Genomic DNA, 51,450 nt, shown 5'->3' with positions numbered 1-51,450 from the left:
GACCGCTGGTTCCCGAGTTCGAAACTGTGCTCGGCCTGCGGTGTTCTCGCCGAGCAGATGCCGTTGGACGTGCGCGAGTGGACCTGCCGATGCGGTGTGGTGCATGACCGGGATCTGAACGCGGCCCGCAATATTCTCGCGGAGGGGCTCTCCGTGATCGCCTGTGGAGGCGGTGTAAGACCTCACCGAGGATCCTCTCGGACGAGGCAGTCGTCGGTGAAGCAGGAACCCCCTGGGGCGACCCAGGGAATCCCCGTCCTTTAGGGCAGGGAGGACTGTCAACTGGTTCAACCCGTGCTTCGCGCGTCGCCGTTCGTCGACGCGGGCTACGACGTCGCCGACTACTGCCTGATTGCGCCGCGGTACGGCACCAACGACGACCTGGTCGAGCTGGTCGTCCGGGCGCGGGAGCGCGGGATCCGGGTGATGCTCGACCTGGTCGCCGGGCACACCTCGATCGAGCACGCCTGGTTCCAGCGCGAGCTGGCCGCCGACGGCCCGGACCCGGAGGGCGACCGCTACGTCTGGTGCGAAGAACTGCCCAGCGCGGCGTGGAGCAACCAGACCCCGGGCACCCCGGCCTGGGTGCGTTCGCCGGGCCCACGCCCGGGTTACTATCTGAAGAACTTTTACGACGAGCAGCCCGCGCTCAACTTCGGCTGGGTGCGCGGCGCCGGCGACGCGTCCTGGCGGGATCCGATCGACGCGCCCGGGCCGCTGCGCAACCGGCAGGCGCTCCGCGACGTCATCGCGTTCTGGCTCGACCGGGGTGTCGCCGGTTTCCGGGTCGACATGGCGTTCTCCCTGATCAAGGACGAGCAGGTGGCCGAGGGCCTGGCCGCCACGGTGGCGATCTGGCGTGAGATCCGCGACTGGCTGGACGTCGCCTACCCGGACGCCGTGCTGATCCCCGAGGGCACCGAGCCGCGCACCGCCGAGCCGACCGCGTTCGACGCCGACTTCTTCCTGGTCATCCACGACGAGCACGGCAGCCTCTTCGACAACCACTACGCGGGGGTGCTGCCGTTCCACGAGGTCCGGGAGCCGTTCTTCGACGCCGCCGGCAAGGGCGGCACCCGGGTCTTCCTCGACGCGTGGGACGCGGCCCGGGCCACCGACCCGCAGCGGCTGATCGTGATGGCGACCGCGGACCACGACTACGACCGGCTCTGCTGCGGGCCGCGCACCGCCGAGCAGCTCGGCGCCGCGCTGACGTTCCTGTTCACCTGGGGCAGCGTGCCGTGCCTGTACTACGGCGACGAGATCGGCATGCGGTACCTGCCGGGGATGCCGGACGTGGAGGGCGCGGTGTGCAACCCGGCGTACAACCGGGCCGGCTGCCGGACCCCGATGCAGTGGGACGCCGGGCCCAACGCCGGGTTCTCCACCGCCGACGCGTCCCGGCTCTACCTGCCGGTCGACCCGGCGGCGGACCGGCCCACGGTGGCCGCGCAGGACGGCGACCCGGCCTCGACGCTCACCCTGGTCCGCGAGCTGCTCGCGCTGCGGCGGGCCACGCCGGCGCTGCGGACCCGGGCGAGCATCCGGGTGGTCCACGAGGGCTACCCGTTCGCGTACGTGCGCGGCGAGTCGCACCTGGTCGTCGTCAACCCGCGCCGGGAGCCGGCCACGATGACCGCCCCGGAGGCGGCCGGTGCCACCGTGCTGCTCGGCGAGGGTGTCGAGGCGACCGCGGACGGGCTGGTGGTGGCCGGTTTCGGTTACGGCATCCTGAACGGGTTGGCGCCGAGCGCGGCGAGCAGGAACCAGGCCGTCGCGCCGGTGTGAAGGCTCGCGTAGTAGAGGTCGCCGAACCCGGTGTCGAGGCCGTCGCTGGACGCGGCCGGCACCCCCTGACCGTTGCCCTGGGCGCGCGCGATGTTCCAGAGCAGCCGTTTGCCGAGCAGGTCGTCGCCCTTGGCCCGGCGCACCCGCAGGGCCAGGGCGGTGTGCGCGGTGCCCTCCAGCCACACCTTGCTGACGTCGGTGTCGCTGAAGCTGATCCCGGTGATGCCGGCGTCCTGCGCGGCCAGGTGGTCGAGCACCCAGGTGACCGACCGGCGGTAGCGGTCGTCGAGGGTGGCCAGGTAGGCCCAGGTCTGCACGTCCTCCGGGATCGGGTGGCGGTTGACCGTGACGCCGTCCGGGTCGGTGCCGGTCCACAGGTGACCGGACGCCGGGTCCTGCATGGCGGCGACGAACGCGAACGCGTGCCGGGCCCGTGCGCTCCAGCTGCGGTCCCCGGTGAGCTGGGCGAGCATCGTGAAGAACGCGCCGGCGTCGATGTTGTGCTCGGTGGCCTTGAAGGTGAGCGGCTGATCGTCGGCGGTCCGCCCGCCGGTGTAGCCGAAGCCGGTGTAGGTGTGCTGGTGGATCCAGGTCGCGGCGCGCAGGGCGCCGGTCAGGAAGCGGTGCTGCCGGGTCCGGGCGTAGAGGTGGGCGAACGCCATCCCGGCCCAGGCCTGATTGCCGGTGTAGGCGGCCGGCGAGCCGATGTCGAGCACCCCGGTCAGCGTGGTGAACGAGTCCGGCTGATAGGACGCGCGGGTGCGCCCGTCGCCGATCGGGTCGTGCTGCTGGGCGTAGAGCAGGGTGTCGCCGAGCACCGTCGCGCGCCGCACGTCGTCGCGTTCGCCCCGGGCCAGCCACGCCATGATCACCAGGGCGTCGTCGTAGGTGAACGAGCTGACGAACGTCCACGTCGGCGTCTCGAAGAAGCCACCGGTGTAGCTGCGGGGCACGCGCAGGGCGCTGCCCGTACCGTACTCATCGAATTTGATCTTTAAAAAATCAAACGCCTGGTGTACGGAGATCGCGCTGGCGCCCCTGATCCACCCGGGTGCGCTCGCCCGCGCCGGGCTGGTCGGCAGCACCGTGCCGGTGAGCAGGGCGGTGAACGTGCTGGACGCGCCGACCAGCAGCGACCGCCGGCTGGTGCTGGAGGACTGCGCTGTCATGGGTCTCCTCACGAGGGGCTGATGTTCGCGACCAGCTGGGCGATGTGCACGGTGCGCTGCTCGCGGGTCTGCGGGCGGCCGGGCACCCCGGGCCGGGTCTGCCAGGGCAGCGGGCCGTCGGCGTGCCGGTACTCCACGCCGAGCGCGTCGAGGCGGGCCAGGTGGTGGCGCAGCCGGGGCTCGAACTCGGCGAAGTCCCGGTCGCCGGAGGTCCACAGCGCCTCGGCGACCGCGCACAGCCGGGGGAAGGCCAGGTAGTCGACGGTGCGCGGGGAGTCGGCGTGCTCGGTCCACAGGTTCGCCTGGCCGCCTAGGATGTGCCGGGCCTGTTCCGGGCTCAGCTGCGGCGGGACCGGGTCGAACGCGTACACGTCCCGCAGGGTCAGCGGGATGGAGACCGGGATGGGTTCGTCGGGCGACTCGGACTGGCGGTAGTCCAGGTAGACCAGGTCGTCCGGGCAGGCGACCACGTCGTGGCCGCGCTGGGCGGCGGCGACCGCACCGGTCATGCCGCGCCAGGACGCGACGGTGGCGCCCGGGCCCAGGTCACCCTCGAGGATCTCGTCCCAGCCGAACAGCCGGCGACCGGCCGCGGTCAGGTGCTCGTCGAGGCGGCCGATGAACCAGGCCTGCAGCTGCTCCTCCCCCGCGATGCCCAGCTCGGCCATCCGCGCCCGGGTGCGCGGGTCGGCGCGCCACTGGCCCTTCGGGCACTCGTCGCCGCCGACGCCGATGTAGCGCGACGGGAACAGCGCGAGCACCTCGTCGAGCACGCCGGTGAAGAAGCCGACGGTGGACTCCTCGACGTTGAGGATGTTCGGGCTGATCCCCCAGCGGGTCCAGACGTCCAGGGGCTGGCCGGTGACGCCGAGTTCCGGGTAGGCGGCCAGGGCGGCCTGCACGTGGCCCGGCGACTCGATCTCCGGGACGACCGTGATGAAGCGGTCGGCGGCGTAGGCGACGATCTCCCGTACGTCTGCCTGTGTGTAGAAACCACCGTGCGGGCGGCCGTCGCCGCGCGCCGAGCGGACCGCGCCGACCTGGCTCTCCCGGCGCCACGCGCCGACCTCGGTGAGCCGCGGATAGCGTGTGATCTCCAGGCGCCAGCCCTGGTCGTCGGTGAGGTGCCAGTGCAGGGTGTTCAGCCGGTGCAGTGCCATCAGGTCGATGAAGCGCAGCACGTCGTGCTTGGGCAGGAAGTGCCGGGCGACGTCGAGCATCGCCCCGCGCCAGGCGAACCGGGGCGCGTCGTGCACCCGTACGGCCGGCACCGCCCAGCGCTGCCCGGCGACCGGCGCGCGGCGGTAGACCGCGGGCGGCAGCAGTTGCAGCAGGGCCTGGCAGCCGTAGAACACGCCGGCCGGGTCACCGCCGGCGATGGTGGCCCGCTCCGGGGTGACGTCGAGGCGGTACGCCTCCGGGCCCAGGTCGCCGGCGAGTTCCAGGGTGATGGTGGCCCGTGCCGCGGTCGGCAGCGGCAGGCCGGTCGCCGGGCGCAGCGCCTGCTGCAGCCAGGCCAGCACCCCGCCGAGCTGATCGGATGCGGACACGGTGGTGCCGTGGTCAAGGATGAGCTCACCGTCGCTCGTGACGAGGGAGAGCGGGCGTGGGGTCAGCACGGTGGAACCTAGCCCTTCACGGCGCCGGCGGACATTCCGGCGACGAGGTTGCGCTGAATGATCAGGAAGAAGACGACGACGGGTACCGAGAACAGCACGGAGGCCGCCATCTGCCCGCCGAAGTCGGTGCCGGTGTGCGGATTGGTGAACGAGGCCAGCCACACCGGCAACGTGTAGCGGCTCTGGTCCTGCATGAACGTGTAGGCGAACAGGTAGTCGTTCCACGCCGCGATGAAGGCGAAGATGCTGGTCGAGATGACCCCCGGTGCCACCAGCGGGAACAGCACGCTGACCAGCACCCGCCAGGTGGTCGCGCCGTCGATCTGGGCGGCCTCCTCGATCTCGGCCGGGATCGCCACGAAGAAGCCGCGCATCACCCAGATCGAGAACGGCAGCACGGTCGCGACGTACGCCAGGATCAGCGCCGCGTACGTGCCGAGCAGGTCCAGGCTGTTGAACATCACGAACATCGGGATCAGCAGCGCGGTGCCGGGCAGCATCTGCACGGCCAGGATGACCACCATGATGGTGCGCCGGCCGGTGAACCGGAACCTCGACAGCCCGGCGGCCGCGAAGATGCCCAGCACGATCGAGGCCAGCACGGTCACCGCGACCACGATCAGGCTGTTGCGCAGGTCGGTGAGGAACTGGTCCTGCCCGACCGCGTTGCGGAAGTTCTCCCACGTGGCGTGCTCCGGCAGGAAGTGCGGCGTCGAGGTCATCACTTCCGGTCGCGGCTTGAACGCCGTGTTGACCATCCAGTAGACCGGGAAGACCCACACCAGGCAGAAGATCGCCGCGAGGGTGTTGACCACCCAGCGCCCACGACGGCTCACAGGTCCTCCCCCGATCGGAGCAGATTGCGGATGTAGACCGCGGTCAGCGCGAGCAGCAGCAGCGTGGTGACCACCGAGATCGCCGCGCCCTGGCCGATGTGGAAGCCGACGAACGCGGTCTTGTAGGTGAAGACGCCGAGCGTCGCGGTGGCGTCGCCGGGACCGCCACGGGAGATCAGCCAGATCTGGTTGAACACGTTGTAGTCCCAGATCACCGACAGGATCGTGACCAGCAGCAGGGTCGGCCGCAGGTGTTGCAGCGTGACCAGGCGGTAGACCGCGAGCTCGGTCGCGCCGTCGAGCCGGGCCGCCTCCTGGTACTCCGTCGGCACCTGACTCTCCGCGGCGTTGAGGGTCAGCGCGATGAACGGCACCGCCTGCCACACGATCAGGAGCCAGATCGACGCGTACGCCCTGGCCGGGTCCTGCGCCCAGTTCAGGTCGGTGGTGTCGCCGAAGATGCCCACCTGGTCCAGCGCCCAGTTGACGACGCCGTACCCGGGCTGGAACAGCCAGTTCCAGACCAGCGACGACGCCACGTTCGGCACCGCCCAGGCCACGATCAGCACCACCGTGACGGTGTAGCGCCACCAGCGGCCGAGCCGGACGAGCAGGTGCGAGACGCCCATCCCGATCAGCACGCTGCCGGCCACCATCGCCGTGGTGAACAGCACGGTCCGCAGCAGCGACGCCCAGAACGTCGGGTCGGCCAGCAGGTCGCGGTACTGCTCGACGCCGACGTAGGAGTACGCGCCGGTGAACAGGGTCCGCTGGTTGTAGTCGGTGAACGAGGTGAACAGCAGGAAGCCGATCGGCGCGAGCGTCACGACGGCGAGCACCAGGCCCGCGGGACTCAGCAGCCACAGCGGCGCCAGGTTGCGCCGGCGGCGGGACCCCGGCCGGGGCCGGGGTGGTACGGCCGGCGGGGCGCCGGCCGCATCACGTCGTGCGGTGGTGACGGGCATGCCGGGTCACTTGCCGCCGGCGAGGACCGCGTCCAGGTGCGAGTCGAACTCCTTGCCGGCGTCCGCGGCCGGCTTGGCACCGGAGGCGACGGCGGAGAAGACCTGGTTGATGCTCTTGTCGCCCTCGATGGTCGGCCACTGGGCGGCCGCCGGGGTGGCCTTCGAGGTCAGGGCCGCGGTGAAGAAGCCCTTCTGCTGCTCGTCGAGGCTGGGCTGCGCGGCCTGGATGCCCTCGGTGCTGTTCGGGATCCAGCCGTCGTTGCCGAACACGTTCTTGTCCTGCACCGCCGGGCTGGCGGCGATCTTCACCCACTGCAGGGCGAGCTCGGGGGTGTCGCTCTTGGTGGCGATGCCCCAGTCGGAGCCGCCGAGCATCACCGGCTGCGCCTTGCCCGAGGTGCCGGGGAACGGGAACGTACCCAGATCATCGCTCTTGATCTTGGGGTTGGCCTTCTGGATCAGGCCGAGCGAGCCGGTCGTGGACAGGATGGCCGAGGTCTTGCCGTCCGCGAACACCTGGTTCTGGTCCGGTGTGATGGTGTCCAGGGCCCGCGAGGCCGCGGTCGAGTAGGTGTTCTGGAAGGTCTTGAAGTCCTCCAGGCCCTTCTGCCCGGCCGGGCTGGAGAAGCCGCCCTTCCACGCGCCGCCGTCGCTGGTGGCGATGTCGCCGCCGGCGTCCCAGACGAACTGCAGGCCGGCGAACCAGTACTGCCCGGGCAGGTAGAACGGCGCGAAGTCGGCCGCCGGGCTCGCCGCCTTGACCTTGTCCAGGGCCGCGGTCAGCTCCGGGTAGGTGGTCGGCGCCGCGGTGACGCCGGCCGCCGCCCAGGTCTTCTTGTTGTAGATGACCGCGCGGGCGCCGGCGAACCCGGGCACCGCGTACAGCGCCTTGTCCACGGTGGCCGGCTCCTCGAGGCCGGCCAGCCAGGTGCGGCCCTGCTTCAGGTCGGCTTGGTACGGCGTCAGGTCGAGCAGGCCACCGTTGGCGGCGAACCCGGGCACCTGGGTGTTGCCCAGGTCGAGCACGTCGGGGGTGCCGGACGTGGACAACGCCGTACTGATCTTGGTGGTGATCCCGTCCCACTGCTGGATCTGCAGGTCCACCTGCGCGCCGGTGGCCTGGGTGAACTGGTCGTTGATCACCTTGAGGGTGGCCTCGGTGTAGTCGCCGTCCATCACCCAGACGGTGAGGCTCTTGCCCTCGCCGCGGGTGTTCGGCACGGCCTTGGGCGAGCCGTCGTCGCCGGACGCCGTGCTCCCGCCGCCGCCCCCGCAGGCGGCCAGGGTCAGGACGGTCGCGACACAGGCCGCAGTGGTAGCGATGTAGCTACGTCTAGGCATGAGGATGCTCCTCGGAAGGGATGCCGGAATATCAGAAGGCGGTCATAGTTTTCATGGCTCGCTGTTGCTGATGAAAATTACGACTGTCGAGTCCTCTAGTCAACAAAAACTTCCTATGTTTCGATCTCCTACATGGAACGGGGACTCCGGCACACCGCTGTGATTGACTGGCCGCTATGGCCGGATGTCCGCGTCCGACGGCGCGAGTGATGCGGTGAGCGCCGGGCCGGCCGCGGCCGCCCGCCCGCGCAACCGCAAGCAGCTGATCGTCGAGGCGGCCGGCCAGGTGTTCAGCGCGCGCGGCTATCACGCCGCGTCGATGGAGGAGATCGCTGCCGGGGTGGGCATCAGCGCGGCGGCGCTGTACCGGCACTTCCCGAACAAGTACGCGCTGTTCGCCGAGTGCGCCGACGTCATGGTGGACCGGCTGGTCGCGGCGCTCGACCAGGCGCCGCCCGAGGCGTCCCTGCACGACGTGCTCGCCGCGCTCACCCGGGTCACCGTCGCGCACCGGGCGGCCGGGGGGCTCTACCGGTGGGAGGCGCGCTACCTGGCGCCGGTCGACCGCCGGCGGGTGCGCGGCAAGTTCGGCCAGGTCGTCGGCCGGGTCACCGAGGTGGTGCGGCGCGAGCACCCGGCGCCCGAGGACCGGCTGCGAGCGGTGGCCGCACTCGGCGCGATCGGGTCGATCACCATGCACCACACCTCGATGGGCGTCCGGAAGATCGAAAACCTGCTGGTGTACGCCGCGACGCGCGTCGCCGCCACCGACCCGGCCGCGGCCGCGGGCAGCGCGGGGCTGGTCGAACTGCTCGCCCCGCCGGTGCCCCGCACCCGGCGGGCCGAGATCCTGGCCGCGGCCGTCCCGCTGTTCGCCCGGGACGGGTTCGCCACCGTCACCAACGGGCAGATCGCGCAGGCGGTCGGGCTCGCGCCGTCCGCGCTCTACCGGCACTACCCCGGCAAGGTCGACATCCTGGTGGCCGCGTGCCTGCAGGCCGCCGGGCTGCTGGGCCAGGCCGTCGAGCGCAGCCTGCACCGGGCCGGCGACCCGCGCGACACCGTGCTCGCGCTGACCGCGGCGTACGTGGCGTACAGCTTCGAGCACAACGCGCTGACCAGTGTGGCCGAGGCCGAGCTGGGCGGGCTGCCGGCCGACGTGCGGCGGCCGCTGCTGCTCGCCCAGCGGGAGCACATCGCGGTCTGGGAGCAGCAGCTGCGGGCGGCGCGGCCGGAGCTGGACCCACGCCAGGCCCGGCTGCTCGTGCACGCCGGGTTCGGCGTGGTGGTCGAGGCCGGGCGGGCGCTGCGCTGGCGGGACACCGTGGCGCACCGGGAGGCGGTCACCGCGCTGGTGATCGGCGCGCTGCTCTGAGTTTCTTCAAGCGCCGGGGCGGTCTTTTCAGGCGCCGGGGCGGTTGCCGGTCGGGATGGTGATCGGGGTGTAGCTCGGCGAGGTGCCGTTGTTCAGGAACAGCATGGCCAGGGCGCGGACGAACTTGTCGAACATCGAGAACCCGGTGGGCAGGATCGGCGAGAGCCCCTCCCGGAACGCGACGTAGGCGGGCCAGCCCACCTCGATCAGGCCCCGGGACACGAGATCGCGCGGCAGCTTCAACCAGTCGCCGATCTTGTCGCTGAGCACGTAGCGGACGAACTCGTTCAGGAAACCGCGGGTCACGCCCAGGTCGATCTGCGCGGTCAGCCCGAGCAGGATCCCGGCCAGGTCCAGACCCTCCGGCGTCGGCGCGAGGATCGGGGTCAGCGCGTACGCGGACTGCTGTTTCGCGGCCGCCCAGCTCGCCGGGATGAAGTCGTCGCGGACACCCAGCAGGTGCAGCGCGACCTGCCACATGTGCAGGTAGGCCGCCTGCTCGGTGGCCGACATCCGGATGCCCCAGGCGTTCAGTTTGCCGTACACGAACGTGCCGAGACTGTGGAACGTGATCAGGATGTCGCCGTTGCTGATCGGCCGGAAATCCTGGTCGTCGGTGACCGAGCGCCACGCCGGGGACTGCGGCAACAGGTGCCGGACCGCGGCGTGGGTCAGGCGCGTCTTGTTCGAGGTGACCACGAAGTGGCCGGTCGGCTGGAACGCGTCCGGTGCGCTCAAGTCGTAGCCGTACGTGAAGGTCTTGGCCGCGCGGGACTGCATCTCGGCGCCGCCGGCGGACCAGTAGACGTTGCGGGCCTCGCGCGGGATCACCGTACTCATGATGCCGCTGCCCAGGCCGTAGAGCAGGAACAGGTAGAGGCTCATCCGCTTGTTGAACTGGGCGCCCTGCTGCAGCTTCACCGGGTCGGCCCAGGACGGCAGCGTGTTCACCTGCTGGAGGTAGGTGGTGAGCCCGGCCGGCAGGCCCGCGGGCAGCGCGTCGCCGTTGTTGACCCACGAGTCGAACGCGGTGTTGACCGCCGGGATCTGCCCGTTGGTCAGCAGCGAGGCGACGAGCGGGTCGGTGGCGTCGTCCCAGACCGACCACGGGTCGGTGACCGCGTCGGTGCCGGCGATCGACGCGGTGGACGACCACGCCCAGGCTCGGGTGGGATCGGCGACGGCGGTCAGCCCCAGTGCGGCGCCAAGCGTCAGGACACCTCTTCGAGAGAGATTCTGCATTAGCTTACCTGCCTTGAACAGTGGGTTTCGATGTTCATCGCTATGTGATTTTCCATTAACATAGTGACGCCTCGAACCATCGGCAAGTTTGGATGTTTCCCTCTGCGGGTGTCCACACAGAACCTTCGTTGTCCGTATTTTTCGGCATTAGTGATGCCGGGGCGGCGAAAGATCAACGGATACGACACCGTGGGGATATGACTCTGCGACTCCAACCGGACCCTGCGACCGCTGCCGCGTGGAGGGCGTTCTGGCAGATGGCCGAGGCGCGCCTCACCGACGACTCGGCCGGCGCCAGCCTGGCCCTGCACGCGCTGATGCCGCTCGCCTCCGACCACCCCACGCGTACGGTGATCGTCGCCGTGGACGCGGTCGCCGACGCTGTCGTCGAGTGGTCCGACGAGCTGGGCAAGAACCCGGCGTGCATGGCCGAGACGTGCTTCACCATGCTGCACGGCCAGCTCGCGCCGCCGGAGCGCCTGCTGCTGTTCGCGGCGTACCAGACGTTGCTCGCCATCGACCCGACCGGCGAGGCGGGCAGCCCGCACCAGGTGTGCCACCCGTGGCCCCCGCACGCCGGGGTGGCGTCGCTGGCGACCGCGGCGCAGGGCGGGGTGTTGCAGCAGGCGTTGACCGCGGCGAGCCAGACGCACGGGCTGGAGCAGCACCCCGCGCTGGTGCTGTGCAACGCGGCGCCGGAAGTGCTCACCCAGATCCTGTGGGGCCGCAGCCGCTCCGATCCGGAGCAGATGGGCCGCCTGCTGGCCGCGAAGAAGAACCTGGCCTGACACACGGCGGGCGGGCCGGGTCGGGCATGATCCGCGGATGGATTTCACTCTCGACCCGCCGCGCGGGGTGGGCCCGCTGCACCTGGGCATGACCGGCGACGAGGCGCGGGCGGCCCTGGCGACCCTCGGGCCGCTCGCCGCGACCAGGCTCGGCGAGCTGGCGCTGAACCGCCCCGGCCACCTGCGCTTCAGCGTCGGCTTCGGTGCGACGCGGCTGGTCGACGCGGTCGAGCTGTACCGCCCGGAGCACAGCGACACCGTGAACTACCGCGGCGTCGACGTGTTCGGCCTGCCCGCGCTGCAGGTCGTCGAACTCCTCCGCGTCCACACCACGCTGGTCGCCGAGGACGACGGTTTCGTCGCCCCTGACCTGCTGCTGTCGCTGTGGCGCCCGTTCGCCGCGGACGACGACCCGGCCGAGGAACAGGGGTATTACTTCCAGTCGGTGCTGCTCGCCCGCCCCGGCTACTACGACGGCCCCGCCGAGGCCGCCGCCCGCCTCGCCGCCGGCGGCGCACCCGGCTTCTGACCCGGCACCGACTCGCCGATCAGGTCGCTTCGAGGGCTGTGGCGCGGTGTTCCAGGTCGGCTGCGATGTCGTCCCAGTCCGGGCCGTGCAGCCAGAGGTTCTGGGCGGCCTCACGCATCAGGCCGGGGTCGTCGGGGCGCTGGAGGATCACCAGCCGATAGGCCAGGTTGCGCACCCAGACCGGCAGAAGTCCGTCGACCAGGTTGGGGCACAGCTCGCGCAGCATCACCAGGATGTCCTCCGCCCCGGCGAAGGTCAGCCTCTCGATGAAGTACCGATCGTCCCGGTCCTGCGCACATCGCGCCACGACAGTCGGTCGATACTCATCTCCGTAACGGCACCGGGCGTGCTCCACGAGCGTGCTGTGCATGGCGTGGATCTTAAAGCCGCGACGACGCCGTACAGGATGAGATCCTTTGACATCCTCTCCGCCCTAAAGGACGGAGATTCCCTCCACGCTGCGCGTGGAACACGCCGCGTCCGGGTGGGTTACCGCTTCGCCGCGCGGTGCCGGGACGAGTCCTGGTCTTACCTGCGCTCCACGGTCGTTGAAGTCCGCCTGTCCGGCGGCCTTGATGTTCTTCGCGGCGTTGACGTCGCGGTCGTGGTGGCTGCCGCAGAGGCAGTTCCACGCTCGGACATCGAGGGCCATCTTGTCGTTGATCCGGCCGCATTCCGAGCACATCCGGGTGGACGGGAAGAACCGGTCCACCCGGGCGAACGTGCGCCCATAACGCTGCTGTCCACCCTCCTGCGCCGAACCGGATTCAGCGCGCACCCACCGCCGTGACCAGCGCGCCCGGCCAGGGTGCACTGTGGTCGCGGGCGTTGAGATCGAATCGGAACCGGTGGGGTCCTTTGAGGATCAACTTCTGGGTTAGCGTCCCGGCGTGAACCAGGAAAATCCCGCGCGGCCGGATCCTACGGCCGGTCCGGCGCCGCTGCCGCCGGCGGCCGATCCGCTGATCGCGGGCGCGCCGTCGAGCCTGCCGAGCGCCGATGACCCGGCTCCGGCGGCGTGGGCCGAGCCATATCCCGCACCACAGGCCTATCCGTATCCGGCGCCGCCCGGGGGTTCCGGGTACCCGCCGGCCCGCTATGTGCCGCCCGGCTACCCGATGCCCGACCTGCCCGCCGGGACGACGAACGGCGTCGCGATCGTCTCGCTGGTCCTCGCCGTCCTCGGTGTCATCATGCTCAGCATTCCGCTCGGCATCATCGCGCTGTCGCAGCTCAGCACGCACGGCGGGCGCGGCCGGGCACTGGCCATCGCCGGATTGGGTATCTCCACGGCCTGGGTCGCGGTCCTCGCCGCGGTGATCTCGAACGGAGCGTTCAGTTCCGGCAACAGGACGACCGCCACCACACCCGTGAGCATGCCGACGGCGACGGCAAGCGCGACCGCGACCACGCCCTTCCGGACCGGCAGCACCTCCGGGCCCGGCCAGAGGCTCGCCAAGGACCTCACACTCGGCGACTGCCTCAGCTATGTCGACGCGAACGGCAGCCCCGACGAGTTCGTCGTCCGGCTCTGCTCCCAGGACCACGGTGGCGAGGTCTTCGACATCTGGGCCCCGCCGTCCGGCGCCCATCCCGGCGACGCGGAGATGGAGAAGCTGGCCGGCAAGCACTGCGACAAGACCCTTGATCGGTACGCGGTCGGCAAGTTCGCCGACGCGCGGCTGGTCTACATCTATCCCAGCCGCAGATCCCCGAAGCCCCGAGTCATCTGCATCGCGGTGCCGCCCTCGGGCCAGTGGACCGGATCCATGGTCTATCCGTGAGCCTGGTCGGGTAGCTGGGACACCGGGCTGGCCGGGTCGACCAGGATCTTGGCGTGGTGGTCGGCTTTGCCGAGGCGGTCGAAGGCGTCGGCCACTCCCCCGAGACCGACCACGCCGGTCAGCAGCGGGCGCGGGTTGATGCGGCCCCGGGCGATCATTCGCAGGGTGTCGCGGAACTCCGCGGGGTCGTAGCAGAACGAGAAGCGCAGGTCGAGTTCCTTGTTGCTGGCCATCGTGGGGCGGAACGTGTCCGGGCGCATGCACACCCCGACCACCACGACCCGGGAGCGGAACGGGGCGTGCGTGACGATGTCCTCGATCACGCCGGGCAGGCCGACGCACTCGAAGACGACCGCGCCGCGCGGGCCGGCGCCGAGCCGTTCGCCCAGCCGGATCAGGGACCACCACGGAACCCCCGGGACCTTCTGCAGGGTGTGCAGGGCGTCCAGGCCCGCGCCGTAGAGCCGGGTGGCCGAGCGGACCAGGCCGCGCTGGTCGCCGAGGACGTCCCAGGGGGACTCGGCGGCCGGGTCGACGACGAGGTCGGCGCCGCACGCGCGGGCCAGGGCGCGGCGGCCGGCGGAGTAGTCGCTGGCGACGACCCGGCGTACCCCGGAGGCTTTGAGCATCAGGATCACCGCGAGGCCGATCGGGCCGCAGCCGATGACGACCGCGGCGTCGCCGGCGGCGACGGCGCCGCGGCGGACCGCGTGGTGGGCGACGGCAAGCGGTTCGGTGAGCGCGGCCAGGTCCGGGTCGACGCCCGCCGGTACCGGCATGGTGGCGTCCTCGGCGACAAGGACATATTCCGCGTACGCACCGGGAGCGTGCTCGGACAGCCCGAGCATGTGCACCTCGTCGCCGTGCCGGATCAGCGGCAGGGACACGACCGGCTGGCCCGGTTTCCAGCGGCGCCGGCAGCCGGGGCCGTAGGCGTCGACGGTGCCGGTGAACTCGTGCCCCATCACCACCCGGTGGGCGCGCCGCATGAAGTCGGGGTAGCCGACCTCGGCGGCGACGTCCGCGCTGGCGTCGGCCTCGAAGCGGACGTGCAGGTCGGAGCCGCAGATCCCGGCCCGGGTGACGCGCAGCCGCACCTGCCCGGGGCCGGGCTCGGGCAGCGGCACCTCGGCCACCTCGAGCACACCGTCATGCACGGTCACGGCCCTCATGAGCGAGGATCCCCGGCCTGATCAGAAACGGGCTGACCAGAAACGGCCTGATCGGAAGCGGACTGACCCGAGACCGGCTGATCGGAAGCGGGCTGACCGGAAACGGGAGCGGGTGAAGGCCGGGCCCGCCGCCAGCGCAGGCCCTCCTCCAACCTGGAGCGGTTGGTGGACCACGTGTCCAGCAGGACGTTCTGCCGGAACGCCCACGGATAGCGCCGCCCCGCCCGCGGCATCAACCCGGCAGCCCGGGCCAGATACCCCGACGGCATGTCCATGAACGGCCCGGTCGGCCCCAGATCCGCCGGCACCTCCGGCACGACACTCTCCGCGCCGGTGTCGAGCAGCTTGCGCAGCAACCGGGCCAGGAACCGCGCGGTCACGTCGGCCCGCACCGTCCACGACAGGTTGATGTAGCCGATGCACACGGCCAGGTTCGGCAGCCCGCTGAGCAGGGTCCCGTGATAGGCGCAGGACTCCGACAGGTCCTTGGCCACCCCGTCGACGGTGATCGCCACCCCGCCGAGCAGCTTGATCCGCAGACCGGTCGCGGTCACCACGATGTCCGCCTCGAGCACCGTCCCGTCGGTCAGCCGGATCCCTGCGGGGACGAAGCGGTCGACGTGGCCGGTGACCACCGACGCATCACCCGACCGGATCGACCGGAAGAGATCACCGTCCGGGGCGATGCACAGCCGCTGCTCCCACGGGTCGTACGGTGGCGTGAAATCCCGGTCGACCACCTCCGCCGAGCCGACCGCACTGATCGCGCCCTTGCGCAGCAGGGCGCGCATCCGGTTCGGGAAGCGCCGGCAGGCCTGGTAGAGCGCCCACTGGGCGGTGGTGTTCTTGGCCCGGGCGATCCGGTGCACGGCGGCCGGCGAGAGGCCGCGGCCGAGCAGCCGGGCGATCGCGTCGGTGCTCGGCTGGGCCAGCACGTAGGTCGGCGTGCGCTGCAGCATGGTCACATGCGCGGCGCCGGCGGCCATCGCGGGCACCACGGTCACCGCGGTCGCCCCGGAGCCGATCACGACCACGCGCTTGCCGGTGTGGTCCAGGTCGGCCGGCCAGAACTGCGGGTGCGCGAGCTGCCCGGCGAAGTCCTCGACGCCGGGAAAGCCCGGGTCGTGCGGCTTGTCATAGTCGTAGTAGCCGGTGCAGAACACCACGAAGCGGGCCACGTAGCCGACCGGCTCACCGTCGCGCCGCGCCCGGATCCGCCATCGCGCGTCCGCGCTGGACCAGTCGGCCGCCTCGACCCGGGTGCCGTACTCGATCAACTGGTCGACACCTGTCGACCGGGCGGTCTCCCGGACGTAGGCGAGCAGGTCGCCGCCCTCGACGATGGACCGTTCGCCGGTCCACGGGCGGAACGGGAACGCCAGCGTGTAGATGTCCGAGTCGGATCGGACGCCCGGATAGCGGAACAGGTCCCAGGTGCCGCCGAGCCGGTCACGTGCCTCGGCGATGGTCACGGTCAGTTCCGGACACTGCTCCCGGATCCGGTAGGCGACGTCGATCCCGGATATCCCGGCACCGACGATCAGCACGTCGACGTGCGTATCCGTCACGGCAGCCCCCTCGTGTCACGAAAGCGTGTTACCAACGTGTGACACGATCCTGCTGCCGATCCGTACGGAAAACTTGACCCTGCGCGACAATCAGCGGTCGCGTCGCGCGAGATCACCCGCCGGGGGCGCGGACCCGGCGTGGCGGCACACCCCACCAGCGATGGCAGGCCCGGCTGAACGTGGCCTGCTCGGCAAAGCCGAGCCGCGCCGAGACGTCGTGGAACGGCAGGTGAGTTTCGGTCAGATAGTGCCGGGCGCGGTCCCGGCGAACCCCATCAACGATCTTTTCGTACGTGGTGCCGAGCTCCGCGAGCCGCCGCTGCACCGTCCGGGGGTGCATCGCGAGCAGGCCGGCGATGGTGTCCAGGGGCATCGCGCCGAGCACCGGGAAGTCGTCGACCACCGCGCGCACCCGCCCGGTCAGCTCCCCCGCCGGGGGCAGCAGCGTGCGCAGGTACGCCTCGGCCTGCTCCCGCAGCCCCTCCCGCGCCCCGGCGACCGGCCGGGCCAGCAGCTCGGCCGGCACCCGCAGCACCGACTCGGCCGCGCCGGGGTGCACCGAGGCGCCGAAGAACCGCCGATGACAGCCGGCCCCGGCGACCGGCCGGTACGACAGCTCGACACCGAGCAGCCCGTAGTCCGTACCGAAGAGCAACCCCAACGCCCGGTGCAGGAACCCGATCCCGGCGTCCATCGCCTGCACCGGCGGCGCACCGGAGCCGTGCTGCCCGCGGTAGCGCAACGCGATCACCCCCGGCTCGCCGCGCGGATCGGCGGTGAGGTCGACGTGCAGCGCGTCGCTGTGCACGGCCAGATAGCGCTCGGTGGCCGCGAGCACGTCCGCGCCGGTCCGGCAGTTGGCCAGCAGCACGGCGAGCGGCCCGAGCGTGTCCAGCCCGTGGCTGGCCGCCATCCGCAGGCCCAGGTCGGGGCAGTTCAGCTCGTGCGCGGCGTGCTCGAGCAGCGCGGCGAGCCGCCAGTCGGCGATCGGCACGTCGTCGTGGTCGAGCACCGCGACGTCCAGCCCGGCCGAGCGCACCAGCGGCGCCGGGTCCGCGCCGAGCTGCCGCACGACCAGCGCGAAGCCGCGGATGCCCGCCGCCCGGATGGTCGCCATGAGTCCCCTCGTCTCCGTTGCCGATGCTACCCAGCGGCGGGACGAGTAGGGTCGCGCCGAGACGCACTTGTTCAAGATCCGCAGGGTGCTGCGGTCAGAGGGGTACGGGGCCGTGGCCGACGGGCAAGAGACGACATCCAAGCGGCATGACAGCGTGCGGCTGGCGGTGATCGTCGGAGCGCTGGGTGTGGTGTTCGGCGACATCGGCACCAGTCCGATCTACACGCTGCAGACCGTGTTCAGCCCGGACGACCCGCACCCGGTCCCGGTCAGCTCGGCCAACGTGTACGGCGTGGTCTCGCTGATCTTCTGGTCCGTGATGATCATCGTGACCGTGACGTACATCCTGCTGGCGCTGCGGATCGACAACGAGGGTGAGGGCGGCATCATGGCGCTCATCGCGTTGCTGAAGCGCCAGGCCGCGTCACCGGGGCGCCGGACCGCTGCGCTGCTGGCCGCGGTCGGCATCTTCGGCGCGTCGCTGTTCTTCGGCGACAGCATGATCACTCCGGCCATCTCGGTGCTGTCCGCGGTCGAGGGCCTGAAGATCGTCGAGCCGTCGATGGACTCGTTCGTCGTACCGATCACGGCCGTGATCATCGTGGTGCTGTTCCTGGTCCAGCGGCGCGGCACGGCGGCGGTCGGCCGGGTGTTCGGTCCCGTGATGATCGCCTGGTTCCTGGCGATCGGCGGGCTCGGCGTGGTCGGCATCGCCGACCACCCGCAGATCCTCAAGGCGCTCTCCCCGACGTACGCGATCGGGTTCCTGACCGGCCACTTCGGCATCGCGTTCTTCGCCCTCGCGGCCATCGTGCTGGCGGTCACCGGCGCCGAGGCGCTCTACGCCGACATGGGCCACTTCGGCCGGCGGTCGATCACCCGGGGCTGGTTGTTCCTGGTGCTGCCCGCGTGCACGCTCAGCTACCTGGGCCAGGGCGCGCTGATCCTCGCCGACCAGTCCAACGTGAGCAGCCCGTTCTTCCTGCTGGCACCGGAGTGGGCCCGTCTGCCGCTGGTCCTGCTGGCCACCGCGGCCACGGTGATCGCCTCGCAGGCCGTGATCACCGGGGCGTACTCGGTGGCGTCGCAGGCCGGCCAGCTCGGCTACCTGCCCCGGCTGCGGATCGCGCACACGTCGGAGTCGTCGATCGGCCAGATCTACGTGCCGTGGATCAACTGGCTGCTGCTCGTCTCGGTGCTGACCCTGGTCTTCGCGTTCCGCAGCTCGGCCGCGCTGGCGTACGCGTTCGGCATGGCGGTGACCGGCACCATCACCATCACCACGCTGCTGTCGCTCTACGTGGCCCGCAAGCGGTGGGGCGCGCCGCTCTGGGCGATCGGCGCCGCGGCGACCGTGCTGCTCGCGGTCGACCTGCTGTTCGTCGGGGCCAACCTGACCAAGCTGGTGCACGGCGCGTGGCTGCCGCTGGCCATCGCGCTGACCGCGTTCACGCTGATGACCACGTGGCAGCGCGGCCGCCAGGTGGTGACCGCCGAGCGGGAACGGCTGGAGGGGTCGCTGCAGGAGTTCGTCGAGGAGATCCGCAACGGCGGCGCGCCCACCCAGCTGGTGCCGGGCACGGCGGTCTTCCTGAACCGCGGCAAGACCACCGCGCCGCTGGCCATGCGGGCCAACGTCGAGCACAACAGCGTCCGCCACGAACACGTGATCATCATGTCGATCGAGACCGAGCCGGTGCCCCGGGTACCCGAGCACGAGCGGATCGTCATCGACGACCTCGGCTACGCCAACGACGGCATCTTCCACGTCATCGCCCGGTACGGCTACATGGAGACCCCGGACATCCCGGCCGCGCTGCGGATGCTCGACCCGGAGACGACCGAGGGGCAGCTGAACCTCGACGACGCGTCGTACTTCCTGTCGAAGATCGAGCTGCGGCCCGGCGGCGCGGGGACGATGGCGCCGTGGCGCAAGCGGCTGTTCATGGCGACCACGCACGCCACCGCGGACGCGGCCGACTACTTCGGGCTGCCCCGCACCCGTACCGTGATCATGGGGTCCCGCATCGAGGTCTGACCGGTGATTTAGGGTGATCCGTCGCGACGACATCCCCTCCACACAGGACAGGACTCCCCCGATGCCGACCTGGCACGAGCTCCGCGAGCACGCGCGCACCCAGTACACCCTGGAGAAGATCGAAGACGAGTGGTTCAGCGTGATCTGGGCGCAGGAGACGGGCCGGTCGCAGCGGATCGTGGTGAGCCGGTACGAGGCGTACGGCCAGGAGTGGGTCGAGTTCCGCAGCTTCGTCTGCGCCGAGGCCGAGATGAGCCCGCGGGTCGCGCTGCGCAAGAACGCCGACCTCAACATGGGCGCGCTCGCCCTCGACAGCGACGGTGACTACCTGCTCGTGCACCGGGCCGCGATCGCCACCCTGGACCAGCAGGAGTTCGCCCTGCCGCTGCAGATCGTCGCGACCATCGCGGACCAGCTCGAGCGCGAGTTCACCGCCAAGGACGACTACTGATGGCCGACGAGGTCTTCCTCCCGGCGGACTGGGCGAACGTACCGAGCGGGCCGAAGCACTGGACCGCGGACTCGCGCAGCGACGACCCGGCCGCGCGGGTGGTGCACGAGCCGACCGGCGCCGGCCCGGGTGACGGCAAGACGTTCCACTTCCTGTTCGGTTACAAGACCGCTAGCGAGCAGGACCGGTCGATGCTGGCCGAGGAGCTCGCGCACATCGACGACGACGTCGCCGTGCTGCGCGGGGCCGGGTTCACCGTGGTCGTCGACCGGCAGGCCACCCGGCAGGACCTGCTCGACGCGGTGGCCGCGGACGGGACCGCCGGGTTCTACTGGTCATCGCACGGCGGCGCGGACGGGCGGCTGCAGTGCTGCGACGGCGCACTGGTCTCCCCCGCCGACATCGACCCGGCGACGGTCACGCCCGGGCTGCGGCTGGCGGTGCTCGGCGCCTGTTACGTCGGGGCGTACGCGCCGGCCTGGCGGACCGCGTTCGGCGGCCACCCCCTGGTCGCCGGGTGGGGCCGGCCGGTGACCCTGGAACGGGCCGTCGACTTCCTCGAGGCGGGACAGGACCCGGACGTCGGGCTGGACGATCTGATCGCGCGGTGGCTGCTCACCGACGCGCCGCTGCCGCCGGACCCCGCGGTCGCGGGTCTGCCGCCGGCCGCGGTGACCGGTGGGCGCGCCAAGGGGATCGCGCGGCGGATCCGTGGCTTCACCGGGCATCTCGGTGCCACGTGGGAGAAGCACGACAGTCACTACGCGGTGACGGTTCCGCTGCCGGCTGGTCGTACCCATGAGGTCGTGGTCTTCGTGGTGGACGGCGCCGAGCCGTTCAGCGAAGGTGTCGAGCTGTGCGGGATGGAGGCGCGGGTGGGACCGACGTCGGCGCTGGTCACGCCGGAGCGGTTGCTGGCCGGCTCGGCGCGGCCCGGATACGGCCGGATCGCCCTGGTGGCCGGCGAGACCGGGGTGCCGGAGATCGTCACCCAGTCGTTCACCCCACTGGCCGGCACGTCGAGTCAGCAGCTGGCCGCGCACTGCTACCAGGTCGCGCTGCACGCCGACGCGCTGGAGTTCGAGATCTTCGGCACCGACGGTGACTGAGTCCTGCACCACAAGGTTCCTCATGGCCACCGACGCCATCGCGGTCCTCGCGGTCAAGGACCACCGGGACGGCACCAGCGCCATGCCGGCCACCCGCCGCGACTTCCTGGGCTGACCGGAACCGGCCGCCGGGCACACCGGCGGCCGGAGCACGGCCTCAGCTCGTGCAGGCGGTGCCGTCGATGCTGCACCCCTGCGGTGCCGCGTCGATCAGGGTGGCGCCGCTGACCGTGAACGCCACCGCCACCGAGCCGCCGGCCGGCACCGGCGACGTACCGGTGTCCGGGACGAACGTCCAGGTGGACCCGTCCTGGGCCGCGGTGGCGCCGGTGACCGAGCCGACCCGCAGCGTCGCCCGGGGCAGGGTCACCGTCAGCGTCCAGCCGTTCGCCGCGGTGGTGCCGGGGTTCGCCACCGTCACGGTCATCCGGTACGCGCCGAGCAGGCCACCGGAGGTCTGGTACGCCGCGGTCAACGGCACCGGGGTGCTCCCGGTGACCGGCACCGACCCCGCCGACGGCGAGGTGCCCGGCACGACCCGGACCGGGCCGGACGACGCGGAGGGTGTCGCCGACGCCGGCGCGGCCGAGGTGGCCGTGGTGGTGACGGTGGCCGAGGACGGCAGGACCGGCTGCGGCCAGGCCGGGTCGGCCGAGCGCGGCGCGCCGGGCAGGGCCGCGGCCGGATCGGGCGGCGGGGCCGGGTCGCCGGGGTCGCGGACCAGCACCACGACCAGCAGGACGGTGCCGGCCAGCGCGGCGAGCAGGCCGGCCAGCACGGCATAGCGGCCGAGGCCACGCCGGGCGCCCGGATCGTGCACCTTCGGCGTCGGGGTGATGGTGAGCAGCCGCAGCACCCCGTCGAGGAGAACCACGGTCAGCGATCGCCGCTGCCGTGACCCGGTGTCGTTCATCTGAGCCTTCCGCGAATCGATCTCACAGCGAGCGCAACCCGCTGAGCAGTTGTTCCAGCACCGCCGGGGACGAGTCCCGCTGGCGTACCTCGATCAGCCCGGCCGCGAGCAGCTCGCCCAGCAGCAACCGGGCCGCCCCGATCGGCAGGCCCAGCCGGACCGCGACCTCGGAGAGCGCCAGCGGCCGGCGGACCAGCCGCAGCGCGGCCAGCTGGTCGGCGGAGAGCCCGTCCGGCTCCGGGGTCTCCGGCGGGCAGTGCACGATGGCGCTCAGCTCCAGGCCGCCGGGCAGTGCGGCGCTACGGCCACCGACCCGGGCGTACAGGCGGACCAGCGGGCCGGCGTCGTCGTCCCACCACGCGTCCTCGGGGCGGGCCATCAGGGGATCACCGGTGCCAGGTCGTGCAGCGTGACGTGCTCGTCGGTGACCGCGCCGATCAGGGCGGCCGGTACCAGCACCTCGGCGTCGAGGCCGCCGTCCGGGCCGTTGCGCAGCGTCACCGCGACGTCCTGCCGGGAACCTTCACCGCCGGGCCACCGGCCCGCTCGAGCGGCGAACCGGCCGGCCGCGTACAGGCCCCACCAGGTGCCGCCGTCCGGCGGATCGGCGGCGGCCAGCACCCGCGCCGCGGTGGCCAGGTCGTCGTCGGTCATCCCGGGGCCGACGTCCGAGACCACCAGCCGGTATCCGGCCGCGACCCGCGCGCCGGTCACCCGGACCCGGGTCTCGGCCGGCGCGAACGTGGCCGCGTTCTCGATCAGCTCGGCGAGCAGGTGCATCAGATCGGTCACCGCCGGGCCGGCCAGGGTGACCGGTTCGATCCGTGACGTCGAGACCCGGCCGTGCTCGCTGATCTCCGAGGCCGCCGCCCGGACCACGTCGGCCAGCGGCACCGGGCCGCTCCACCGGCGGCCCGGGGTGCCGCCGGACAGCGTGATCGCCTTCTCCAGGTTGCGGCGCATCCGGTTGGCCAGGTGGTCGGCGCGGAACAGGTCACCCAGGGTGCCGTCGTCGGTCTCGCGGCGGGCGAGCGCGTCCAGCACCCGCAGCTGCCGGTGCAGCAGGCCCTGGTTGCGGCGTTCGAGGTCGCGCAGCAGCGGGTCGAGCGCGGCGTGCCCGGCCGGCGCGCCACTGCGACCCGCGGCCCGGGCGGTTCCGGGCGCGACCGGGCCGGCCGCCGCGGACCGCCGGGCCAGCACCAGGACGACGACCACCGCGATCAGTCCCACCGCGCCGACCACGCCGGCCCGGACCACGCTGAGCACCGCGTCGCCGGTCCGCGCGTCGCCGGCCGCCTGGTCGCCGTCGGCCTGCAGCTGCCAGAGCGCGGTGTTGACCCGGTTGAACGCGGCCGACCAGGCGGGCGCGCCGTCCCGGCCGGCGAGCAGCGTGTTCTCCGCCGTGACCAGGGCGGTGTCGGCGGCCAGCGCCCGGTGCCGGTCGGTGACCGCGGCGGGCAGGCCGGCACCGGCCGCGGCGAGCAGCACCCGGCGCGCGCCGGCCAGCGTGGACAGCCGGGCCCGGTCCGCGGCGGTGAGCGCGGCCGGGCCGGTCATCGCGGCCAGCAGCGCGTCCTGCTCGGCGAGCAGTTCCCGGGAGCGGCTCAGCGCGGACAGTGCGGCCGCCGGCCCACCCACCCGGTCGGGGTAGACGGTCGGGGTGACCAGCCCGTCCGGGTCGATCAGTGCGGTGTACGCGTCGACGGCCGGCACCCGGGCGAGCTGCCCGCCGTCGATCCGGGACCGGAGATCGGGCAGCTGCGCGGTGCGCTGCAGCAGAGCGTCGGCCTGCCGGGTGGCGTCGGTGCCGCCCGGCCCGCTGATGCCGCCGTCCCGGGCGGTACGCAGCGCCCGCCGGGCCTGGTCGGTGCGCTCACGCTGGGCGGCCAGCCCGGCCGGCGGGCTCACCGGCGAGCCTGCCGAGAGGCGCCGCTCGGTCTCCAGCGCCAGCACCAGGGTGCCGGCCGGTGCGCCGAGGCGATCCGCGGTGGTCCGCGCGGACACCACGTCCAGCGCGCCGAGCAGGGCCGGGATCGCCGCGGCCGCCCAGAGCCCGACCAGCAGCGTCAGGCCGGCGATCAGTTTCGTACGGAAGCTCATCGCTCGTCCTCCGGGCCGATCAGGGTGCGCAGCCGGGTCAGTAGTTCCTGGCGCCCGGTGACCCCGAGACGCTGCCGGATCCGGGCCATGTGGTGCTCCACCGTCTTCGCCGACAGGTAGAGCCGCTCGGCCACCTGCTTGTAGGTGAGCCCGGCCAGGACCAGCGCGGCGACCTCGCGCTCGCGGTCGCTGAGCAGGTGCGGCAGCCGGTTGCTCAGCACCGGTACGGCCTCGCCCGGCCCGGCGGCCCGCTCCTGCAGCGCCCGGGCGCAGTCCAGCAGCAACGTCATCGCCTTGCGGTCCGCCGTCCGGATGGCGGCCTGACCGGCCAGCCGGGCGCCGTCGCCGATCAGTCCGAGCGCGCTGAGCCCGTGCGCCGCGGTGACCACCGCACCCGGCTCGGCCCGGCCGGCCAGCACGTCCAGCCACTGGTCGGCGGCGACCGCGACGGCCGCCGTGTACGGGCTGAACCCGCGCAGACCGGCCAGCGTGCGCGCGGTCCGCCCGGCTGCCTCGTGGTCGTCGGTGAGCACCGCGGCGTGCAGCCGGTTCCAGTGCAGCGGGGCACTCCACAACGGCGGGTTGCCGAGCGCGTCCAGCAGCCGGTCGGCCTCGGCCAGGTGCCCGGCGACCCGGTGCTGCTCGCCGAGGTGGGCGGCGGCCACCGCCAGTTCGCCCAGCGGCAGCAGCGTGAACAGGTCGACCGGCTGGCCGATCAGCGCGTGGCAGGCGTCCGGCCAGCCGCTGCGCAGGCCGACCAGGTCGCTGGCCCGGCGGCTGAGCCCGGCCCGCAGCGCGCAGGCGAAGAGCCGGTCCCGGCCGGGGCGGCCGTCCGGCACCAGGGTGTACGCCTCGCCGACCCGGCCGCGCAGCATCAGCACCCAGGCCCGCAGCAGCCGGTGCCGGTCGGCCAGCAGGGCGCCGCCGGTGCCGGTGTGCACCGCCCGGGTCAGCAGCGCGTCGGCGGTGTCCAGTTCGGCGCAGTGCAGGGCGACGGTGGCGCCGAGCGCCGCCGGGGTGTCCGGCAGCAGCACGGTCGGCCCGGCCGGCTCGATCGTCGCCGACGCCTGCACCAGCGCGGAGAGCGCCGCGGCCGGGGTGCCGCCGACCGACTCGGCGATCCCGCGGGCCATCAGCGTGGCGGCCGAGCTGACCAGGGTCGGTGGTGCGCTGCCCGGTGCGCCACCCGGGAAGCGCGGCTCGCCACCCGGCGCGAGCGCGTCGCCGGCGTGGCCGGTGCCGATCAACGCGATCGCGGCGAAACCGGCGGTGGTCGGCGACGGTGACCACTGGTACAGCGCCGCGGCCTGTGCGGTCTGGCCGCGCTGGGTGAGCACGACGGCCGCCACGTACGCGGCCTCGGCCCGCTGCCGCGGGGCACCGGTGGCCAGGGCCTGGTCGGCGAGCCGGGACGCCTCGTCGAGGTCACCGGCGAGCGCGGTGGCCAGCGCGCGCCGGGTCGCGGTGCCCCGGCCGGCCCCGGCCGCGGCCGCGAACAGCTCGGCGGCCAGCCGGGGATCGTCGCCGAGCACCTCCTCGGCGGCGGCCTCGTACACCTCGCCGAGCCCACCGCCGGCGGCGCCCGGCACCAGGCCGCCACCGCCGTCGCGCAGCAGCGGCCGGACCAACGGCAGCACCGGCCCGCCGCGGGCCAGTTGCAGCGCGCCCAGCCGTTGCCGCACGTCGATGCGGTGCCCGATCGGGCCGAGCGCGGCGATCGCCCGCCGGGCCAGCGGCACCAGGGCGCCGTCGGCGCTCAGCAGACCCGTCGCCCGGCCCGCGTCGACCAGGTCGGCGACCGTCGCGGCGTCCCGTTCCAGCAGCGCCGACACCAGGTCGAAGGAGTGCCCGGCGCCGGCCTCGGCGGCCAGCAGCAGGGTGCGCAGGCCGGGGTCCAGCTCGTCCAGCTCGGGCGCGAAGCCGGCCAGCGCGGCGACCGGCAGCCGGCCGGCCACGGCATCGGCCGGGGTGAGCGCGGCGGCCACCCGGGCGACGTACCGCGGCACGCCCCCGGTCTGCTCGGTCACCGCGGCGACCAGCTCCGGTGACGGGTCCGCGACGGTCCCGGCCAGCCGGTCACGGACCTGCTCGGCGGTCAGCGCCGGCAGCCGCACCGGGGGCCGGGCCCGGCGCAGCAGGCCGACCAGCTCCGGCAGGCCGGCCGGGCGGGGCCAGGGCCGGTACGCGACGACGATCCGCGCACCGGGCCGGCCGGCGTAGACCAGCAGCTCGTGCAGTTTCGCCGGGTCGTACCGGTGCGCGTCGTCGGCCAGCAGCACCTGCTCGGCGGCGCCGTCGGGCTGCCACGGGGTCGCCACCGTCACGCCGGCCCGCTGCCACACACCGGCCAGCTCGTGCAGCAGCGCGGTCTTGCCGTACCCGCCGGGCGCGCCGATCACGACCTGCAGCGGGGCGAGCGGATCCGCGGTCACCTGGGCGAGCAGGTCGGCGGCCGGGGAACCGGTCGACGGCCCGGTGGTCACCGGCGCGTTCACCGGTCGGCCGGGCGGATCGCGGCGACCGTGACCGGTGGGCGCGGCGGGCGCTCGGCGGTGGCCGGACCGGACCGGGTGACCTGCGGCCACGCGTCGGTCGGGATGCTCGCCACGGCCGCCAGCTCGGGCTCGTCCGGAGGCGCCGGCCGCGACGGCGGGGCCGGGCGGCGCACCTGGGGTCGCACGGCGAGCGCCGCGCCGGCCGCCACCGTCATCAGCGCGTCCTGGTCACGCAGCACCGGCACCGGGAAAGCCGCGGTGAGCAGATCAGACACAAGGGTATATACGGGCCCGGAGCCCCCAGCGATCAAGACCGCGGAAAGATCACCAGGCGCGACACCGCAGGCGCGCACGGTGTGCATCGCGAGGTCCACAGTGGGCAGCAGCAGAGCCCGTGCGGCGGCCGGGTTCAGCCCGTCCAGGTCGAAGCCGCCGGGCTCGGCGAACTCGGTGCTGCCGAGCAGTTCGAGCCGGCCCGGCCCGTGCGGCGCCGCGACCGCCAGCTCGCAGGTCGACCCGCCGATCCGGTACGCCAGCAGCGGCCCGCCGACGGCCGGCACCCGCCCGGCGGCCTGGTGGCTCTCCACCACCGCCCGGGCCCGGGTGACCAGCGCGGTGTGTGCCAGGTCGGCCTCGCCCAGCGCGGAGTGCAGCAGGTGCAGCCGACCGGCGCCCCAGCCCGACGGGTACGCGCAGGCGATCCGCTCGGGCGGCTCGTCGAGCTGCTGCCAGACCCGGTCGACGACCCAGCGGGCCATCGCCGCGACCATGCCGTGCGCCGGGTAGTAGTCGTCGCCGAACGGCATCGGCGTGCTGTCCCCGACCGCGTGCAGGTAGCCGCCGACCGCGCCGGCCACCGGCTCCCGGCCCAGGCCGGCGGGCACCACGTCGCCGTCCGGGGTCATCACCAGCGCCGAGGAGACCGTCCGGCTGCGCACGCCGAGCGGCACCGGCTGCGGCGGGCCCCAGCCCCGGCCGGGCCCGTCGGCACGCCGGCAGACGGCGGCCTTGGTGCTGCCGGCGCCGATGTCGATCCCCAGGACGTAGGGCACGTTGTCACTCCTCCATCACGTCCGATCGGGTGAGTCGTGACGTTCGTACCAGATGTCCGAGCCGGGATCGTCCCCCAAAAAATCCCCGGCGGACTTCCCCTAATCCCCTAATCCGGGCCGGGCCGCCGGCCCCGCGGGTCCACCCGGAACAGGGGGTCGCGGCCCGATACCGGTGGGGCGGCCCCGTCCGTAGGTTCTGCTGCGGTACCGGCCCGACCTCACCTCAGCTCGCCTTATCTCGCCTCGCCTCGAAGGAGCACCATGGACTCGTTTCCGACGTTGCAGGAGTTCGTCCTCCACCTGATCTACGACCCGGCCGCCCGGTCGGCGTTCGAGCTCGACCCGGAGCTGGCGTTGCAGGCCGCCGGGCTGGACGACATCACCGCCGCCGACGTGCAGCAGGTGATCCCGCTGGTGATCGACTCGGCGCCGGTGGCCGGCCTGCACGGCCTGACCGGGGCCGACGACCTCAGCACCGGGGTGGCCAATCTGGACGTTGCCGGTGCGGTGTCGCACCTGCAGGCGATCGCCGCCCAGGTGACGCTCACCCCGGCGCACCTGGGCGCCGAGCTCAACGCCGGGTTCGGCGGCGCCGCCGCGATCAGCGTGGCCGGCACCTCGGTCGGCGCCGGTTCCGCGTTCACCCTGACCGGGATCGGCGGCTTCTCGGCCGCCGACGACCCGGGCCAGCACGTCGACCAGCACGTCGTAGCCCCGGTCGAGCACGCGGTGACCGGCGTGCTGCCCGGCGCGGTGCTGCCCGCACCGGACCACGGCGCCGTGCTGCCCGGCCTCGACAGCGGCCCGGCCGGTCTGCTCGACAGTGGACTCGACACGATCGGTGACGTTCCGTCCTCGGCCGGGCTCGATCATTTCCCGGGCCTTGACGGGCCCGGGCTCGGCGGGGCAACCTCTTCGATCGAGTCGGTGCTCGACCCGGATCTGGGGCACGTGCTGTCGCAGGACCCGGCCGACACCGTGCACGGCGCGGTCAGCGGTGTCACCGGCACGGTCGGTGGCGTGCTGCACGACGTGACCCCGCCGCTCGGCGAGACCACGCACGGCCTGCTGGGCGATTTGCACTTCTAGGGCGGCGAACCCGCGGCCCTGCGGCGGCGAACCCGCGGCTCTGCGGCGGCGAAACCGCGGCGGACCTGCGGCTGATCCGCGGCGATCAAGAGACTGGAGCAGGTGCGCATGACGAACTGGGAGACCGGACCCACGGCCTATCCGGGTCCGGTCTCCCTCGCCCCGCCGCCACGGGTGCCGTCCCCACGGACCGACCCCGATCCGCTGCGGGCGTCCGGCGCCCTGCTCTGGCTCGACGTGCTCGACGCGACGATCCGTACGTGCACCGAGCACGGCCGGACCGAGACCGCCGAGAAGCTGTCCCGGCGCCGGGCCCGGCTGCTGCACCCCGAGTTGCGGGTGCTCGTCGTCGGCGCCGCCCAGCAGGGCAAGAGCCAGCTCGTCAACGCGCTGATCAACGCCGCCGTGTGCGGTGCCGGCGCCGACGGCACCCGGGTGCCGACCGTGGTGCGGCACGCCGGAACACCCAGCGCCCAGCTGATCCGGCGTGGTGCGCCCGGCGCCGACTGGACCGCCGAGGTCGGCCTGCAGGACCGCATCCCGCTCGCGCTGGACGCGCTCGACGCCGCGATCGCCGAGGCGACCGGGCGGCTGCCGGCCGGCGCGCCGGTGCATGCCGAGGTGGCCGTACCCCGGTCGCTGCTGGCCGGCGGCCTGGTCCTGATCGACACCCCGCCGCTGCCCGGTCCGACCGGCCCGGCCGGCCAGGCGGTCCGCGACGCCGGTGACCTGGCCACCCACGCCGGTGCCGACCTGGTGCTCTACGTCTGCGAGGCCGACCGCGGGCTCAGCGATCCCGAGCTGACGGTCCTGCAGGGCCTGGCCGCGCTCTTCCCCGGGCTGCTGGTGGTCCTCACCAAGACCGACTACGCCGTGGACTGGCGGCGCAACCTGGCCGACACCCGCGCCCGCCTGGCCCGCGCCGGCGTGCCGGCCGCGACCACCGCCGTGTCGTCCACGCTGCGCCTGCACGCGCTGCAGGCCGGCGACACCGCCCTCAACACCGAGTCCGGCTTCCCGGAACTCCTCGTCCACCTGCGGCGGATGGTGGCGGCCAAGCCCGGCGCGCTGGCCCGCGAGACGGTCGGCCGGCTCGCCGGTGACGCGGTGCAGCAGCTCGCCGTCCCGCTGCGCGACAAGCTGACCGCCCAGCGCGACGCCAGCGTGCCGGACGCCGTCGCTCGCCTGCACGCCACCCAGCGCCGCCTGGACGACCTGCGCAAGTGCGCGGTCCGCTGGCAGAACACGCTGTCCGACGAGATCGGCGACCTGATGTCCGACGTCGAGCACGACCTGCGCGACCGCACCCGGGCGGTGCTCGCCGAGGCCGAGCAGTTCTTCGCCGAGGCCGACCCGGCCAAGGCGTGGGACGAGTTCGAGCCCTGGCTGCGCCGGTCCCTGCAGGAGCTCGCCGAGACCAGCACGACCTGGCTCGCCGAACGCACCGACTGGACGGCGCAGCAGGTCGCCGGGCAGTTCCCGGCCGAGGCCGGCGCGGTGTTGCCGCCGCTCGCGCTGGAGATGGCCGGCCCGGCTCCCGACGACGTGGTGCCCGGCCTGGACGCGCCGCCGGTCGCCCGGTTCAGCCCCACCCAGAAGCTCTTCATCGGGCTGCGCGGATCGTACGGCGGTGTGGTGATGTTCGGCCTGGCCACCAGCCTTGCCGGCATGTCGCTGATCAACCCGATCTCGGTCGGCGGCGGCGCGATCTTCGGGGGCAAGACGATCCGGGACGAGAGCAAGTCGCTGCTCAAGAAGCGGCAGGCCGAGGCGAAGACGATCGTCGCCCGGCACGTCGACGACGTCTTCGTGCACCTCAACAAGGAGGCCCGGGACAGCGTCCGGCGGGTGCAGCGCGGGCTGCGCGACCACTTCACGGCGGTCACCGAGGACCTGCAGGAGGTCATCATGGATTCGCTGCGCAACGCCAAGGCCGCCGCCGACCGGGACGTCGCCGCCCGGGAGCAGCACAGCCGCCGCATCCAGCAGGAGCTTGCGGCCCTCGCCCAGCTGCACGCGCAGCTCGTGGCCCTGAACGGCCGCGCGTGATCGACGACGAGGACCTCCAGGAGCGGACCCACCGGCTGCTCGCCGAGGCGGCGCACGTCTACCGGGGTGTCCCGCCGGCCGCCGCGGTGCTGCGCGCCACCGTGGAAGGGCTGGCCGGGCCGCTGCGGCTGGCTGTCGCCGGGCCCGCCCAGTCCGGCAAGTCGACGCTGGTGAGCGCACTGATCGGCGAGCAGCTGGCACCGGTGGAGCTGCCCGGCGAGCAGCCGGAGAGCGTGGTCTACCGCGACGGCACCGAGCCGCTCGCGTGGTGGCGCGACGCCGAGATCCCGGTGGCCCGTACCGCGTACGGGCTGCGGCTCTCGCCGGACGCCCGGCACGAGCGGCGGCAGCCCGGCGCCTCCCGGGCGGTGATCGTCTGGCCCAGCCGGGTGCTGCGGCGCACCGAACTGATCGACACCCGGCTGCCGCTCGTCCGGGCCGTCGAGGAGGCCGACGCGGTCCTGTACGTGACCCCGCAGCTCGGCGACGCCGACGTCCCGGCGCTGCTGACCGCCCGGGGCCCGCGCGGCCCGATCACGGCGCCGGTGCACCTGATGGTGGTGCTCTCCCGGGCCGACGCGACCGGCGGCGGCCGGACCGACGCGCTGCTGACCGCGAAGCAGGCCGCCCGGCGCCGGCGGCGCGAGCCCCGGATCGGCGCGCTCTGCCAGGACGTGCTCGCGGTGTCCCCGCTGATCGCGGCGGCCGCGCGCACCCTGACCGCCGACGAGTTCCAGGCGATCACCGCCCTGGCGGCGCTGCCGCGCGCCGAGTCGGAGCCGCATCTGCTCTCCACCGACCGGTTCGCCGCGGCCGGGGTGCTGTCCCCGGTCGACGCGCCGGGACGGGTCCGGCTGCTGCAGCGCTTCGGCCTCGGCGGTGTCCGGCTCGCGCTCACCCTGGCCCGTACCGGCGGCGACACCCCGGCCGCGCTCGCCGAACGCCTGCAGGAGCACAGCGGCCTCAAGGACCTCCAGTCCTCGATCGCCGGCCTCTTCACCGCCCGCCGGTCGGTGCTGCGCGCCAGATCCGCGCTGGCCACCCTGGACCACGTGCTGCGCACCCACCGCACGCCGGCCGCCGGGCACCTGCTCGCCCAGGTGGAGCTGCTGGTCGCCGACGCGCACGAGCTGCGGGAGCTGCGCCTGCTCTCGGCGTTGCGCGCGGGCCGGCTCAACCTGCCGCCCGAGCACGGCGCCGACGCCCGGCAACTGCTCGGCGGCGCCGGCGTCAGCATCGGCGAACGCCTCGGCATGTCACCGGACGCGACCGCCGACGACACCTGGCACGCGGCGCGGGCCGCGGCCGGCCGGTGGCGGGACCTCGCCCACGGCGGCACCCTGCCGGCCGCACAGCGCCGGGCCGCCGAGACCGTGCTGCGCAGCTGCGACATGATCGCGAACCGGCTGGACCGGCTGTCGTCCCCGGCTCTCCCCCTCGGCTAGGCAGGCCGCGGCGCCGCCCGGCCGGATCGATGACAAGGTGGGTCCATGAACGTTCTGGTGGTCCGCGGCGGGCCGATGCACGAACCGGTGGCCTGCACCGATTTGTTCCTGCCCCGTCTTCGCGAGCGTGGCTTCACCATCGAGATCGCCGAGACCCTCGATGTGTACGACGACACGGCGGTGCTCGACCGCGCTGATCTGATTCTGCAGTGCTGGTCGGTGGGGACGATCACCGCGCAGCAAGAGCAGAACCTGGTCGCCCGGGTGCGCGCCGGGGCCGGGTTCGCCGGCTGGCACGGCGGGGTGGTGGCCACCTTCCACGAGGCGCGGCACTACCAGTACATGGTCGGCGGGCGGTTCCTGCACCACCCGGGCGGCCTGATCGACCACACCGTGGACGTCACCAGCGAGCATCCGATCGTGCGGGGCATCGGCAGCTTCGCCGTGCACACCGAGCAGTACTACTGCCACACCGATACGACCCTGCAGGTGCTGGCGACCACCACGTTCACCGGCGAGCACGGTGAGCCCGAGACGGCCGGGGTGGTGATGCCGGTGGTCTGGCTGCGGCACTTCGGCGCGGGGCGGGTGTTCGTCTCGACGCTCGGGCACTCCCCCGCGGATCTCCTGGTCCCCGAAGTGAACACGATCACGGACCGCGGGCTGATGTGGGCCGCCGGGAAATTGTCGGTGGGGTCAAGTTGAGGTAGCTTCTTGACCATGGAGTCAACTTACGAGCAGGACACCGCCGAGGAGACCGAGGCACCCGCCCCGGCGCCCGTGCCGGCCCTGATCTTCCTGGATTCGGCGGACGACGCCGCCGTATGTGACGTGGACGGGACGTGCGACTGATGACCGCGAGTGCTTTCGGATCCGCCGCTGAGCCGATCACCGTCGACGTCTGGAGTGACGTCGTCTGCCCGTTCTGCTACCTCGGTGACGCCGTGCTGCAGCAGGCGATCGAGCAGTTCCCGCACGGCAGCGTCGAGGTCCGCTACCACAGCTTCCAGCTCAACCCGGGCTTCGCGGTCGGCGAGGCCATCCCGGCCGCCGACTACCTGGCGAGCAGCCTGCGGATGCCGGCCGAGCAGATCGCCGCCTCGCACGCCCAGCTGGCCTCGCGCGGCGCGCAGGCCGGCCTGGACTACAAGTTCGAGGACTCGTTCATGGTGAACACCAAGGACGCGCACCGGATCATCCACCTGGCCAAGGCGGCCGGCCGCGAGCACGACATGGTGTTCCGGCTGTTCAAGGCGCAGTTCACCGACGGTCTCAACCTCGCCGACCACGAGGTGCTCGCCGACCTCGCCGCCGAGCTGGGGCTGTCCCGCGACGACGCGCTCGCGGCGCTGAAGTCCGGCGCGTACGAGAAGGACATCAACGCCGACCTGGCGCAGGCCCGGGCGTACGGGATCTCCGGGGTGCCGTTCTTCGTCTTCGACAACAAGCGGGCGGTCTCCGGCGCGCAGCCGGTCGAGGCGTTCCGCAAGGCGCTGGATCTGTCCTGGCAGGACCGGGCGGCCCAGCCGGCATGACCGTGCCCGACCGGCCCCGGCGCGCCGACGCCCGGCGCAACGTCGAGGGCATCCGCCGGGCCGCGCTCGACGTGTTCCGCTCGGGCGGCCTCAGCAGTTCGCTGGACGAGGTCGCCCGGGTGGCGGGGGTCAGCAAGGGCACCATCTACCACCGGTTCGGCAGCCGGCGCGGCCTGATCGACGCGGTCGTCGACGAGCTGGTCGCCGAGCGGTTCCAGGGCATCATCACGGCGGTCGAGCAGCTCGACGATCCCCTCGACCGTTTCGAGCGGTACCTGATCGGCACGTGGCTGCTGCAGTTCGACGAGCCGGCCGCCAACGACGTGCTGATCCGGGCCCTGCCGGAGTCCGAGCCGCTCACCGTGCTGTGCGAGCGGGCCCGCGGGTTCGCCCGTGAGCTGCTGGCCGACGCGCAGGCCGCCGGGGTGGTCCGCGCCGACCTGACGCCCGACGACCTGAACTATCTGATCCTGGAGCGTGGCGCGGTGGTGCAGGCCTGCTGCGAGCAGACCCGCGAGGACTACCAGCGCCGGTTGCGGTTCCTGCTCGACGGCCTGCGCCCGCCTATCGCGGGACGCTCAGCACGATGACCGCCATGTCGTCGCCGGCCTGACCGTCGGCGGCCTGCAACGCCCGGTCGAGCACCAGGTCGGCGAGCTTCTGCGCGGAGGTCTCGCCGGCCTGGTCCAGGATCGTGTGCACGCCGGCCTCGCCGAGGATCCCGCCGGGCTCCCGGTGGCCGGCGTCGGTGACCCCGTTGCTGCACAGCACCAGGACGTCGCCGGGTTCCAGGTCGATGTCGTCGATCTTGAAGCTCAGCCGGCCCAGGACACCGAGCGGGCCGAAGGTCCGGCCAGCGGCGTGCACCCGGCCGTCGGCGCGCCGGATCGCGGCCGGTGGGTGGCCGGCGGTGCACAGTCGTACGGTGAAACCGGCAGCAGCCCGGCGGACCGCGAGGTAAGCGACGGTGACGAAACCGGGCGCGCCGATCTCGTCGAACCAGCGGTGCAGCGCGGTGTCCAGCTCGGTCAGCACGATCGCCGGGGAGCTGGCCCGCACCGCGGCGGCGCGCAGCGTGTATTTCGCCAGTGCGCTGACCCGGGCCGCCGGCGCGCCGCGACCGGTGACGTCGCCGAGGAACACCGCCCAGCCGGTCGGGGTCGGCACCGCGTCGAAGAAGTCACCGAACACGTCGAGGTCCGCGGTCCGGTAGGCCACCGCCAGGGTCAGGCCGGGGATCGTGGGCAGGTCGTGCGGCAGCAGGCTCTGCTGCACGGTGTGCGCGAGTTGCCGGTACCGCTCGGCGGACGCGCGGGCCAGCTCGGCCTCACGCGCGGCGTCGTCGGCCGCGATCCGCAGCGCGACCTCACCGCTGGCGGCGTGGGCGAGGACCTCCAGGGTACGAAGCTCCCGCGGCTCCCAGTGCCGTGGCTTGTCGTCGACCACGCAGAACGAGCCGAGCACCTGCCCGTCCGGTGACCGTACCGGGAAACCGGCCCAGGCGATCACGCCCATCGACACGATCGACGGGTTGTCCTGCGTCATCGGGTTCAGCCGGGCGTCGTCGATGATCACGGCGTCGTCGGTGGCGATGACGTACTGGCAGAACGACTCCTCGGCCGGGTTCTGCCGGTCGGTGCCGGTGACGCCGATGCAGCTCTTCCAGAACGAGCGCTGATCGTCGACCACCGTGACGAACCCGAACGGGGTGCCGAGCAGCTCACACGCCAGCCGGGTCAGCCGGTCGAACGGCTCCTCGGGGCCGGAGTCCAGCAGGCCGGTGCGCCGGACGGCGGCCAGGCGTGCCGGTGACGTCAGCGTGGAGTCCCCCGGTTTCGGCACCGGGCCAGTCTACGGACCTTGGCTGGATATCACCTCGATGCGAGATCGCGAGCTCGGACCGGTTACCGTCTGCCGGGCTTCGGTGCTTTCACGCCGAGCGGTGGTAAGGGAGAACGCGTAGCGATGAGCGGTTCTGATACGGGAGTCGACGTGTTCGCCGCCGGTGGTGAGGTCGGCCGGGATCTGGCGGCCGTGGACTGGGCGGCGACGCCGCTCGGGTCGCCGGAGGACTGGCCGCAGAGCCTGCGCACCGCGGTGAGCATCCTGCTGTCGTCGCGGTTCCCGATGTGGATGGGCTGGGGCCCGCAGCTGACGTTCTTCTGCAACGAGGCGTACCGGCACGACACGCTGGGCGGCAAGTATCCGTGGGCGCTGGGCCGGTCGACGAGCGAGGTGTGGTCCGAGATCTGGAGCGACATCCGCCCGCGCGTCCAGAACGTGCTCGACACCAGCGAGGCCACCTGGGACGAGGGGCTGCTGCTGTTCGTGGAGCGCTCCGGGTACTCCGAGGAGAGCTATCACACGTTCTCCTACAGCCCGCTGCGCGCCGACGACGACACGATTGTCGGCCTGCTCTGCGTGGTCAGCGAGGACACCGAGCGGGTGATCGGCGAACGGCGGATGGCCACGCTGCGCGACCTCGGCTCGGACCGCAGCGTGGTGCGCACCGAGCAGGAGATGCTCGCGTTCAGCAGCCGGCAGCTCGCCGCCAACCTGCGCGACCTGCCGTTCACCGCCACGTACCTGTTCGACGACGACGGTGGCGCCCGGCTGGCCGCCTGCACCGGCATCGCCGCCGGGCACCCGGCCGTGCCGGAGTTCATGGCCGCGGACGACACCGCGGCGGTCTGGCCGCTGGCGCTGCTGAGCCAGGGGGAACCACAGCTGATCGAGCTGAGCGGTGACCTCCCGGCCGGGGACTGGCCGTTGCCACCGACCCAGGCCCTCGTCACGCCGCTGGCGCAGCAGGGCGGCACGCCGAACGGGTTCCTGGTCACGGCGCTGAACCGGTACCGGCCGCTGGACGACGGCTACCGCGGGTTCGTCGAACTGACCGCCGGGCACGTCGCGGCCGGGATCGCCAGCGCGCGCAGCTACCAGGCGCAGCAGCGGCGGGCCGAGGAGCTGGCCGAGCTGGACCGGGCCAAGACCGCGTTCTTCTCCAACATCAGCCACGAGTTCCGTACCCCGCTGACCCTGATCATGGGGCCGGTCGAGGAGTTGCGTGGGCAGCTGGCCGGCGCGCAACCCCAGGTCCGCGAGGAGCTGGAGGTCATCCACCGCAACGGGCTGCGACTGGGCAAGCTGGTCAACGCGCTGCTGGACTTCTCCCGGATCGAGGCCGGCCGGATGCAGGCCCGCTACGAGCCGGTCGACCTGGCCACCACCACGGCCGACCTGGCCAGCGTGTTCCGCTCGGCGTTCAGCCGGGCCGGGCTCAGCTTCGCGGTGGATGTCCAGCCGCTGCCCGAGCCGGTCCACCTGGACCGCGGCATGTGGGAGAAGGTGATCCTCAACCTGCTCAGCAACGCGCTGAAGTTCACCTTCGACGGCGGCGTCCGGGTGAGCGTGCGCGCCGACGGCCGGCACGCGGTGATCACCGTCGCGGACACCGGCGTGGGCGTGGCCGCCGACGAGATGCCGCGGCTGTTCGAGCGGTTCCACCGGATCGAGAACTCCCGGTCGCGCTCCAACGAGGGCAGCGGCATCGGGCTGGCGCTGGTGCAGGAACTCGTCGGGCTGCACCGCGGCACCATCGCCGCGGAGAGCACCGCGGGCGCCGGCACGACGTTCACCATCCGGTTGCCGTTCGGCACCGCGCACCTGCCGGCGGACGCGCTGACCCCGGCGGCGAGCTCCGGCACGCGCGGGAGCTCCGCCGACCCCTTCGTGCAGGAAGCGTTACGGTGGTTGCCGGCCCAGGCCGCTCACGAAGGCGTACGGGAAGAGTCGCCGCAGGCGCCCGCGGCCGAGAGCGATCAGCGGACGCCGGGGGTGACGGCCTCGGTCCTGGTCGCCGACGACAACGTGGACATGCGCGACTACCTGGAGCGGCTGCTGCGCTCCGCGGGGCACCGGGTCAGTGTGGTCGGAAACGGACAGCTGGCCCTCGAAGCGGCACGGATCAGCAACCCGGACCTGATCATCAGCGACGTGATGATGCCGGTGCTGGACGGCCTGCAGCTGGTCGGGGCGCTGCGCAGCGACCCGCGCACGGCCGGCACCCCGGTGCTGCTGCTGTCGGCGCGCGCCGGGCAGGAGGCGGCCATCGAGGGCCTCGAGGCCGGCGCGGACGACTACCTGTTCAAGCCGTTCTCGGCGGCCGAGCTGCTGGCCCGGGTGCGGGCGAACGTGGAACTGTCCCGGCTGCGCACCGGGCACGCCCGATGGCGCACCGCGCTGATCGACTCCCTGCAGGAGGCGTTCTTCGTCTGCGACGAGAACGGCGCGGTCATCGAGATCAACGCCGCGTTCACCGACATCCTCGGTTTCGGTCCGGAAGATCTTCCGTACGCGCCGACCCACCCGTGGTGGCCGGACGCGGTCTCGGACAGTGACGCCCATCAGCAGGTGGCCGAGGCGTTCACCCTGCTCACCGGGCACACCCAGGGCACCTACACGATCCCGGTGTCGCACCGGGACGGGCACCGCCTGTGGGTCGGCGCCGCGTTCAACCAGGTGCAGGACCCCGACTCCGGCCGCAAGGTGATCGTCGGGACGTTCCGCGACGTCACCGCGGAGCACGACGCCATCCAGCGGGAGAGCGCCCTGGCCGCCCTGGGCCTGCGGCTGTCGCGTTCCGAGGATCTCACCGACGCGTTGCACGGCGTGCTCACCGAGCTGCGCGAGCTCTGGCAGGCACCGGCCGTGGTCGCCGGCGTCTTCGACGGCGCCGCCGTTCCCACGGTGACCGCGACCGATCCTGATCTGCGCTGGGCGGAGCTGCCCGAGCCGCGGCGCCGGGCCCTGCTCGCGCTGCGCGACAAGCCGCTGCTCACCGCGGTCACCGAACGCTCGGCCGGCGCGGGCATCACCATCGAGCACCCGCACGGCACCATGGCCCTGTGGATCGAGCTCGGCCCGGCCCGGCCGTTCACCGAGCAGGACGAGACGCTGCTGGCGCTGCTCGCCGGGCACATCGGCCAGGGCCTGCACCGGATCCACCAGATCGACCAGCAGCGCGAAACCGCCCTCGCCCTGCAACGCGCCATCCTCGGCCCGGCGCAACTGCCCAGCGGGTTCGCCGTCCGGTACGAGCCGGCCAGCCGGCCACTGCGGGTCGGCGGCGACTGGTACGACACGTTCCCGCTGGCCGACGGCCGGATCGGCATCGTGGTCGGCGACTGCGTCGGCCACGGCCTGCGCGCCGCCACCGTGATGGGTCAGCTCCGCAGCGCCTGCCGGGCCCTGCTGCTGCAGGACGCCAGCCCGCCCGCCGCGCTGATGGCCCTCGACCGGTTCGCCGCCCTGCTGCCCGGCGCGATGTGCGCAACCGTCTTCTGCGGCGTGCTCGACCCGGACAACGGGCACCTGCGCTACTCCAGCGCCGGGCACCCGCCGGCCATCGTCGCGCACACCGACGGCGCCACCCACCTGCTCGACCAGGGCCGGTCCCGGCCGCTCGGGATCCGCCCGGACATGCCCCGGCCGGAGGCGGAACACACCATGCCCGCGCGGGCCACGCTGCTGCTCTACACCGACGGGCTCGTCGAACGGCGCCGGCAGCCGCTGACCACCGGCATCGAGCAGGCGACCGCGGTGGTCCACGACGGCCGGGGCTCGTCGGTGGAGAGCCTGGCCACCGCCGTGATGGACAAGCTCGCCCCGGCCGGCGGGTACGACGACGACGTGGCGCTGCTGGTCTACCGCCAGCCCGGGCCGCTGGAGCTGGAGTTCCCGGCCGAGGCGACCCGGCTGGCGCCGGTGCGTACCGCCCTGCGCGGCTGGCTCAACCGGGTCGGCGTCGACCCGGCCACCGCGCAGAAGGTCCTGGTCGCCGCAGGTGAGGCCTGCTCCAACGCGATCGAGCACGGCCACCGCGACACCCCCGGCGTGATCCGGCTACGGGCCGCGGCCACCGCCGACGACCTGCACCTGACCGTCGTCGACAGCGGCCGGTGGAAACCACCGCAGCCGGCCGAGAACGCCCACCGCGGCCGCGGGATGACGCTGATGAAGGCGTTCATGCACCACGTCACCGTCACCACCGGCACCACCGGAACCGTCATCGACATGCAGGCAAGGATCGTCCCGTGACCACTGCCCTCACCCTCACCAGCGGACACCGTGCCGGGGGTGCACCCACCCTGATCGCGGCCGGCGAGATCGACATGAGCAACGCGGAGACGTTCGCCGCCGCGCTCGCCGAGGCCCTGGCCGGCGCGGGCGGGACGACGCTGGTCGTCGACCTCACCGCCGTGGAGTACCTGGACAGCGCCGGCCTGGCCGCCCTGTTCGCGAACGCCGACCACATCGAGGTGGTGGCCGGGCCACTGCTCGGACCGCTGCTGACGGTCTCCGGCCTGGCCGACCTGATCACCGTCCACGCGGGTTGACCTGAGGGAATCCCCCGATCCGGTGGTTTCGGCACCCCGATTCCCCGGTATGTAGAGGCGGCACCGCGCCTGCGGCACCGCTGAACCCGAGGGGCTCCCCATGACCGTCGCCGCCGACACTGCCTCCGCCGTGGACTCGTCGACGAACCCGGATCACGCCGGCGACCTGGTCACCGCGATGGCATCGCTGCCGGTCGGCCACCCGTCGCGGCCCGCGCTGCGCGAGCGCGCGATCGAGGCCTGGCTCCCGATGGCCCGGCACCTGGCCCGCCGCTACGCCAACCGCGGCGAGCCCCGCGACGACCTCTACCAGGTCGCCGTGGTCGGCCTGATCAAGGCGATCGACCGGTTCGCGACCGACCGCGGCGTGGAGTTCGCCGGGTTCGCGATCCCCACGATCGTCGGCGAGCTCAAGCGTCACTTCCGCGACAAGACCTGGTCGGTACGGGTACCGCGCCGCCTGCAGGAGTTGCGCCTGGCCATCTCCGGCGCCGACAACGCGCTCAGCAACTCCCTGGGCCGGTCACCCACCCTCGCCGACATCGCGACGTACCTCGAGATCAGCGAGGACGAGGTGATCGAGGGACTGGAGGGCGCCCGCGCGTACAACTCGACGAGCCTGTCCACACCGATCAGCGAGGGTGGCGCCGAGCTCGGCGAGACCCTCGGCGGCGAGGACACCGGTTTCGCGCTCGCCGAGCTGCGGCTCGCGCTCGGCCCGGCGATGGCCAGCCTGGACACCCGGGAACAGAAGATCGTCAGTCTGCGGTTCTACGGCAACCTCACCCAGCAGCAGATCGCCGAGCAGATCGGCATCTCCCAGATGCACGTGTCCCGGCTGCTCACCAGGGCCCTCGCCAAATTGCGCCGGCACCTGGGCAGCTCCGAGGCCTGACGCGCCCGTTTACGTGATGAACGCTGTTCTCGTCCGGGGGTCAGGTCAACGGTCGGCGCCCGCGCGGCAGCTGCGCAGCGGCGGGCGCACTCGGGACGCGGCCGCCGGGCGGGCGGGCACCAACGGTAAGACCTCCGGGTGCGCCAGGGCGATCCGGCGCAGGCCGTGTGCCAGGCGCTGCACGGTCAGCTTGCGCAGGCCGTTCGCGTCGATGAACCGCACCGCGGCGCCCAGGATGCGGCGCTGATCCAGGCCGGTCCGTGCCCCCGACGTGCCGGGCCCGCCCTCGATCGCCTCCCGGGTTCAGATACCCCGCACGTCTCCCATGCACCGCCGAACGGCGACCGCCGCATTATGTGAATGATCATCGCATTACCGTTCGGATCATAAACAAAGCCATTTAGAGATCGTCGATCGTGTTTAGCAAAAAGGCGCCGGAAATAGCATCCGCGGCGATTAACCGACCGAGGCGAGGGCATCACGGCACTCGTACCCCCGGAGCTATTCAGGAGGCACCATGAGTGAGGCAACGGCCGGCGCCTACGCGCCGACCCCTTCCACCCCGGACGATCCGTCGAAGGCCCAGCAGGTCGCCGAGCAGGGCAAGCATGCGGCCGCGCAGGCGGCGACCCAGGTCAAGGACACCGTCGCCGAGCAGGCGCAGCGCGTCGGCGGCGAGGCGAAGACGCAGGCCCGCAACGTCGCCGGCGAGGTCCGCGACAAGCTGGGCGAGCAGGCCCGCACCCAGAACGACAAGCTGGTCGGCAGCATCCGGCAGACCGCCGATCACCTCGACGAGATGCGCGGTGACCGCGGTGACACCCCGGCCGCGATGGTCGTCTCCCGGGTCGCCGACGGTGGCCGTCAGCTGGCCGACTACCTGGACCGCAACGGCCCCGAGGGCGTGCTGGCCGAGGTGCAGGACTTCGCGCGCCGCCGTCCGGGCGCCTTCCTGGCGACCGCGCTCGCGGCCGGTTTCGTGGTGGGCCGGCTCGGAAAGAGCGTCGCCAAGGCGGACCCGGCGGCCGGCACGGTGAAGCCGTCCACCGACAGCTTCTCCCCGGCGACGCCGGCCACCGCGCCGGACCCGGTCTACACCCCGCCGGTCGGCACGCAGCACACCGACTACGCGACCACGACAGGCGCCGGCTATCCGCCGAGCACCGGCTCCGAGTACGCCGCCACCGGCACCGGCGTTCCGGTCATCGCCGACGAGCGGCGCACCGCGCCGGGTCCGGGGATGCAGCCGTGACCAGCAACAACTATCCCGCCGACCGCTCCGAACAAGCCGAGAACACCTCGATCGGCGAGCTGATCGGCAACATCAGCGACGACCTGTCGCAGCTGTTCCGCCAGGAGGTCGAGCTGGCCAAGGCGGAGCTCAAGCAGGAGGCCGGCAAGGCGGGCAAGGCCGCCGGCATGCTCGGCGGCGCCGGGTTCGCCGGCTACCTGTCCGTGGTGCTGCTCAGTTTCGCCGCGGTGTTCGGCCTCGACGCGGTCATGCCGATGGGCTGGGCCGCGCTGATCGTGGCCGTCATCTGGGCGGCCGTCGGCGCCGTGCTCTACGTGGCCGGCAAGAAGAAGTTGGAGACCGTGGACCCGATGCCGCGGCGCACCGTCGACACCCTCAAGGAGGACGCGCAATGGCTGAAGAACCCGACCGGCTGAGGCAGGACATCGAGACGACCCGGGCGTCGCTGACCCGCGACGTCGACCTGCTGGCCGAGAAGACCAGCCCGGCCAAGGCCGCCCAGCGTCGTTGGAACTCGGTGAAGGAGAAAGTCATGGGCAGCACCGACCAGGCCCGGCACGCCGTCGCCGACAACACCTCGTCCGCGGTGAACACCGTGCAGGGCAAGGCCTCGCACCTCGGTGACGTCACCGGCGAGAAGGCACACGACGCCGCGGACGCGATCCGCAGCGCTCCGCAGGCGGTCGCCACACAGACCCAGGGCAACCCGCTGGCCGTCGGCATCATCGCGTTCGGCGTCGGCCTGCTCGCCGCCACGCTGATCCCGGTCACCGACGCCGAACGCCGCGCCGGTCAGCAGCTCAAGGACAACAGCGGTGACCTGACCGACAAGGTCAAGGACATCGCCACCGACCTCAAGGACGATCTGTCCGGCACCGTCGAGCACGCCGCCGGCCAGGTCAGGGCCACCGCGCAGGAGGCCGCACAGACCACCAAGGACCAGGCCACCACCTCGGCGTACGACGTGAAGGACCAGACCCAGCACGCCGCACGCACCGCTTCCTGAGCGATCTCGGGTGTGCCGGCCTCCCCTCGGGGGCCGGCACAGGCCCGTTCCCATCACCGATCCACCGCCGGCAGAGGCCGCATCTGAAGGACCACCACCATGAGCGCAGACCGTAAACCCGGCCGCGGCGACGGTTACGACCTCGACGCGGCCGCCACCACCAGCACCGGTTCCGACACACCCGCCGGCCGATCCGGGACGCCACCGGACGCCGGCCCGGACAGCCCCGCCCAGCTCAAGGGCAAGGGGCTGTTCGCCGCGATCAAGCGCACCGGCAAGCAGTTCTCCGAGGACAACGTCTCCGACTGGGCCGCCGCCCTGACCTACTACGGCGTGCTGTCGATCTTCCCCGGGATGCTCGTCCTGGTGTCGCTGCTCGGCATGCTCAGCAGCGACGGCCAGAAGACGGTGCAGGACGCCGTACAGGAGATCGCTCCCAGCCAGCAGCTGCAGAGCCTCGTCGACACGGTCCTCGGACAGGTCAAGGATCCCGGCACCGCGGGCCTGGCCGCGATCCTCGGTCTCGTCGTCGCGTTCTGGTCGGCGTCCGGCTACATCGCCGCGTTCATGCGCGCCTCGAACGCCATCTACGACGTGCCCGAGGGCCGGCCGATCTGGAAGACCCTGCCGATCCGGGTCGGCGTCACCGCGGTCGTCGGCGTCATGCTGATCATCTCGGCCGCCATCGTCGTGTTCACCGGCGACATCGCCAAGGTCGTCGGCGACACCGTCGGGCTCGGTGACGCCGCCGTGCTGACCTGGAACATCGCCAAGTGGCCGGTCCTGCTGATCCTGGTCAGCCTGATGTTCGCGATCCTCTACTGGGCGTCGCCGAACGCCAGGACCGGCGGCTTCCGCTGGGTCAGCCCCGGCGGCGTATTCGCCGTCCTGCTCTGGCTGATCGCCTCCGCCGCGTTCGCGATCTACCTGGCGAACTTCGCCAACTACAACAAGACCTACGGCACCCTCGGCGGTGTCATCGCGTTCCTGGTCTGGATGTGGATCAGCAACATTGCCATCCTGCTGGGCGCCGAGCTCGACGCCGAACTCGAGCGCGGCCGGGCCATCGCCGCCGGCCACGATCCGACCGACGAGCCGTTCCTCGAGCTCCGCGACGACCGCAAGCTCAAGAAGGGCAGCGAGCAAGGACTCAGCTCCAGCTGAGCCCCGCCGGCCTGCGAAGGCCTTGAGCACTGCCGAGCTGCTGCGCGGGCGTCAGGGCCGGCGCAGCAGCTCGGCCATCTCGGGGAGCTCGAAGAAATCTGCCGTGGCCAGCGCGGACGGCGTGCCGCCGGCCGGGTCGGCGCCGACGTCGAGCAGGGCCTTGACCGTCTCGGCGTTCTGCCGGAAGACCGCGGCGGAGAGCGCCGACTGGCCGCGGTCGTTGACCCGGTCCGGGTCGGCGCCCTGCTCGAGCAGCGCGGTCACCAGGTCCACGTGGTTGTGGTACGCCGCGAGGATCAGCAGCGTGTCCCCCTTGTCGTTCGTCAGGTTGGCCGGAAGGCCGGCCGTGACATTGCCGATCAGCTCCTCGGTGCCGCCGTTGCGGGCCAGGTCGAACATCCGATGGGCGAACGCGATCGTCTCTTCATCCAGCTCAGTCACGCCGGAAGTTTATGCCAGGTAGGGTGGCGCCCCGCGCCCGACAGCCGTGACCCCCGGCTCACCCGGTGATTTCGGTGAGGCGGCGCAGCCCTTCGGTGACGGCCATCCGGCCGACCTGCTCGTTACGGTGCGGGGCGGAGTCGATCGGGTGGACCAGGATCCGGCGCAGCACGAAACGGACCGCCGGTAGCTCGCCCTGACCCTGCTCGGTCAGCTCTGCGACGACGCCGCGCCGGACCGCGTCCACGCACCAGCTGATCGCCTCGTCGTCGCAGTCGCCGGTCCAGACCGGCTCGTGCGCGTCCACGAACGCGAACTGCTCGGCGGGCTCCAGGTCGGCGAGGATCCGGGCGATGCCGTTGCAATTGGTCTGCGTCCCGGCCCGGACCAGGATCTCCCGGACCGGCCGGTCGACGACGACGACGCTCACGCCGGCAACGATAACCCGCCTGCGGTGTTTCATAGATTCCCGGCTTTTAAGGTTAATTTACGGTTGGCCGAAAAGTGGGCTCTGAGCTGCGCAAATGCCGATTTCGTCGCGCTCCGTGCAGTTGACCTACACATAGACGCGGGCGTTGATTGTTAACTGCCTTTCCAATCCCGGCCAGGCCACCCCCACGGCAAGGGAGTCCCCCACCCATGGCCATCAGACGTTCCCGCCTACTCGCGATAATCACCGCCACCGGCGTCGTCGGGACGCTCGGCGTCCTCGGCATCACCAACGCCTCCGCGGCCAGCGCCGGCACGCTCAAGAGCAGCCTCAACGGCAAGTGCCTCGACGTGACCGACGGCTCCACCACCAACGGCAACCTCCCGCAACTGTGGGACTGCACCGCGGGCAGCAGCAACCAGATCTGGACCCTCGCCGACAACGGCACGGTGCAGGGCAAGGGCAAGTGCCTCGACGTCGCGAACAACGGCACCACCGACGGCGCCGCCGTGCACCTGTGGGACTGCATCAGCACGGTGAACAGTCAGAAGTGGACCCTCAGCGCCGCCGGCGACCTGGTCAACACCGCGTCCGGCAAGTGCCTCGACGTGATCGGCAAGAACACCGCCAACGGCGCCAAGCTGCAGATCTGGTCGTGCACCGGCACCAGCAACCAGAAGTGGACGTTCGGCGGCAGCTCGACCCCGACCACCGGACCCACCACCTCGCCCACCACCGCTCCCCCGGCCGGTGGACCCGGCATCAAGGCGGTCGCGCCGTACTACTACACCGGCTGGGGCAACCCGCCGAACCTCACCACGGTCACCAACACCACCGGCGTCAAGTGGTTCACCATGGCGTTCATCCTCAACAGCGGCAACTGCGACCCGAAGTGGGACGGCGGCCGCGCGCTGACCGGTGGCGCGGACCAGACCGCGATCAACACGATCCGGGCCAACGGCGGTGACGTGGTGATCTCGTTCGGCGGCGCGGCCGGACCGTGGCTCGAGCACACCTGCGGCAGCGCGTCGGCACTGGCCGGGGCGTACCAGAAGGTGATCAACGCGTACGGGCTCAAGGCGATCGACATCGACATCGAGGGGACCCCGTACGACAGCGCGACCGACCAGCAGAAGACGGTCGACGCCCTGAAGATCATCAAGACCAACAACCCGGGCATCACCACCTACATCACGCTGGGCAGCGGCACCGGCGGGCCGGACGCGTCGCTGATCAACCGGGCGGCCGGCGCCGGCCTGGTGGTCGACGGCTGGGGCATCATGACCTTCGACTGGGGCAACACCACCGGCAACCAGGGCCAGCTGACCATCCAGGCCGCCGACGGGCTCAAGAACAAGCTCAAGACCGCGTACGGCTGGTCGGACGCCGAGGCGTACAAGCACGTGGGCATCTCGTCGATGAACGGCATCACCGACGAGAAGGCGGTGGTGACCCTGGCCGACATGCAGACCATCACCGCGTACGCGCAGCAGCACACCATCGCGCGGCTGAGTTTCTGGTCGCTCAACCGGGACCGGCAGTGCCCGGGCGCGTACCCGAACGACGACACGTGCAGTGGCGTGTCGCAGTCCGCGTACCAGTTCACGAAGATCATCAGCGCGTACAAGGGCTGATTCTTCTAGCACGGCGAACCAGGAGCCCGCGGCCGGTCTCGACCGGCCGCGGGTTTTCGCTTTTCAGCTCCGGCGCCGGGTCAGCCAGCCCATCACGTCGAGGGCGTGTGACGCCGGGTCCCGGATCGGGTGGAAGACGTGCTCCACCAGGTCGTCGGCGACGACCAGGGTGACCCGTTCGTAGAGATTCAGATCGCCCGAGATGAGCGTCGGCAAGGCGGCCGCGGCCGCCAAGGTCAGCTTCGGGTCCGGGATCAAGGGGTACGGCAACCGCAGCCGATGCACGAGCTCCCGCTGATACCCGGTCGACTGGGCGGACAGCCCGTAGACCCGCGCCGCCCCGGCCGCCAGCAGCTCCGCGTGGTGGTCGCGCAGCCAGGCGGCCTGATCGGCGCTGCCCCGCGCGCCGTGCACCTCGAGCAGCCCGCGCGGCAGGTCCACGCCCGGCCGGCCGGTGAGCGGGTAGAGGAAGATGATGCTGAGCCCCGGGCCGAGCGCGTGCAGATCCACCGGCCGCCCGTCGGTGGCGTAGAACTGCAGCGCGGGCAGCGGCCGGCCGATCAGCGCGGCCGGGTCGGCGCCGGCCACCACCGGCACACCGGTCACCACCTGGCGCGCGGCCGCGTCGATCCGGGCGTCCAGCGCGTCGCGCTGCGCGGTCAGCTCGCCGATCCGCCGCTGCAGGTTGGTGACGGTGCTGCGGAACGTGGCGAGGGCGGCCGCGCACACGTCGTCGGTGCCGTCGGCGATCGACTCGACGAACGGGCGGGTCTCCTCGACGGCCAGGCCGAGCGTCATCAGCTCGCGGATCTGGGCCACCTGCCGTTCCGCGATCGGCTCGTACTCGCGGTAGCCGTTGCTCAGCCGCCGCGGCACGACCAGCCCGGACGCCTCGTAATACCGCAAGGCGCGCACGGTCGTCCCGGTCCGGCGCGCCAGTTCCCCCACTCGCATGCCGCGACCCTAAACCGCTCCTCAGCGTGTTGGCCAGAATTGGCCGTGCTGGTTCCGACCTGGGTCGGGTGCCTCGCGAGCGGTCTTCGAGGCTCGGGAATGCCGGGGTCTAGTCGGGGCCGGGCACGTCTTGTCGACCAGTGTGGTGCGTGCCGTCTCGAACAGGCCGAGCTGTTCCCTCGCGCCCGCGGCTTGTGGTGCGGCCTGGCCGGTAGTTTCCCGGGCACGATCCTCTGGTCGTGTGCGGGTGACACCTGGCCGTCGCCGTGCCTTGTGGCCGTGGGCGCGTCGTGCGATCACCACTGCGGCGGCGTGGTGCCGGGTCGCGGTGGGTGTCTTGGCGGTGAGGGCGGGTTTCCAGTGCTTGCCGCCCCAGCGTGAGGTGTATGCCGGGTCGACGGCGATCACCGCGATTCCGGCGGTGTGGGCCATCCCGGCGAGGCGGTCCCGGAATCGTGCGGTGGGGATGGCGGCGATCGTGCGTCGGAACCGTTTACCGCGCCCGCCGCGTCCGAGGGTTTCCCGGCCGGTGGCGCGAGCGTCGACGAAGCCGAGGTTTTCGATCGCGATCGCCGGACAGCCGTGTCGCCTGGCCAGGTGGAGGGCGTGACTGATCGCGGCGCGCAGTCGGCCGTCGCGTTGCGATGCCGGGCCGCTCAGGTCGAGCGGGATGGTGATCGGTGCGCCGACCGGGTTGCCGTGGGTGTCGGTGACGTGCGCGGCGAGGTGATCGGCGTTGAGGTCGATGCCCAGCATCCTGCCACCGTCGACAACCGTGGCGGGGACGTCGGGGCAAGCAGCATGCGCGGGCGTGGTCCAGGAGGCGTCGAGGTACCAGCGGTCCCGTGCGGCATCGAGGCTGATGTCGTAACGCACCGACTGGTCGCCGGTGACCCGGTCGGACCACTGGGTGGCCCGGTGGGTGAAAGCGATCCGTGTGGTGAGCACGTAGCGGCCCCGTGGGGCGTTCGCGAGGTTTCTGAGCTGGGCGGGCAGCGCGATCGACACCGTGCCGTCGGAGGTGACGTTGATGGTGTAGTTGCCGTGCGGGGCACCGGTTTCGCCGTCAGCGGTCATGAACATGCGGGCCGCGTCCCACCGGGATCGCCACTGCGCCGTGGTGAGCCCGGCGGTGGTGAGTTGGTGACGGGTTTTCGCCAGGCGGCGCCCGCCCGCGACGATCGCCGGCCGCCCGGCGGTCAACCGCTGTAGTGCCGCGTTGAGGCGGGCGGTGAGGACCTGACGGCGCTGCTGCTTGGTGGTCCGTTCACGTTGGCTGGCGTAGCCAGGGATCCGGCCGGCCCGGCCACCGACCGGGGCCGCGATCCGCGCGTCCAGCACGCGCAAGGCTTGGGCGAGGCTCGTCACGTCGGCTTTGAGGGCACGCATCGCGAGCTGGTATTGGTCCTCGGCAGCCCGGGTGATCGAGCCCGCCCACCGCGAGGTTGTGGCCGCGGTCAGTTCCCGCTTACGGCTGGTGCGCTCGGTGTTTTTCGCGGAAACGTCACCGAGCCGGATCCGAGCGGCCAGGTCAGCACGGTAGAGGCCACCGAGAAAGGTCCCGACCAGGGTAAGCACCGCAGCCTCCTCGATGGTGGGCCGCAACCTGGTCCGGATCCGCACACCAGCGGGCGGGGCGACGACGAACGGCGCCGCGAGCGAACGCAACGCCTTCCCTCGCCGTCTCGATCCCACCCGCCGAACGATAACGCGTCCAACAATGACCAACAATCAATGTCTCGCGGTCAAGCTGTCACTGCCGCAGCCAGCCCCCGGGCTCATGCCGACCCTGCCCTCTAATGCCGCCCGGCAAACGACATAACCATCGTGAGCAGCTCGCGGATCAGGTCGCCATCATCGCCATCCGGGTCGTCTCCAGGGGCCATCACCAACGTGACGCCCCCACGACGGCAAGACCACATCGGCGAACAACCCGTATCGAACGTGGCAAGACGCTCTGGATACGACACGAGCAAACACCGTCACCTCATTGCGTTGACACGCCCGCAACCCACACGCCGATCCGATGACCCTGAGGCGGCACCGTGGAACACTTCGACAATCGGCCAGTCCCCTGCCGCCAGCAAGCGGTCGAGTTGCCGATCCAGATCACCCTCAGACCGCCGGCGATGCGGCGACACCCAGCCGCACACCACGACCGCCCCACCAATCCGGGAACACCGCCGCCGCGCCGCAGGCCCATGGACACCAGCTCGCCAGGAGCACTCACACCACTATCGTGACCACAGATGAGCTAGCAGCTGTCGACCCCGAACCCTGAGGTATGGATCTAGCCTTTGGCCCGCACCGGTTCGCATGGCCTGCTGGCCCTCAGCTCAGGTCGTTGATCTGGGCTTCGAGCCGGTCGCGGCGCTGCAGCAGCACGTCGAGGACGGCCTCGTTCTCGGCGATGCCGGTCAGCGCGGTGGCCAGGTCCTCGTTCTCGATGATGCCCTCGGACTGCGCGCCGTCCTCGCCACGGCGGGACTGGGCGTCGCCGTCCAGCCGGCGGAGCTCGGCGATCTCGGCGTCGAGGTCGGCAAGCTTCTGGCGCAGGTTCTTCTCGTCGGTCATCTGATCATCTTAGAAGCCGCTCGCCGGGTGACCCCATCTTGGACTATTCAGTCCACGCATGACAGAGTGTCGGCATGGAGTCGGGAATCGGTGAGGCCCAGCACCACGCGCGGCTCAGTGACCTGCGGTGGGCCGGGCAGCGCATCGACGCGATCGCGCCCGGCGCCCTGCCCGGGCTGACCCGGCTCGGCAACCTGATCCGCAGCGTGCGCACCCCCGAGTTCGAGGGGATCACCCTGCACGAGGTGCTCACCAAGAGCGCGCTCAACCACGTGCCGGCGACCAGCGCGATGCTGCCCGGCGAGTGGACGATCAACCCGTACCGGGGCTGTACGCACGCCTGCGCGTACTGCTTCGCCCGTCCCACCCACGAGCACCTCGGACTCGACATGGGCGCCGACTTCGACAACCAGCTGATCGTCAAGGTGAACCTGCCCGACGTGCTGCGCCGCGAGCTGGCCACCAAGCGCACCCTGCCCGAGCGGGTGGCGTTCGGCACCAACACCGATCCGTACCAGCGGGCCGAGGGCCGCTACCAGCTGATGCCACCGGTCATCGACGCGCTCACCGGCGCCCGGGTCTCGTTCTCGATCCTCACCAAGGGCTCGATGATCCGCCGCGACCTGGACCGGCTGGCCGCGGCGGCCGCACGGGTCAACGTCGAGCTCGGCATGTCGATCGCGTTCCTCGACGAGGAGTTGCGGCGCACCCTCGAACCCGGCGCGCCGTCCACCGCGGCCCGGCTGACCACACTGCGCGCCATGCGCGACGCCGGCTTCGCCCCGACCGTCTTCGTCGCGCCGATCCTGCCGCACCTGACCGACAGCACCGACCAGATCGACACCCTGATCGGCACCCTGGCCTCGGCCGGCGCGGGGGCCATCCTGCCGACGCCGCTGTATCTGATGCGCGGGGTCAAGGAGCTCTTCTTCACCTGGCTCCGCCACACCCACCAGGACCTCATCCCGGTGTACGCCGACCTGTACGCCAGCAGCTCCCGCACCCCACGCCCTTACCAGGACCTGATCCGAGCCCGGGTGAATCGAGCCCTGCGCAACCACGGCCTCCCGCTGCCAGACTTCACCGCCTCGGATCGTTTCGCCCTGCTGGGCAAACGCTCCATCCCAGCCCCA

General features: G+C 72.1%; 48 protein-coding genes. 25 read left to right on the top strand and 23 right to left on the bottom strand.

The genetic code is table 11. The features are described from left to right. A partial coding sequence (locus ADL15_RS52170) for a zinc ribbon domain-containing protein (protein WP_157441924.1) occupies nucleotides 1-264 on the top strand: 264 nt, incomplete at its 5' end. 30 nt (nucleotides 265-294) lie between these two features. Next, complete coding sequence (locus ADL15_RS40685) at nucleotides 295-1,788, top strand: alpha-amylase family glycosyl hydrolase (RefSeq protein ID WP_067703546.1); 1,494 nt, start codon at nucleotides 295-297, stop codon at nucleotides 1,786-1,788. On the opposite strand, the gene ADL15_RS40680 is transcribed toward ADL15_RS40685, so the two are convergent. From ADL15_RS40680 to ADL15_RS40660, 5 genes are read right to left on the bottom strand one after another with little or no spacing between them, the layout of a single operon-like run. Beyond that, nucleotides 1,722-2,957 carry a hypothetical protein gene (locus ADL15_RS40680; RefSeq protein WP_067703538.1) on the bottom strand — a complete coding sequence of 412 codons (1,236 nt, stop codon included), beginning with the start codon at nucleotides 2,955-2,957 and terminating at the stop codon, nucleotides 1,722-1,724. The two genes, ADL15_RS40685 and ADL15_RS40680, sit on opposite strands and share 67 nt — an antisense overlap. A gap of 8 nt (nucleotides 2,958-2,965) precedes the next feature. Then, the gene (locus ADL15_RS40675) at nucleotides 2,966-4,576 is read right to left on the bottom strand and encodes a beta-N-acetylhexosaminidase (RefSeq protein ID WP_067703535.1); all 1,611 of its coding nucleotides are present in this window, start codon (nucleotides 4,574-4,576) and stop codon (nucleotides 2,966-2,968) included. 8 nt (nucleotides 4,577-4,584) lie between these two features. Further along, nucleotides 4,585-5,412, bottom strand: a complete 828-nt coding sequence (locus tag ADL15_RS40670; RefSeq protein WP_067703532.1) for a carbohydrate ABC transporter permease — start codon at nucleotides 5,410-5,412, stop codon at nucleotides 4,585-4,587. Beyond that, a complete protein-coding gene (locus tag ADL15_RS40665; RefSeq protein ID WP_083972388.1) occupies nucleotides 5,409-6,377 on the bottom strand; it encodes a carbohydrate ABC transporter permease in 969 nt (322 codons plus the stop codon). Before ADL15_RS40665 ends, ADL15_RS40670 begins: the two co-directional genes overlap by 4 nt. A gap of 6 nt (nucleotides 6,378-6,383) precedes the next feature. Beyond that, entirely contained in the window at nucleotides 6,384-7,718 is a 1,335-nt protein-coding gene (locus ADL15_RS40660; protein WP_067703527.1) for an extracellular solute-binding protein, read from the bottom strand. A 184-nt stretch (nucleotides 7,719-7,902) separates the two neighbouring features. Between ADL15_RS40660 and ADL15_RS40655 the strand changes: the two genes are divergently transcribed. Continuing rightward, nucleotides 7,903-9,093, top strand: a complete 1,191-nt coding sequence (locus ADL15_RS40655; protein ID WP_067703520.1) for a TetR/AcrR family transcriptional regulator — start codon at nucleotides 7,903-7,905, stop codon at nucleotides 9,091-9,093. A 27-nt stretch (nucleotides 9,094-9,120) separates the two neighbouring features. On the opposite strand, the gene ADL15_RS40650 is transcribed toward ADL15_RS40655, so the two are convergent. Then, entirely contained in the window at nucleotides 9,121-10,335 is a 1,215-nt protein-coding gene (locus tag ADL15_RS40650) for an oxygenase MpaB family protein (RefSeq protein WP_067703517.1), read from the bottom strand. 197 nt (nucleotides 10,336-10,532) lie between these two features. Between ADL15_RS40650 and ADL15_RS40645 the strand changes: the two genes are divergently transcribed. Further along, nucleotides 10,533-11,123 (top strand): hypothetical protein, encoded by a 591-nt coding sequence (locus tag ADL15_RS40645; RefSeq protein WP_157441923.1) that lies wholly within the window; start codon nucleotides 10,533-10,535, stop codon nucleotides 11,121-11,123. A 37-nt stretch (nucleotides 11,124-11,160) separates the two neighbouring features. Then, nucleotides 11,161-11,652 (top strand): hypothetical protein, encoded by a 492-nt coding sequence (locus tag ADL15_RS40640; protein ID WP_067703507.1) that lies wholly within the window; start codon nucleotides 11,161-11,163, stop codon nucleotides 11,650-11,652. A 19-nt stretch (nucleotides 11,653-11,671) separates the two neighbouring features. On the opposite strand, the gene ADL15_RS40635 is transcribed toward ADL15_RS40640, so the two are convergent. Continuing rightward, complete coding sequence (locus ADL15_RS40635) at nucleotides 11,672-12,022, bottom strand: hypothetical protein (RefSeq protein ID WP_067703504.1); 351 nt, start codon at nucleotides 12,020-12,022, stop codon at nucleotides 11,672-11,674. Between the two features lie 63 nt (nucleotides 12,023-12,085). Beyond that, a complete protein-coding gene (locus tag ADL15_RS52165) occupies nucleotides 12,086-12,430 on the bottom strand; it encodes a zinc ribbon domain-containing protein (RefSeq protein ID WP_198171229.1) in 345 nt (114 codons plus the stop codon). 112 nt (nucleotides 12,431-12,542) lie between these two features. Here ADL15_RS52165 and ADL15_RS40630 point away from each other — a divergent pair, with 112 nt between their 5' ends. After that, nucleotides 12,543-13,436, top strand: coding sequence for a DUF4190 domain-containing protein (locus tag ADL15_RS40630; RefSeq protein ID WP_067703501.1), 894 nt, complete (start codon nucleotides 12,543-12,545; stop codon nucleotides 13,434-13,436). Here the strand turns inward: ADL15_RS40630 and ADL15_RS40625 are convergent. The 3 genes from ADL15_RS40625 to ADL15_RS40615 form a co-directional block, all read right to left on the bottom strand. After that, the gene (locus tag ADL15_RS40625; protein WP_232344860.1) at nucleotides 13,427-14,599 is read right to left on the bottom strand and encodes a zinc-binding dehydrogenase; all 1,173 of its coding nucleotides are present in this window, start codon (nucleotides 14,597-14,599) and stop codon (nucleotides 13,427-13,429) included. The two genes, ADL15_RS40630 and ADL15_RS40625, sit on opposite strands and share 10 nt — an antisense overlap. Nucleotides 14,600-14,604: 5 nt before the next feature. Then, nucleotides 14,605-16,176: a flavin-containing monooxygenase gene (locus ADL15_RS40620; RefSeq protein WP_067703495.1), complete on the bottom strand. Its 1,572-nt coding sequence runs from the start codon at nucleotides 16,174-16,176 to the stop codon at nucleotides 14,605-14,607. A gap of 112 nt (nucleotides 16,177-16,288) precedes the next feature. Further along, on the bottom strand, nucleotides 16,289-17,293 hold the full coding sequence (locus ADL15_RS40615; RefSeq protein WP_067703487.1) for an AraC family transcriptional regulator: 1,005 nt from the start codon (nucleotides 17,291-17,293) through the stop codon (nucleotides 16,289-16,291). 112 nt (nucleotides 17,294-17,405) lie between these two features. On the opposite strand from ADL15_RS40615, the gene ADL15_RS40610 reads away from it, so the two are divergent. The 3 genes from ADL15_RS40610 (at nucleotide 17,406) to ADL15_RS40600 (ending at nucleotide 20,891) form a co-directional block, all read left to right on the top strand. Continuing rightward, nucleotides 17,406-19,331, top strand: a complete 1,926-nt coding sequence (locus ADL15_RS40610; protein WP_198171228.1) for a potassium transporter Kup — start codon at nucleotides 17,406-17,408, stop codon at nucleotides 19,329-19,331. A 61-nt stretch (nucleotides 19,332-19,392) separates the two neighbouring features. After that, on the top strand, nucleotides 19,393-19,782 hold the full coding sequence (locus ADL15_RS40605; protein ID WP_067703484.1) for a type III secretion system chaperone family protein: 390 nt from the start codon (nucleotides 19,393-19,395) through the stop codon (nucleotides 19,780-19,782). Continuing rightward, on the top strand, nucleotides 19,782-20,891 hold the full coding sequence (locus ADL15_RS40600) for a caspase family protein (protein ID WP_067703481.1): 1,110 nt from the start codon (nucleotides 19,782-19,784) through the stop codon (nucleotides 20,889-20,891). The genes ADL15_RS40605 and ADL15_RS40600 overlap by 1 nt, the downstream gene beginning before the upstream one ends. 157 nt (nucleotides 20,892-21,048) lie before the next feature. Here the strand turns inward: ADL15_RS40600 and ADL15_RS40595 are convergent, their stop codons facing one another. Genes ADL15_RS40595 through ADL15_RS40575 form a run of 5 tightly spaced genes read right to left on the bottom strand, consistent with a single transcriptional unit; the run spans nucleotide 21,049 to nucleotide 27,451 of the window. After that, entirely contained in the window at nucleotides 21,049-21,804 is a 756-nt protein-coding gene (locus ADL15_RS40595) for a cellulose binding domain-containing protein (RefSeq protein ID WP_067703478.1), read from the bottom strand. A 22-nt stretch (nucleotides 21,805-21,826) separates the two neighbouring features. Next, nucleotides 21,827-22,183: a DUF742 domain-containing protein gene (locus ADL15_RS40590; protein WP_067703475.1), complete on the bottom strand. Its 357-nt coding sequence runs from the start codon at nucleotides 22,181-22,183 to the stop codon at nucleotides 21,827-21,829. Then, entirely contained in the window at nucleotides 22,183-23,904 is a 1,722-nt protein-coding gene (locus ADL15_RS40585) for a sensor histidine kinase (RefSeq protein WP_067703472.1), read from the bottom strand. The genes ADL15_RS40590 and ADL15_RS40585 overlap by 1 nt, the downstream gene beginning before the upstream one ends. Beyond that, on the bottom strand, nucleotides 23,901-26,387 hold the full coding sequence (locus tag ADL15_RS40580) for a helix-turn-helix transcriptional regulator (protein WP_083972390.1): 2,487 nt from the start codon (nucleotides 26,385-26,387) through the stop codon (nucleotides 23,901-23,903). The genes ADL15_RS40585 and ADL15_RS40580 overlap by 4 nt, the downstream gene beginning before the upstream one ends. A gap of 8 nt (nucleotides 26,388-26,395) precedes the next feature. Beyond that, nucleotides 26,396-27,451 (bottom strand): hypothetical protein, encoded by a 1,056-nt coding sequence (locus ADL15_RS40575; protein WP_067703470.1) that lies wholly within the window; start codon nucleotides 27,449-27,451, stop codon nucleotides 26,396-26,398. A gap of 261 nt (nucleotides 27,452-27,712) precedes the next feature. On the opposite strand from ADL15_RS40575, the gene ADL15_RS40570 reads away from it, so the two are divergent. From ADL15_RS40570 to ADL15_RS40545, 7 genes are all read left to right on the top strand, one after another. Next, on the top strand, nucleotides 27,713-28,540 hold the full coding sequence (locus ADL15_RS40570) for an IniB N-terminal domain-containing protein (protein ID WP_067703467.1): 828 nt from the start codon (nucleotides 27,713-27,715) through the stop codon (nucleotides 28,538-28,540). A gap of 108 nt (nucleotides 28,541-28,648) precedes the next feature. Next, entirely contained in the window at nucleotides 28,649-30,589 is a 1,941-nt protein-coding gene (locus tag ADL15_RS40565; RefSeq protein WP_083972386.1) for a dynamin family protein, read from the top strand. Next, a complete protein-coding gene (locus ADL15_RS40560) occupies nucleotides 30,586-32,034 on the top strand; it encodes a P-loop NTPase family protein (RefSeq protein WP_083972384.1) in 1,449 nt (482 codons plus the stop codon). The genes ADL15_RS40565 and ADL15_RS40560 overlap by 4 nt, the downstream gene beginning before the upstream one ends. 45 nt (nucleotides 32,035-32,079) lie before the next feature. Beyond that, nucleotides 32,080-32,739 carry a ThuA domain-containing protein gene (locus ADL15_RS40555; protein ID WP_067703463.1) on the top strand — a complete coding sequence of 220 codons (660 nt, stop codon included), beginning with the start codon at nucleotides 32,080-32,082 and terminating at the stop codon, nucleotides 32,737-32,739. 15 nt (nucleotides 32,740-32,754) lie between these two features. Beyond that, nucleotides 32,755-32,886 (top strand): hypothetical protein, encoded by a 132-nt coding sequence (locus tag ADL15_RS56695; RefSeq protein WP_269748428.1) that lies wholly within the window; start codon nucleotides 32,755-32,757, stop codon nucleotides 32,884-32,886. Next, the gene (locus tag ADL15_RS40550) at nucleotides 32,886-33,569 is read left to right on the top strand and encodes a DsbA family oxidoreductase (RefSeq protein WP_067703461.1); all 684 of its coding nucleotides are present in this window, start codon (nucleotides 32,886-32,888) and stop codon (nucleotides 33,567-33,569) included. The genes ADL15_RS56695 and ADL15_RS40550 overlap by 1 nt, the downstream gene beginning before the upstream one ends. Then, nucleotides 33,566-34,159 (top strand): TetR/AcrR family transcriptional regulator, encoded by a 594-nt coding sequence (locus ADL15_RS40545; protein WP_067703456.1) that lies wholly within the window; start codon nucleotides 33,566-33,568, stop codon nucleotides 34,157-34,159. Before ADL15_RS40550 ends, ADL15_RS40545 begins: the two co-directional genes overlap by 4 nt. On the opposite strand, the gene ADL15_RS40540 is transcribed toward ADL15_RS40545, so the two are convergent. Then, the gene (locus ADL15_RS40540; protein WP_067703453.1) at nucleotides 34,134-35,411 is read right to left on the bottom strand and encodes a PP2C family protein-serine/threonine phosphatase; all 1,278 of its coding nucleotides are present in this window, start codon (nucleotides 35,409-35,411) and stop codon (nucleotides 34,134-34,136) included. The two genes, ADL15_RS40545 and ADL15_RS40540, sit on opposite strands and share 26 nt — an antisense overlap. Before the next feature lie 123 nt (nucleotides 35,412-35,534). Between ADL15_RS40540 and ADL15_RS40535 the strand changes: the two genes are divergently transcribed. The 3 genes from ADL15_RS40535 (at nucleotide 35,535) to ADL15_RS40525 (ending at nucleotide 40,862) form a co-directional block, all read left to right on the top strand. After that, the gene (locus ADL15_RS40535) at nucleotides 35,535-39,668 is read left to right on the top strand and encodes a SpoIIE family protein phosphatase (RefSeq protein WP_067703449.1); all 4,134 of its coding nucleotides are present in this window, start codon (nucleotides 35,535-35,537) and stop codon (nucleotides 39,666-39,668) included. Continuing rightward, the gene (locus ADL15_RS40530) at nucleotides 39,665-39,967 is read left to right on the top strand and encodes an STAS domain-containing protein (protein ID WP_067703447.1); all 303 of its coding nucleotides are present in this window, start codon (nucleotides 39,665-39,667) and stop codon (nucleotides 39,965-39,967) included. The genes ADL15_RS40535 and ADL15_RS40530 overlap by 4 nt, the downstream gene beginning before the upstream one ends. A 100-nt stretch (nucleotides 39,968-40,067) precedes the next feature. Beyond that, complete coding sequence (locus ADL15_RS40525) at nucleotides 40,068-40,862, top strand: RNA polymerase sigma factor SigF (RefSeq protein ID WP_067703444.1); 795 nt, start codon at nucleotides 40,068-40,070, stop codon at nucleotides 40,860-40,862. Nucleotides 40,863-40,907: 45 nt separating this feature from the next. Here ADL15_RS40525 and ADL15_RS52160 read toward each other — a convergent pair whose 3' ends face one another. Beyond that, complete coding sequence (locus ADL15_RS52160; protein ID WP_232344859.1) at nucleotides 40,908-41,084, bottom strand: hypothetical protein; 177 nt, start codon at nucleotides 41,082-41,084, stop codon at nucleotides 40,908-40,910. Nucleotides 41,085-41,379: 295 nt separating this feature from the next. Here ADL15_RS52160 and ADL15_RS40520 point away from each other — a divergent pair, with 295 nt between their 5' ends. From ADL15_RS40520 to ADL15_RS40505, 4 genes are all read left to right on the top strand, one after another. Next, complete coding sequence (locus ADL15_RS40520; RefSeq protein ID WP_067703440.1) at nucleotides 41,380-42,114, top strand: hypothetical protein; 735 nt, start codon at nucleotides 41,380-41,382, stop codon at nucleotides 42,112-42,114. Then, nucleotides 42,111-42,530, top strand: a complete 420-nt coding sequence (locus ADL15_RS40515; RefSeq protein ID WP_083972383.1) for a phage holin family protein — start codon at nucleotides 42,111-42,113, stop codon at nucleotides 42,528-42,530. Before ADL15_RS40520 ends, ADL15_RS40515 begins: the two co-directional genes overlap by 4 nt. Beyond that, on the top strand, nucleotides 42,506-43,120 hold the full coding sequence (locus ADL15_RS40510; protein WP_067703437.1) for a DUF3618 domain-containing protein: 615 nt from the start codon (nucleotides 42,506-42,508) through the stop codon (nucleotides 43,118-43,120). Before ADL15_RS40515 ends, ADL15_RS40510 begins: the two co-directional genes overlap by 25 nt. Before the next feature lie 99 nt (nucleotides 43,121-43,219). After that, complete coding sequence (locus ADL15_RS40505) at nucleotides 43,220-44,284, top strand: YihY/virulence factor BrkB family protein (RefSeq protein WP_067703434.1); 1,065 nt, start codon at nucleotides 43,220-43,222, stop codon at nucleotides 44,282-44,284. 51 nt (nucleotides 44,285-44,335) lie between these two features. Here the strand turns inward: ADL15_RS40505 and ADL15_RS40500 are convergent, their stop codons facing one another. Both ADL15_RS40500 and ADL15_RS40495 read right to left on the bottom strand, forming a co-directional pair. Continuing rightward, entirely contained in the window at nucleotides 44,336-44,725 is a 390-nt protein-coding gene (locus ADL15_RS40500; RefSeq protein ID WP_198171227.1) for an ankyrin repeat domain-containing protein, read from the bottom strand. A gap of 58 nt (nucleotides 44,726-44,783) precedes the next feature. After that, nucleotides 44,784-45,155, bottom strand: a complete 372-nt coding sequence (locus tag ADL15_RS40495; RefSeq protein WP_067703428.1) for a hypothetical protein — start codon at nucleotides 45,153-45,155, stop codon at nucleotides 44,784-44,786. Between the two features lie 209 nt (nucleotides 45,156-45,364). On the opposite strand from ADL15_RS40495, the gene ADL15_RS40490 reads away from it, so the two are divergent. Further along, complete coding sequence (locus ADL15_RS40490; RefSeq protein WP_067703425.1) at nucleotides 45,365-46,789, top strand: ricin-type beta-trefoil lectin domain protein; 1,425 nt, start codon at nucleotides 45,365-45,367, stop codon at nucleotides 46,787-46,789. Nucleotides 46,790-46,852: 63 nt separating this feature from the next. On the opposite strand, the gene ADL15_RS40485 is transcribed toward ADL15_RS40490, so the two are convergent. From ADL15_RS40485 to ADL15_RS40475, 3 genes are all read right to left on the bottom strand, one after another. After that, on the bottom strand, nucleotides 46,853-47,743 hold the full coding sequence (locus tag ADL15_RS40485) for a MerR family transcriptional regulator (protein WP_067703421.1): 891 nt from the start codon (nucleotides 47,741-47,743) through the stop codon (nucleotides 46,853-46,855). Between the two features lie 21 nt (nucleotides 47,744-47,764). After that, a complete protein-coding gene (locus ADL15_RS40480; protein ID WP_157441919.1) occupies nucleotides 47,765-49,438 on the bottom strand; it encodes a hypothetical protein in 1,674 nt (557 codons plus the stop codon). Between the two features lie 636 nt (nucleotides 49,439-50,074). Then, nucleotides 50,075-50,317, bottom strand: coding sequence for a hypothetical protein (locus ADL15_RS40475; RefSeq protein ID WP_067703415.1), 243 nt, complete (start codon nucleotides 50,315-50,317; stop codon nucleotides 50,075-50,077). Nucleotides 50,318-50,391: 74 nt separating this feature from the next. On the opposite strand from ADL15_RS40475, the gene ADL15_RS40470 reads away from it, so the two are divergent. Beyond that, on the top strand, nucleotides 50,392-51,450 hold a 1,059-nt coding region (locus ADL15_RS40470; RefSeq protein WP_067703411.1), incomplete at its 3' end, for a radical SAM protein.

Origin of the sequence: Actinoplanes awajinensis subsp. mycoplanecinus, assembly GCF_001509495.1 — a bacterium.
GTDB lineage: Bacteria > Actinomycetota > Actinomycetes > Mycobacteriales > Micromonosporaceae > Actinoplanes > Actinoplanes palleronii.
The sequence above is the reverse complement of the archived record's forward strand: the minus strand, read 5'-3'. Positions and strand labels throughout refer to the sequence as shown.

What these genes read in the sequence shown, in the direction of transcription:
- ADL15_RS40655 (WP_067703520.1), top strand. Translation starts at nt 7,903, where the DNA reads ATGTCCGCGTCCGACGGCGCGAGTGATGCGGTGAGCGCCGGGCCGGCC.
- ADL15_RS40615 (WP_067703487.1), bottom strand. Translation starts at nt 17,293, where the DNA reads ATGGCGACCATCCGGGCGGCGGGCATCCGCGGCTTCGCGCTGGTCGTG.
- ADL15_RS40640 (WP_067703507.1), top strand. Translation starts at nt 11,161, where the DNA reads ATGGATTTCACTCTCGACCCGCCGCGCGGGGTGGGCCCGCTGCACCTG.
- ADL15_RS40550 (WP_067703461.1), top strand. Translation starts at nt 32,886, where the DNA reads ATGACCGCGAGTGCTTTCGGATCCGCCGCTGAGCCGATCACCGTCGAC.
- ADL15_RS40605 (WP_067703484.1), top strand. Translation starts at nt 19,393, where the DNA reads ATGCCGACCTGGCACGAGCTCCGCGAGCACGCGCGCACCCAGTACACC.
- ADL15_RS40520 (WP_067703440.1), top strand. Translation starts at nt 41,380, where the DNA reads ATGAGTGAGGCAACGGCCGGCGCCTACGCGCCGACCCCTTCCACCCCG.
- ADL15_RS40650 (WP_067703517.1), bottom strand. Translation starts at nt 10,335, where the DNA reads ATGCAGAATCTCTCTCGAAGAGGTGTCCTGACGCTTGGCGCCGCACTG.
- ADL15_RS40660 (WP_067703527.1), bottom strand. Translation starts at nt 7,718, where the DNA reads ATGCCTAGACGTAGCTACATCGCTACCACTGCGGCCTGTGTCGCGACC.
- ADL15_RS40475 (WP_067703415.1), bottom strand. Translation starts at nt 50,317, where the DNA reads ATGACCGACGAGAAGAACCTGCGCCAGAAGCTTGCCGACCTCGACGCC.
- ADL15_RS40525 (WP_067703444.1), top strand. Translation starts at nt 40,068, where the DNA reads ATGACCGTCGCCGCCGACACTGCCTCCGCCGTGGACTCGTCGACGAAC.
- ADL15_RS40665 (WP_083972388.1), bottom strand. Translation starts at nt 6,377, where the DNA reads ATGCCCGTCACCACCGCACGACGTGATGCGGCCGGCGCCCCGCCGGCC.
- ADL15_RS40510 (WP_067703437.1), top strand. Translation starts at nt 42,506, where the DNA reads ATGGCTGAAGAACCCGACCGGCTGAGGCAGGACATCGAGACGACCCGG.
- ADL15_RS40645 (WP_157441923.1), top strand. Translation starts at nt 10,533, where the DNA reads ATGACTCTGCGACTCCAACCGGACCCTGCGACCGCTGCCGCGTGGAGG.
- ADL15_RS40590 (WP_067703475.1), bottom strand. Translation starts at nt 22,183, where the DNA reads ATGGCCCGCCCCGAGGACGCGTGGTGGGACGACGACGCCGGCCCGCTG.
- ADL15_RS40545 (WP_067703456.1), top strand. Translation starts at nt 33,566, where the DNA reads ATGACCGTGCCCGACCGGCCCCGGCGCGCCGACGCCCGGCGCAACGTC.
- ADL15_RS40485 (WP_067703421.1), bottom strand. Translation starts at nt 47,743, where the DNA reads ATGCGAGTGGGGGAACTGGCGCGCCGGACCGGGACGACCGTGCGCGCC.
- ADL15_RS40595 (WP_067703478.1), bottom strand. Translation starts at nt 21,804, where the DNA reads ATGAACGACACCGGGTCACGGCAGCGGCGATCGCTGACCGTGGTTCTC.
- ADL15_RS40600 (WP_067703481.1), top strand. Translation starts at nt 19,782, where the DNA reads ATGGCCGACGAGGTCTTCCTCCCGGCGGACTGGGCGAACGTACCGAGC.
- ADL15_RS40490 (WP_067703425.1), top strand. Translation starts at nt 45,365, where the DNA reads ATGGCCATCAGACGTTCCCGCCTACTCGCGATAATCACCGCCACCGGC.
- ADL15_RS40635 (WP_067703504.1), bottom strand. Translation starts at nt 12,022, where the DNA reads ATGCACAGCACGCTCGTGGAGCACGCCCGGTGCCGTTACGGAGATGAG.
- ADL15_RS40565 (WP_083972386.1), top strand. Translation starts at nt 28,649, where the DNA reads ATGACGAACTGGGAGACCGGACCCACGGCCTATCCGGGTCCGGTCTCC.
- ADL15_RS40680 (WP_067703538.1), bottom strand. Translation starts at nt 2,957, where the DNA reads ATGACAGCGCAGTCCTCCAGCACCAGCCGGCGGTCGCTGCTGGTCGGC.
- ADL15_RS40570 (WP_067703467.1), top strand. Translation starts at nt 27,713, where the DNA reads ATGGACTCGTTTCCGACGTTGCAGGAGTTCGTCCTCCACCTGATCTAC.
- ADL15_RS40505 (WP_067703434.1), top strand. Translation starts at nt 43,220, where the DNA reads ATGAGCGCAGACCGTAAACCCGGCCGCGGCGACGGTTACGACCTCGAC.
- ADL15_RS56695 (WP_269748428.1), top strand. Translation starts at nt 32,755, where the DNA reads ATGGAGTCAACTTACGAGCAGGACACCGCCGAGGAGACCGAGGCACCC.
- ADL15_RS40585 (WP_067703472.1), bottom strand. Translation starts at nt 23,904, where the DNA reads ATGAGCTTCCGTACGAAACTGATCGCCGGCCTGACGCTGCTGGTCGGG.
- ADL15_RS40555 (WP_067703463.1), top strand. Translation starts at nt 32,080, where the DNA reads ATGAACGTTCTGGTGGTCCGCGGCGGGCCGATGCACGAACCGGTGGCC.
- ADL15_RS40535 (WP_067703449.1), top strand. Translation starts at nt 35,535, where the DNA reads ATGAGCGGTTCTGATACGGGAGTCGACGTGTTCGCCGCCGGTGGTGAG.